Raw genomic sequence first — 57,671 nt, 5'->3', positions numbered from 1 at the left:
AAGCGGATGTGGTTGCGTGCTTTTTTCTCACCACTTCCAGCAATTGTGATCTTGGGCGCGGGATTATTCTACTTTTTTGTCTAATCTGTACATGTTTCGCCTAATTTGAACACAATCTATCCTTATGGGCCACTCGGCCCATAATTATTTTCGTTCTATTCTCTCAAGTGATTCCAAAGCTTAACGCTCTTCAGTATAGTGTGTCCGTTAACTGCATTACTGGGAAGTAGAGTGAGTAATACGTTGTTTCGATGGCCGGTACGTGTCTATTTTGAAGACACCGATGCTGGCGGCGTGGTATACCACGCACGCTACGTTGCCTTTTATGAAAGGGCGCGCACTGAAATGTTGCGCCAACGCAATTTTCACCAGCAGCAATTGCTCAGTGAGCATGTCGCTTTCGCTGTCCGCCGCATGACGGTAGAATACCTGGCACCAGCACGTCTTGATGATATGTTGGAAGTTCAGAGTGAAATTACCGCAATGCGTGGGGCTTCTCTCACGTTTGCTCAACGAATTCTCGACACACATGGCAATCTTCTGAGTAGTGCAGAAGTATTGATCGCATGTATCGATCCACACCAAATGAAGCCAAGAGCGCTTCCTAAGTCTATTGTCGCGGAGTTTAAGTAGTGGCTGACATGAACATTCTGGATTTATTCCTGCAGGCAAGCCTATTCGTTAAGCTTATCATGCTGGTATTAATGGGCTTTTCTATTGCTTCATGGGCGATCATCATTCAACGAACGCGTATTCTGAATGCTGCCACCCGCGATGCAGAAGCCTTTGAAGATAAGTTTTGGTCCGGTATTGAGCTGTCTCGCTTGTATCAGGAAAGCCAGGCTCGCCGCGAGACCCTCGGGGGCTCCGAGCAGATTTTCCATTCTGGATTTAAAGAGTTTGCCCGTTTACATCGCGCAAACAGCCATGCACCAGAGGCCGTTATTGACGGAGCCTCCCGTGCGATGCGCATCTCAATGAACCGTGAATTAGAAGCACTGGAAACACATATTCCGTTCCTGGGTACTGTTGGTTCCATCAGCCCGTATATCGGCCTGTTTGGTACGGTATGGGGGATTATGCATGCCTTTATTTCTCTGGGTGCAGTAAAGCAGGCAACATTGCAAATGGTCGCCCCAGGTATTGCCGAGGCCCTGATTGCTACCGCGATCGGCCTGTTCGCCGCAATCCCTGCTGTTATGGCCTATAACCGTCTGAATCAGCGCGTGAATAAACTTGAACAAAACTATGACAACTTCATGGAAGAGTTCATCGCTATTCTGCATCGTCAGGCTTTTGCCAGCGCCGAGAGCAAATAAGTAGGGGGTTGTATGGCGCGAGTACGTGGTCGTAAACGTCGCGAGCTTAAGTCTGAAATTAACATTGTTCCCTTACTGGACGTTTTGCTGGTGCTATTGCTGATTTTTATGGCGACCGCGCCGATTATCACGCAAAGCGTTGAGGTGGACTTGCCTGACGCGACAGATTCAAAAACCGTTTCAAGCGATGACAATCCACCGGTGATTGTTGAAGTGTCAGGAGTGGGGCAATACTCGTTGGTGATAGATCACCAGCGGATGGAGCAACTGCCTTCAGAACAAGTTGTGGCCGAAGCTCAGGCCAGATTGAAATCGAATCCGAAAACCGTGTTCCTGATCGGTGGCGCTAAAGAGGTGCCTTATGATGAAATTATCAAGGCGCTGAATATGCTACATCAGGCGGGTGTAACGTCGGTGGGCTTAATGACTCAACCGATATAAATTTGCGTTGATACTGGTTGGATTGAGAGTCACTCCAGCCAGTAGATACCTTGTTTTTAGCAGTTCCGTTTTTTAGCAATAGATCGCGGACATCGAGTGTGGAAATCGAGCGTGGGTAAGGCAACCGAGCAAAATGATAAGCTGAATCGCGCCGTTATCGTGTCGGTGGTTCTGCACATCATATTGATTGCCCTGTTGATTTGGGGCTCTCTGACGCAGAAGACTGAAATGGGCGGCGGCGGTGCTGGCGGCGAAGTTATTGACGCCGTTATGGTCGATCCGGGCGCAGTGACAGAGCAGTATAACCGTCAGCAGCAACAGCAGACGGACGCGAAACGTGCAGAACAACAGCGCCAGAAAAAAGCCGATCAGCAAGCAGAAGAATTGCAGCAAAAACAGGCCGCTGAGCAGCAGCGACTGAAAGAATTGGAAAAAGAGCGTCTGCAAGCGCAAGAAGATGCCAAGCAGGCGGCTGAAGAACAGAAGAAACAAGCCGCTGAGCAGCAAAAACAGGCTGCTGAGGAACAGAAAGTTGCCGCCGCCGCTGCTGCAAAAGCGAAAGAAGAGCAGAAACAGGCAGAGGCCGCAGCCGCACAAGCAAAAGCAGAAGCCGATAAAATCGTGAAGGCACAAGCTGACGCGCAGAAAAAAGCAGAAGCTGAAGCCAAAAAAGAGGCGGCTGTAGCAGCAGCAGCGAAGAAGGCTGCTGATGCTGAGGCAAAGAAACAAGCTGACGCTGAGGCGAAGAAAGCTGCTGATGCTGCCGAGAAAGCAGCAACTGCCGCCGCTGAGAAGAAAGCTGCGGCTGATGCCGAGAAGAAAGCGGCCGCAGAGGCCAAGAAAGCTGCTGCTGATGCCAAGAAAAAAGCAGCTGCAGAAGCAGCAGCCGCAGCAACTGATGTTGATGATTTATTCGGTGGTTTAGCTAACTCCAAAAATGCGCCGAAAAGTGGTTCCGGTGCAGGTGCAGCTGCTGCGGGTAAAGGCGGTGGCAAGAAGAGTGGAGCATCAGTGGGTGATGTCAGTGGCTATTTGGGCCAGATCACTGCCGCGATCCAGAGTAAATTTTATGATGCAGATCTTTACAAAGGCCGTACCTGTGATTTGCGAATTAAATTAGCACCAGATGGTCTATTAATTGATGTTAAGGCAGAAGGGGGTGACCCGGCACTGTGCCAGGCTGCTATCGCTGCTGCAAAACAAGCGAAGATTCCTAAGCCTCCAAGTTCGGATGTTTATGAAGTGTTTAAGAATGCTCCGCTTGTATTTAAACCTCAATAAGGTTTGATTAAGAGGGGGATGACTTTGTTAATCAACCGTGGATTATGTAGTTTTGTTTGCGTTGGTTTGTTAAAATTCTGCTAATTATCGCGGGCATCCCGCTCGGATAAGGGAGATAAGATGAAGCAGGCATTTCGAGTTGCGCTAGGCTTTTTAGTTTTGTGGGCTTCTGTGTTACATGCAGAAGTTCGAATTGAGATTACCCAAGGGGTAGACTCTGCTCGTCCAATTGGTGTTGTTCCGTTTAAATGGATGGGGCCGGGTACACCACCGGAAGAGATCGGTGCTATTGTTGGCGCAGATTTACGTAACAGTGGCAAATTTAACCCAATTGATGCGGCTCGCATGCCACAACAGCCTTCAACTGCGGCAGAAGTAACGCCAGCAGCCTGGACTGCGTTGGGTATCGATGCTGTTGTTGTTGGCCAGGTTCAACCGAGTGCTGATGGTAGCTATGTGGTTTCTTACCAGTTAGTTGATACTTCTGGTGCAGCCGGTAGCGTTTTAGCGCAAAATCAGTATAAAGTAACTAAACAATGGTTACGTTATTCAGCGCATACTGCCAGTGATGAAGTATTTGAAAAGCTGACTGGGATTAAAGGTGCTTTCCGTACCCGTATTGCCTATGTTGTGCAAACCAACGGTGGCAAGTTCCCACACGAATTGCGGGTTTCTGATTACGACGGCTACAACCAATTTGTTGTTCACCGTTCTCCTGAACCTTTGATGTCACCAGCCTGGTCTCCAGATGGTAGCAAAATTGCTTATGTCACTTTCGAGAGTGGTAAGTCAGCACTGGTTATTCAGACGTTGGCTAATGGTGCAATCAGACAAGTGGCTTCATTCCCTCGTCATAACGGTGCGCCTTCTTTCTCACCGGATGGGACTAAACTGGCCTTCGCGTTATCTAAAAGCGGTAGCCTGAATTTGTATGTTATGGACTTAGGGTCTGGTCAAATCAGCCAGGTAACCGATGGCCGTAGCAATAACACTGAACCAAGCTGGTTCCCGGATAGCCAAAATCTGGCTTATACCTCGGATCAGGGCGGTCGTCCACAAGTGTATAAAGTGAATATTAATGGCGGTGCGCCACAGCGAATCACGTGGGAAGGTTCTCAGAACCAGAACGCAGATGTGAGCCCTGATGGTAAGTTCCTGGCATTGGTTAGTTCCAATGGTGGAGCACAACACATCGCCAAACAGGATCTAGAAACGGGAGCCGTTCAAGTATTAACGGACACGTTCCTGGATGAAACGCCTAGTATCGCACCTAACGGCACCATGGTTATCTATAGCTCGACACAAGGGCTGGGAGCTGTGTTACAACTGGTCTCGACTGATGGGCGTTTCAAAGCGCGTCTTCCGGCAACTGATGGACAGGTCAAATTTCCTGCCTGGTCGCCGTATCTGTGATGCATGTGTAAATACGTATGTATGGCAAACTATAAAAGGATCAAAGAGATGCAACTGAACAAAGTGCTAAAAGGGCTAATGTTGGCTTTGCCAGTTCTGGCAATCGCTGCGTGTAGTTCTAACAAAAGCGCAAATAATGACCAATCTGGCATGGGCGCTGGCACTGGTACAGAAAATGGCAGCAACCTGTCTTCAGAAGAGCAAGCTCGTCTTCAGATGCAAGAACTGCAAAAGAACAATATCGTTTACTTCGGTTTTGATAAATACGATATCGGTTCTGACTTCGCTCAAATGCTGGATGCACACGCTGCATTCCTGCGTAGCAACCCATCTTACAAAGTTGTTGTTGAAGGCCACGCGGATGAACGCGGTACGCCAGAATACAACATCGCGTTGGGCGAGCGTCGTGCAAATGCTGTGAAAATGTATCTGCAAGGTAAAGGCGTTTCTGCTGACCAGATCTCTATCGTTTCTTACGGTAAAGAGAAACCAGCAGTACTGGGCCATGACGAAGCAGCGTTCGCTAAAAACCGTCGTGCAGTTCTGGTTTACTAAGAGAATCGCATGAACAGTAACTTCAGACGTCACTTAGTGGGTCTGTCGTTACTGGTTGGCGTAGCGGTCCCATGGGCCGCTACTGCCCAAGCGCCAATCAGTAATGTCGGCTCCGGCTCGGTAGAAGATCGAGTCACTCAACTTGAGCGTATTTCCAACGCTCACAGCCAACTATTAACTCAACTTCAGCAACAGCTATCCGATTCGCAACGCGATGTAGATAGTTTACGCGGTCAGATCCAAGAAAATCAGTACCAGCTCAATCAAATTGTTGAGCGGCAAAAACAGATCTATCAGCAGATGGAGAGTCTGAGCGGTGGTCAGGGTGCGCAGGGTTCAGCTTCTGCGGCTACTGGTGCTGCGACAGATAATTCTGCGGCTGGAAGTTCCGATACTGCTGCCGCAGGCGCAGCGGCTGCTACAGCGGCACCTGCAGCAAGTACTGGTGATGAAAACAGCGATTATAATGCAGCCGTTTCTCTGGCTCTTGAGAAAAAGCAATTCGATCAAGCGATCACTGCTTTCCAAGGCTTTGTGAAACAGTATCCAAAGTCGACTTACCAGCCTAATGCCAACTATTGGTTAGGGCAGTTGTATTACAACAAAGGTAAGAAAGACGATGCTGCATATTATTATGCTGTTGTAGTAAAAAATTATCCAAAGTCTCCAAAAAGTTCAGAAGCGATGTTTAAAGTTGGGGTGATCATGCAGGATAAAGGCCAAAGCGATAAAGCGAAGGCGGTTTATCAACAAGTGATCAAGCAATATCCTAATACTGATGCTGCTAAACAGGCACAGAAACGTTTATCTGCTCTTTAGCCATTTTCGAGTCCAGGAATTGGTCATATTGACTAATTTCTGGACTTTGGCGAGTGAAGAACAAGCAGTTAAACGCTTCAATAGAAATTTAAGTTGCACTGTGAAGAGAAATTAGTAATATATGCCGCCGTTGCCAAGACAACTTGTAAAACGTTAAAGCAGCAGGAAATTATAGTAATCAGTATACATAATGGGTCGTTAGCTCAGTTGGTAGAGCAGTTGACTTTTAATCAATTGGTCGCAGGTTCGAATCCCGCACGACCCACCATTATGCAGAGTTATCAGGGTATCAAATCGTAGGGATGAGAGCCGTAAAGGTTCGAGCCGAGCGAAGCGAGACAGCAACGCGTAGCGCTGACCCGAAGGGCGAGTCCGCAGGACGAGTAATCCCGCACGACTCACCATTATATTAGGCAGTACCGCATTACAGCGGGTCGTTAGCTCAGTTGGTAGAGCAGTTGACTTTTAATCAATTGGTCGCAGGTTCGAATCCCGCACGACCCACCATTCTCCCCGCACGCCGGTTTGAATGTAAGAAGTTGAAATCAGCGCAAAGATTTTTCTTCCTGTTTTGTCTAAACAATACCCGAAGTGTGAGTAATCCCGCACGACAGGCACTGAATTGTCATCAGCAGTACACATAATGGGTCGTTAGCTCAGTTGGTAGAGCAGTTGACTTTTAATCAATTGGTCGCAGGTTCGAATCCCGCACGACCCACCATTATGTCAAGTAATCCCGCACGACAGGCACTGAATTTTCATTAGCAGTACACATAATGGGTCGTTAGCTCAGTTGGTAGAGCAGTTGACTTTTAATCAATTGGTCGCAGGTTCGAATCCCGCACGACCCACCATTATGCCACCTCTCCAGCTATACCTTTCCCCTGCAATTTTACTTATACTCCTTATCACAATATTCCAAAGCGCCAGCCTATAATTCTCTGACATCCCATCTGTATCTCATTTTTCCATCTAATTTTTAACTCTATTAAACATTTTCACCATTATCAGACAATTTTGGGCGACTTTTAGCTGGATATTGAGTATTTTGTTTAGGATAAAAAACAAATCAAGACTTACTGGCAGCCAGCAACGTTTGCTGACCCTGGAATAACTGGCAACAGAGATGTGAGCGATGAGTGAAACTTTTGATGTGAATGCGGCTATTTATCCATTTCCTCCACGGCCTGTCCCTTTGGATGAAGAGGAAAAAGCCTTTTACCGTGAGAAAATCAAAACACTGCTGAAGCAGCGCGATGCCGTGTTAGTCGCTCACTATTATACTGACCCCGAAATTCAAGCTTTAGCCGAAGAAACCGGCGGTTGCGTGGCAGATTCCCTTGAAATGGCTCGATTTGGTAATAACCATCCGGCGTCGACATTACTGGTCGCTGGCGTGCGTTTTATGGGTGAGACAGCCAAAATCCTAAACCCCGAGAAGCAAGTGCTGATGCCAACCCTGAAGGCAGAATGTTCGCTGGATTTAGGTTGCCCGGCAGATGAATTTGCCGCGTTCTGTGACAGCCATCCAGACCGCACCGTGGTGGTGTATGCCAATACCTCAGCGGCGGTTAAAGCCAGAGCTGATTGGGTAGTGACCTCCAGTATTGCGGTTGAGCTTATTGAACATCTCGATAGTCTGGGTGAAAAAATTATCTGGGCACCGGATCGCCACTTGGGCAATTACGTGCAGAAGAAGAGTGGGGCAGATGTATTGTGCTGGCAGGGGGCCTGTATCGTCCATGACGAGTTTAAAACCCAGGCATTAGCCCGCATGAAAGCACTGCACCCTGACGCTGCGGTGTTAGTTCACCCGGAATCACCTCAGGCAGTGGTGGATATGGCTGATGCTGTCGGCTCGACTAGCCAACTGATTCAGGCGGCAAAAACGTTGCCGCAGCAAAAACTTATTGTGGCGACTGACCGTGGCATTTTTTACAAAATGCAGCAGGCGTGTCCAGATAAAGAATTATTCGAAGCCCCGACGGCGGGTGAAGGTGCAACGTGCAGAACATGCGCGCACTGCCCGTGGATGGCAATGAATGGCCTCAGGGCGATTGCTGAGGGGCTGGAGCAGGGAGGGGTGATGCATGAGATACATGTCGATGAAGAATTGCGTCAGCAGGCGCTGATACCGCTGAATCGGATGTTGGATTTTGCCAACCAGTTGAAGTTACAGATTAAAGGCAATGCCTAAGTCGCAAATGACACAATTAACCTCAACACTTATTATTTCTCTCCGATAAAAGGATTGCCAGATGGATTTTCTCAGTACAAGCAATATATTGGTGCATATTCCACTGGGGGCGGGGGGATATGACCTTTCATGGATAGAGGCAATTGGTACCCTGTTTGGGTTGCTCTGTATTTGGTTTGCCAGCAAAGAGAAGATAATTAATTATCTGTTTGGCCTGATTAACGTAACGCTCTTTGCGGTAATCTTTTTCCAGATTCAGCTCTATGCCAGCCTGTTATTGCAGTTGTTCTTCTTCGTCGCCAATATTTATGGCTGGTACGCCTGGAGCAGGCAAACACCAGACAATCAAACTGAATTGAAAATTCGCTGGTTATCATGGCCGAAAGCACTGACTTGGGGCGCAGTGTGCGTGGCTGGTATCGCCTTAATGACGCTGCACATCGATACTGTTTTTGCCTGGTTGACCCGTGTCGCCGTGACCGTGATGCAGCATTTGGGTGCTGATGTGCAAATGCCTGAGCTACAGCCTGATGCGTTCCCATTCTGGGATTCCACCATGATGGTGCTATCCATTGTGGCGATGATCCTGATGACACGCAAATATGTTGAGAACTGGCTGATTTGGGTGGTGATTGACGTCATCAGTGTGGCGATTTTTGCCTATCAGGGGGTTTATGCGATGGCTCTGGAATACGTGATACTGACACTGATTGCCCTAAATGGCTCTTGGTTGTGGATGAAGAGCGCAACCCTAAATCATTCACGTCCGTTATCGGCACAGAGTTAATAACGGCTCAGGCAGGCCACCTTTCATCGAGTTTCTTCCCGTTGAACGCGTGGCCTGATTAACCATTAATGATGATGGTGGTGCCCGCCGCTACTGGCGGTGTGATTAATACCACAATCCGGTGCTTTGCACTGCTGATATTCCATTTGAATGGTGGCATGCCCAATATTGTAGTGATGCAGTAAATGGTGCTCGATACGATGCAGTAACTCATCGTTATCCATGGGGGGGATAACCTGCACATGCAGCGTCATTAGCCGTTGCTCGCCAACTTGCCATAAGTGAATGTGATGGACATCCCTCACTTCATATATGCTGGCGCATAAATCCTTGCGCAATTTGTCGATATCAATCTCTTGCGGCGCGCCCTCCAACAGTTCGTGAAAACTCTCTTTCAGCAGCCGCCAGGCGCTGCGTAGCACCAACGCTGAGACCAATACCGATAATATCGGGTCAATCGGTGTCCAACCGGTAGTCAGAATCACCACCGCAGCCACAATCGCCCCAACGGAACCTAATAGATCTCCCAGGACATGTAAGGCTGCGGCGCGCACATTGATATTCTTTTCTTCCTCGCCACGATGCAGAATCCAGAAGCAGAAAATATTCGCAAATAAGCCGGCGATGGCGATGATTAACATCGGCACCCCCATCACTTCATGAGGAGAAAAGAAACGCCGCACCGCCTCCCAGACAATCAATACCACAATCAACAATAATGCAGCAGCGTTGACGAACGCCGCCAGTGTGGTCAGGCGCAAATAACCAAAGGTATGGCGGGCGTCTGGTTTACGCCGAGAGAAATGTACTGCCATCAATGCGATAAATAATGCGGCGGAGTCTGTCAGCATATGCCCGGCATCTGCCAATAACGCCAGCGAACCCGATAGCCAGCCGCCAATGGCCTCCACCACCATAAATAGGCTGGTAACCACAAAGGCTATCAGCAGGCGTTTGCTGTTGCTGTCTTGGGGGAAAAATGAAGATACAGCCATATTGATCCTTGAACCATAAGAAGTGTGCGCTGAACTGTCGCGTTATGTTAACTCTGACAGGGTTTGATTCAAGCCTTGAATTAACTGCTCTAATAGATTTTGCAGTTGAGTATAAGCCGCAGGGGTGATTTTCCCTTGCTGGCATTGGCTAATTAACTGCTGGCATAGTGCGGCTCCAGCGGCATTTTGCAGTATCAGAAAACTGCCCTTCACTCGGTGTAATACCGGTGTCCGGGCCGCTAGTGGCTGTTGTGCCAGTGCAAGTTGTTGGCTGTCATGCACCACGGAATCAAGTAGCGTCACTGTTAACTTGCGCACCATGATTGGGTCTTGATTACCCAACCGTAAGAGCGTTTCCCGCAGATTATCGTTAACCTGCTTTTCTTCGGTCATCACGGTTTGTATGCGTAACACCTGCTCAATGTCACTGAGTATCACTGGCTTGGTCAGCCAATGGTCGATAACAATATTCCCTGGACGGATATGGGTAAATTCTTGTACATCAGCTGAACAAAGGATGATTTTTGCCGCCATACACTGAGATTGGCGCTCCTGTCGGCGAATGATCCGCGCGAGGGTAAAACCATCCAAAGTGGGCATATTGTAATCGACAAACAGCATATCGAAAGGCTGCTGAGAATGCGCGTGTAATAGCTGGCGGCCATTATCAAACAGTTCAGATTCAATACCAAAATGCCTGAGTTGTTGTTGCATCAGCAGCAGATTACTCGGGTGGTCATCAACTATCGCGACACGGGAGGGCGGTAGATATAACATGCCAGTCGATGCTGTTGCGGGCTTCATTATGGCAGCCGATGTCGTCTCCACGGCAACCCATAATTGGACGGTGACCACCGTACCCTGATTCAGCTCTGAGGTCAGACTGATAGTGCCATCCATTCGATCAATCAGCTCCTTGCAGATCGACAAGCCTAAACCACTGCCTTGAATCATCAGATTGTTGCTGGTCTCAACCCGATAAAAGGGCTGGAACAGGTGGGGTATTTCCGCAGCGGCTATCCCACAACCACTGTCTTCCACCTGCAATATCAACTCTCCTTGCCCCTCGTGCTGCGGTTGCCACGCCATCCGAACATTAATTTCACCTTGGCGGGTAAACTTAATGGCATTGTTAATTAGATTGTTCATGACCTGAAGTAAGCGACCGCCATCAAGCAGAACTCTTTCAGGTAAGTTATCGCTGTAACTGACATTTAAGGTTATTGGCCGCATACCCAGCAACGGTTGATAAACCGCGCGAATATGATTAATCCAAGGGATCAACGCAGTAGGTTGTGGTAATAGCTGTAACGAACCGGTTTCCAGCTTGGCATAATCTTGTAAGTCATTGAGCAGGCTTAGTAATGATGATGCTGAGCTGTAAATAACGGGCAAGTTACCCTGTGTGGCAGTGGTTGTTTTTAGCTCCAGTTCCAATAGACCAAGGATGGCATTCATTGGTGTTCGTAGTTCATGGCTGATGGTCGCCAGAAACTTACTTTTCATTTTATTGGCGGTTTCGGCTTGCTGGCGTGCCTGTTCCAAGATTTCTCGTTCACGCCGCTCTTTGCGCCGCTGAATAAAACGGCGGATCATTACCACTAAGAGCAATATCAACAACCCACCAAGGGTGCTAAACAACCATGTGGCAGGGGGCATCATGCGATTCTCATTCACCGCATCAATGATATTACGAGGATCGGACACCCATTCATCACGTAACGATTGCAGAGTGGCGGGGGGAATTTGTAGCAAGTTTTTATTGAGAATCGACAACAGTAACGGCGAGTGCTGGGCGACGCCAAAGGCCAACGGATAAGCAATGTTATCTGCTGCAAATGCCAGTTTGATTACGCCGGCATAGCGAGAGAGAACCATAAAGTTGGCCGAGATAACATTATCAATCAGCCCGTCTAACTGGCCATTAGCCAATGCATCATACATCGCTTTGCGGTTAGTAAAGACTATAGCCGTGGTTTGTCTGGGGATCAGTTGCTGACCTAAATCCCCTTCCACCACACCGAGGCGCTTGCCAGACAGATCTCCCCACGTTGAGACATCACGGGTGAACGCGTTGGTATACACCCCCCACAGAGCACGGTGAATGGGTATCGAGCTGTCATATTGTGCTTTGAAACCACTCGCTAGCGGCAGCAAGGCACGCATCATGGCCTGATTTTGTTGAACTTGTTGATCGGCCAACCGTGGGTTACTGCTCCAGACTGGCGAAAATTGCAGGCCAGTATTTTGCGCAATAGTATTGAGGATATCGACAATATAACCACGCGGTTGTTTATCGCTGTCACGATAAGTAAAGGGATAATCATCATCGATGGCGGCATAATAAACCACGGGGTGGGCCTTAACCCACTCTTGCTCCATGCGGGTGAGATCAGCATTGCCGGTATCGAGATAGCTGGGGATCTTTTTACTCCAGCGGCCCTGGATAGTATTCAGAACCTCCATTGGGGCGTTGCTGATAACGTGATCAAGCGTCTCTATCAATGCCGGGTTGGTTGCCGCAAACACCAGAGAGAGGCTGCCGGGTTTTATATCACTTTCAACTTGATAAATTTGCCCCAGTTGCAGTTGATCAATAATAAAGCTGGCACTGGTTTCATCGGCAATAAAGTAGTCGTTAAGGCCGTTTAACAGGGAGTAAATGGCTTGCAGGTTATTATCAAACAGTTGGTTATGCGGTATTTTATTCTGAATTTCATCGACCAACTGCATACCGGCCATTTTACTAATAGCAATGCGCGCATCAGCCGAGTTTAGCATCACCTGACGGCTATTCTGGCGGCTACGTAATACCAGTAATTTACTGACAAAATAGGGTTTTGATATAAATAAATTAGGATTTAATGCGCTACGAGGCAAACCCAACAACAGGTCGATATCACCTTGTTTTAATGCCTGATTCAGGGTTTTGGCGTCGGAGAAACCTATCACCACTACATTGGCACCGGTTGCCTGCTTAATATAGTTAAGGTAATCGGCATTCAGCCCGTACAGGTCGTGGTCGACAATAATATTATAGGGACTCACATTGTCGTTGAGGATGCCAACCCGCAAAGTAACATTGCGCCATGGATTATTGGGCGTGATAAACGGTGTGCTGGCTGGCATGTTCAGACTGCTAACTAAATTGTAGTGCAAAGCAGAGATCGCTTGTGCGGGCAGTAGCAGCAGGCTGAATTGAGCAATTAATAACAATACCAACCAGCATCTTCTCATGGCTGTAGCTCGTTAAATACGGCAATCAATGCCAGTAAATTTGCGGCACCGGTTTTATTGAGGATATTTTTCTTATGTGTGCTGACCGTTTTATTACTGATATTCAGTAACTCAGCAATATGTAAATTAGAATGGCCTTTACTGAGTAATCCCAATATTTGCAGCTCTTTCTGGGTTAAATGGTATTTTTCATTGTTAGGTGTGGAGCCGCTTTCCAGTGTACTGGCAGGGAACACTAATTGGCCCGCAATCACGTCACCAATGGCCTGCAATAGTTGATCCATCGGCTGCCCTTTATGCATAAAACCCTGAGCCCCAGCGGAATAAGCCATTTTGGCATAAACCTCTTCTTCCTGGGCGGTATAAATCATGATGGACTGCTGCGGATAGTGGCGGCGGATTTTGCGTAAAAACTGCAAGCCGTCAAGCTGTGGCAAACTGATATCCAAAATGAGCAGATCGAAGTGATATTCCGCCAATAAGGCCAACGCCTGCTGGTCATCAGCAGCGCAATGCAGGTGGTAGCGTTGGGTCGCGCGCATCAGCGCGGCTTCAAGGGCAACATGTACCACCGGGTGATCATCAACTAACAGTAACCTAGGCATAAAACGTATTAACCTTTAGGGATAGGAGGTGGTGATAACCGATTATGGCTCTTATTAATGATTTTATAACAAATAATAATCCAGATAAAAATTGATGGTTTCATTCAATAAGTTGATGTCTTATCGAGTAAACCGCGTTATTGCTATTTATCTGTACAGAATACCAAATGTAATAAAGAAGATTTACAGCGTTCAATTCACCAGCTAGATTGGTTCAACTAGATTGGTACAGATAGACGTCGTGCGATGATCGCCACAAGGCTTAATGGAAGAACTATGAATTACCTGAATGATGACCTACGGATTAATGAAATTAAGGAACTCCTGCCCCCTGTTGCTTTGTTAGAGAAGTTTCCAGCCAGCGAGAATGCGGCAAAAACGGTAGCCAAGACCCGCACAGCGATTCATAACATCCTGCGCGCTCAAGACGATCGCTTGTTGGTCGTCATTGGCCCATGCTCTATTCATGATACCCAAGCGGCCAAAGAGTATGCGGCCCGTTTGCTGACATTGCGTGAAGAGCTGCAAGGCGAGCTTGAAGTGGTGATGCGGGTTTATTTTGAAAAACCACGTACCACGGTGGGTTGGAAAGGTCTGATTAACGATCCGCATATGGACGCTAGCTACGACATCAATGACGGTTTGCGTATCGCGCGTAAGTTATTGTTAGATATCAACGAGAGCGGGCTGCCAGCAGCGGGTGAGTTTTTGGATATGATAACCCCGCAATATTTAGCTGACCTGATGAGCTGGGGTGCCATCGGCGCTCGTACTACTGAATCGCAGGTTCACCGTGAACTGGCTTCAGGCCTGTCTTGCCCAGTTGGTTTTAAAAATGGTACCGATGGCACTATCAAAGTGGCTATTGATGCCATTAATGCAGCCAGTGCACCGCACTGCTTCCTGTCTGTGACCAAATGGGGTCATTCAGCGATTGTAAATACCGCCGGTAACGACGATTGTCATATCATTCTACGTGGTGGCAAAGAGCCAAACTACAGCAGTGCTCATGTTGCTGCGGTTAAAGAAGGGCTGAGCAAAGCGGGCCTGGAACCACAGATCATGATCGATTTCAGCCATGCTAACAGCAGCAAGCAATTCAAAAAGCAGATGGATGTCAGTAAAGATGTCTGCAACCAGATTGCTCATGGCGAAAAATCGATTATGGGTGTGATGATTGAAAGCCATTTGGTGGAAGGCAATCAGAATCTGGAAAGTGGCGAACCACTGACTTACGGTAAAAGTGTCACTGATGCGTGTATCGGCTGGGAAGACACCGAGACAGTATTACGTGAGTTAGCAGATGCCGTGAAAGCGCGCCGCCAATAATAGCGAGCGGGCAAATAAAAACCCCCGGCATTGACCATGTACGGGGGTTTTTTAATGGTGTTAATCAGGGATGATTACTTCGCTTTGCCTTGGTTGGCAACCGCAGCGGCTTTAGCCGCGATTTCATCAGCGTTACCCAGATAGTAGCGTTTGATTGGTTTGAAGTTTTCATCAAACTCATATACCAAAGGTACGGCTGTTGGGATGTTCAGCTCAAGAATTTCATCTTCGCTCAGGTCATCCAGATATTTTACCAATGCTCGCAGAGAGTTACCGTGGGCGGCGATAATGACACGCTCACCACTGACAATGCGTGGTTTGATCACTTCATTCCAGTAAGGAATGACACGCTCAATGGTCAGCGCCAGGCTTTCTGTGGTTGGCAGTTCTGCATCGGTAAGTTTTGCGTAACGTGGGTCATTGCCGGGGAAGCGCTCATCGCTTTTTTCCAGCGCAGGTGGGGTGATAGCAAAACCACGACGCCACAATTTAACTTGCTCGTCGCCATACTTGGCCGCAGTTTCTGATTTATCCAGACCTTGCAGTGCGCCGTAATGACGCTCATTCAGTTTCCAGGTTTTTTCTGTTGGCAGCCAGGCTTGATCCAGTTCATCCAGCACACTCCACAAGGTGTGGATAGCGCGTTTCAGTACCGAGGTATAAGCGAAATCAAACGCGAAGCCTTCGTCTTTTAACAGCTTGCCCGCCGCTTTTGCTTCTCCACGGCCTTTCTCTGATAAATCAACATCATACCAACCGGTGAAACGGTTTTCATTGTTCCACTGACTTTCGCCGTGTCGTACCAGAACCAGCTTAGTTACTGCCATAGCGTTAACTCCTTTAATGTGAAACTCAATCTCTACACCCGTAGGACTTGAAGACGTCGTCTGACTATGCCAATTATCGTTGGGTATAGATTAATGTTCAATGATAACTATTATCATTATATTGCGGGATTGCCGCCAACAGCAATGGTTTGTGTTTAACCATAGCCAATTTTTTAGCGGAAGTTAAGCTCATTGGGGTTCCCGCGCTTACCGCCTTCCTGCCACTCGAATTATTTAGGGTATATAACCAATTAATAGATGGGGTATTAAATACCCCATCGGTTGCGGGGATTAGGCGGCTTTCTTCAGGCAGGTGCTCATAAAGGTTTTACGCTCATCACCTTTTAACGCTTTGGTCGCCGCGTCGGCATTGCAGCTTTTCATTTTCTGCTGTTGCGGCGTCAGGGTTTTTTCATCGGGATGAATCTGTGCTTTCAGGCACTGGCTCATAAACGTCTTCCGCTCATCACCTTTCAGTGACTGGGTCGTCGCTTGCTGATTACAGTCAGTCATCTTTTTCTGTTGTGCGGCCTGAGCGGGTGACGGTGTTTTCGCCGTATCTGCTGCCATTACATTTACACTAAGTAGTAATCCAGCACAAAGTAACCATAGGGTAGTTAGGCGCATAAACGTTCCTTAAATAATGTTGAGGGTCGGGAAGGGCGGAGAACAGGTCAGTATCACCGCAGATAGATGCTGTTAAGCGTAGTCGGCAGTGTTGAATATGGGTAGTTATCCCCGTCATCTTTCAAATTGCGTTCAAATCGATTTCCGACCGATTTGTCACCCGAATCACTGACCGGTGTCAGCTCATCGGGATTTCGCCTTTCTGCATCTTGAAATCTGTTGGGTATATCGCTTTATAGCGCGATAAAGTGATAAACCGTGGTGGCGCGGTAGGTTTTGCCCGGTTTTAACCAGCAATCAGGTTGCGGCCATTCGGGGTGGTTAGGGCTATCAGGTAAGAATTCACTTTCCAGTGCTACACCGGTGTAGCTGGCATAAGTGCCCCCTTTGCGCGCCGGTGTTCCGCCAAGGAAGTTGCCGCTATACAACTGCAACGCCGGTGCGGTGGTATAAACACTCATTTGTACACGGTTATCAGATGACCACAAATGAGCCGCCGGGCTTTCCGTCGCACCGCAAGTCCGATGGAGTAGATAAGCATGATCATAGCCTTTAACCCGCTGTTGGCAGCGGTCTTGCAGGAAGTCGCGTGCCAGCGTTTTCGGTTGACGGAAATCCATGCCGGTTTTCTCAACATTAGCCAGCTCGCCGCTTGGGATCCCCTCACTGTCGACCGGTAAATAACGATCCGCAAATAACTGCAATCGATGTGTCCGCACGTCCAGCCCTTCACCATCAAGATTAAAGTAAGCATGATTAGTCAGGTTCACTGGGCAGGTTTTATCAACCTGAGCCTGATAGTGAATTTCCAATCGGTTATCTTCCGTCAACAGATATTGCACTTCGGCGGTCAGGTTTCCGGGGAAACCCTGATCACCATTAGGTGAGTGCAGTTGATAAGTGACCTGCCGTTCATCCTGCTTAATCTTTTGCCAGCGGCGAGCATGGAAACCTTCCGGGCCACCATGCAGTTGGTTAGGGCCTTGATTAGGTAACAGATTGAGGGTTTTACCCTCCACCGTGATTTGCGCATTAGCAATGCGGTTAGCATAGCGGCCAACGGTAGCACCAAGGTAAGCGGCTTGGTGCAGGTAATCTGCGGGAGTCTGGCACCCCAGCAGTAACTCGCGTTTTTCGCCATCGTTGAGCGGTAGCACCGCAGACAACCAGGTTGCGCCCCAGTCCATCAGCGTCACACTCATACCGGCTTTATTATGCAATTCGGTCAATTCAAAGGGTTGACCATCTGGTGCTAACTGGTCAACACTGCTTGGTGATGCAGCGTCGTTTTTCAGCATAAACCCGCTCCTTGTGAAGCCTGACATACGTAGAAGGTTTCGATCCTACCGCCGCTGTGAGCTGGATATTCCTGAGCTACGGCTGCACGAACTTGCTCGACCAGCGACGTTGGCATCAGTGCGACAATACAGCCACCGAACCCCCCGCCAGTCATACGAACACCACCTTGCTCCCCAATAACGGATTTCACAATATCCACCAAGCTATCGATCGGCGGAACTGTGATCTCGAAGTCATCACGCATAGAAATATGAGACTCCTGCATCAATTGCCCCATCAATTTCAAATCACCGGAGGCCAGGGCATCTGCGGCTGCTAGCGTGCGTTCGTTTTCGGTAATCACATGGCGGGCGCGTTTAGCGACGACAGGATCCAGTTCATCTTGAATAGAGAAGAACAGCGTTGGATCCACATCACGCAAGGCTTTAACACCAAAGAAACGGGCGGCAGTTTCACATTGCTGGCGGCGGGTGTTGTATTCGCTATCAACCAGGCCCCGTTTCACATTGGAATTAATAATGACGACTGCAACGTTTGCCGGCATTGCCACGGCACGGGTTTCAAGGGTACGGCAATCGATCAGTAGCGCATGATCTTGTTTACCCAGCGCTGAAATGAGCTGATCCATAATGCCGCAGTTACAGCCAACAAACTGGTTCTCTGCCTCTTGCCCATTTAGCGCCAGATCGACACCGCTAAGGGGCAATTGATAAAGAGACTGTAGTGCTTGCCCGACGGCGACCTCAAGTGAGGCTGAAGAGCTGAGGCCCGCACCTTGTGGCACATTGCCACTTATCACCAGATCTGCACCACCAAAATCGGCATGGCGCAGTTGCAAGTGTTTCACGACGCCGCGCACGTAATCCGCCCAGCGGTATTCGGCATGTGGGACGATTGGCGCATCCAGAGAGAATATATCCTGCTGATTTTCATAATCAGCAGCAATAACACGAATCTGGCGGTCATCACGTTTGCCACAACTGATAACCGTTTCATAATCAATGGCGCAGGGCAGCACGAAACCGTCGTTGTAATCGGTGTGTTCACCAATAAGATTAACGCGACCCGGTGCTTTGATAGTGATGTCAGGTTCTTGATTAAACTGTTGGCGGAAAATAGCCTGGGTATGCTGTTTTAAACTCATTATTTGACTCCGGCTTCTCGATAATGAACATCACTTACTGCCCGCAGGTGTTCAGCCGCCTGTTCTGCTGTAAGGTCGCGCTGGGTTTCAGCCAACATCTCATAACCCACCATAAATTTACGTACCGACGCCGAGCGCAGCAACGGCGGATAAAAATGAGCATGCAATTGCCAGTGTGTGTTGTCGCCTGCGTTATACGGTGCGCCATGCCACCCCATCGAATAGGGAAAAGAGCACGAGAACAAGTTGTCGTAGCGGCTGGTCAGCTTCTTCAGGGCAATGGCGAGGCAACTGCGCTGTTCCACGGAGAGGTCTTCTAATCGCAGTACATGGGCTTTTGGCAGTAATAATATTTCAAACGGCCATGCTGCCCAATAGGGCACTACCGCCAGCCAGTGCTCGGTTTCAACCACCGTCCTGCTGCCGTCACGACGCTCACGTTCAGCATAATCGACCAGCATGACGGACTGATTTTGCTGAAAATAGTGCTGTTGCAGGCTGTCTTCCCGTGCAGCTTCATTCGGCAAAAAACTATTGGCCCAGATTTGTCCATGGGGATGCGGATTAGAGCACCCCATCGCCGCGCCTTTATTTTCAAATACCTGTACCCAAGGGTAGGTTTGACCCAACTCAGCACTCTGTTGTTGCCAGGTCTGGATAACCTCTTCCAACGCGGGCAAAGAGAGTTGTGGCAGCGTCTTACTGTGGTCTGGTGAGAAGCAAATAACCCTGCTGGTGCCGCGCGCACTTTGGCTCCGCATCAAAGGATCATCACTGTGCGGCGCATCAGGTGTATCAGGCATCAGCGCGGCAAAATCATTGGTAAACACATAGGTTGACGGATAGTCAGGATTGACATCGCCGGTCACCCGGGTATTACCAGGGCACAAGAAGCAATCAGGATCGTGCGCGGGCAAATTCTCCGTCGCAGGGGCTTCTTGCTGGCCTTGCCATGGGCGTTTAGCCCGATGAGGCGAGACCAACACCCACTGATCACTTAATGGGTTGTATCTACGATGTGGATGATCCACAGGGTTAAAATCAGTCATAACAGCACCTTAATCGGGATAGCCCTGAGGATTATTGGATTGCCAATGCCAGGTATCTGCCGCCATTTCATCAAGTGAGCGGCGCACCCGCCAACCCAGTTGCTCGGCAGCTTTGGTCGGATCTGCCCAGTAAGCTGGTAAGTCACCTTCGCGGCGCGGGGCAAAATGGTAGGCCAGCGGCTTGCCACACGCCTTGCTGAATGCCTCGACAACTTGCAAAACACTGCTACCCACGCCAGCACCGAGATTAAAAATATGCACGCCGGGCTGATTGTGTAGCTTTTTCATCGCTGCCACATGACCATCCGCTAAATCGACTACGTGAATATAATCACGTACTCCGGTGCCATCCGGTGTCGGATAGTCATTACCGAATATGGCCAGCGACTCACGACGACCCACGGCAACTTGTGCAATAAATGGCATCAGGTTATTCGGGATGCCCTGTGGGTCTTCACCCATGGAGCCTGACGGATGTGCACCAACGGGATTAAAATAGCGCAGAATGGTCATATTCCATTGTGGATCAGCCAGTTGCACATCTTGCAAAATTTGCTCAACCATTAACTTGCTGCGGCCATACGGGCTGGATGGCATGCCGGTCGGGAAGCTCTCCACATACGGAATTTGTGGCTGATCGCCATAGACCGTGGCAGAAGAACTGAAGATAAAGTTTTTGACCTGTGCAGCACGCATGGCTTCCAGCAATACTAAGGTGCCGAAGACATTATTATTATAATATTCCAGTGGCTTACTGACCGACTCACCCACGGCTTTCAAACCAGCAAAGTGAATGACCGCATGGATAGAATGCTCAGCAAATATTTGATCGAGTAAGGCGCGGTCACGGATGTCACCCTGATAAAGCTTAGGTGTATAGCCGGTAAGGCCATGTATCCGGGCTAATACGCTGGATTTGCTGTTGCAAAGGTTATCGAGGATGACCGGTTTGTAGCCAGCTTCAATTAATTGCACACAGGTATGGCTACCGATGTAACCGCTACCACCTGTTACCAGAACGTACATATAAGACTCCTCGAATGACTTTGGTCTAAGAAAGATAGCATGCCATTATGTGAGAAAAGGTGATCTGCGCTCAATAATGGAATCGTTTACATTTAATTTTTCCTCAGTTTAATCCCTGTAGAAGTATAAAGACAGGGGAATGAACGAGGATAGGCAAAACAAGCGATAAATTATGGTCACTGCATAGATAACTGAAGTGGTAGCGTTCTCATCCATTAATTCAGCAGGAATGTCCTGCCTCATGTATACCGACCCACTTTCAGTGAAGAAAGGCAGCCCCAGGCCGGCAGATAACACCGTAAATAAAGATTAGTATGGTAAATAAAGTGGATAGGTGAAGAACAATAAGTGCATCAAATTGAGCGCGAAGTGAAAGCCTACCGCCACCCATAAGCGGCCACTCCACAGCCATGCCAGGCCGTAAATCACCCCCGCCAATGCCGCGAACACCATCAATAGCGGGCCACCTGCAATATGCGCTGCGCCAAATAACAGCGCGGTGAGTAGCAGAGCAGGATAGTTACCCAACCACTGGCTTAACCGCTGTTGTAAATAGCCACGAAATAGCGCTTCTTCTGCCAAACAAACAAAAAATACATTAGCGACAACAAAGGAACCCATCCATGCCGGGGTGTGCATTTCAATTTTCAGGCCACCTAAGGCAACAGCCAGCAGCAGCAATGCGGGGATACTGACAATTAGGCCGAGCCAGGCTAAGCGACTCACTGATGGGTGCTTTTTAGTGACAAATAAGGTTGGTAGACAAGCCAGTAAAATGAAGGGTATCAATGCTTTATCGAGATTATAATACATACTGAAGGGGGCGCTGAGTGGCCCTGTTTTCACGTTCTTCAATACGTTTAGGTTATTAAAACCGGGTACCAGATGCAGAAACAGTGCGATTGCTGCCATTACCAGCAGCAATTCCAGCGCGGTAGCCGGCCATTTTCGTCGCCGATATTTCTGCAACAGCAGTGTGACCATCAGGGTTAAGAGCAAGAATGCGGCTGATGGCAGAGTCAAAACACCGTGATACAGGGCAATTGACAGTGACGACAGCAAGAGAAACAGGGAAAGCACCCAGTTAATTGATAAGAAAAGTAACGAAGCAGCAAGTATGCCCCACATAAATATCCCTTTATTGTTATGCCCGTTATCTTTCAAATTACAGGTGTGTTGGCCGCTTGAATCACTCGGCTTATTATGGCTACGGCCTTTTTGCGGCGCAGCCTGCGGACTGGCATGCAGTTCAAATCGGCTTATGAGTGGTTTGTTTCTTGCGGCTAGCCTGCACCTTGAAATCTATCGGGTATAAATCCTGATGGTGATTGAATATGTTAATTTTATCACCAGCGTTGATCGGCGCTGGTGGTAAGAATGATAGCATAAGCCCCCGCCAATAAACGCCGCTTGCGTTGAGAATATCTCTCATTATCCTCAACGAAAAGTCAGAAACACCTTAGTCTGCTAGCTTTTCTTGTTTGTAGTGATAGATATCGCCATCAGGAACAAAGGTCAGACGGTGGGTAATGCATTGTGGTGCATCTTCAGCATGGTGAGAAACGAACAACAGTTGCGTGTCACCCTCACTGATCATCACATCAATAAAACGCCTAACTAACAGGCGGTTAAGTGGGTCTAACCCCTGCAATGGTTCATCAAGAATCAACAGTGCAGGGTGCTTAACCAGCGCTCGGGCGATCAATGCCAATCGTTGTTGTCCCCAGGAGAGACTGTGAAAGGGCTGGCTGGCCGTCGTGGCGGAAAAACCGAGTAAATCTAACCATTGATCGGCTAGTTGTTGTTGGCGATCAGACACCGCCTGATAAATACCGATTGAATCGAAAAAACCGGAGAGAATCACAGTGCGCAGATTGGTGCTGACGCGGTAATCCAGATGCAAACTACTGCTGACATAACCAATATGGCGTTTGATATCCCAGATGGTTTCACCACTACCACGGCGGCGGCCAAACAGCGTCAAATCATTACTGTATCCTTGCGGATGGTCGCCAGTAATCAGGCTGAGTAAGGTTGACTTCCCGGCACCGTTCTGGCCGATAATCTGCCAGTGTTCAGCGGGATTAACCTGCCAACTCAGGTTATGAAGAATAGGGCGGTCATTGTATTCAACCACGCCATTACGCAAGATAATTAGTGGCTTATCTGGTGCTAAAGTAGTCTGCTGCTGCGGGTGTTCTGTCTCTGGCAACAACATACCATCAAGGTTTTCACTGTGCGCCAGTTGGGCAATCAATGCCTCGGAAAGAATCTGTTGGCGGGGGCCAGTATGGGTTAATTGGCAATCCGCCAGTACGCCGACGTATTGCACAAAATCAGGGATATCATCAAAACGATTTAGCACCAGCACCAGCGTGACCCCCTGTGCTGAAAGGGTCGATAACATGCCAGCCAACTGCGCACGGGCAGCGACGTCCAGACCATCAAAGGGTTCATCCAGAATCAACAGATCCGGTTGTGGCATCAGCGCTTGGCACAGCAGTGTTTTGCGGGTCTCACCGGTAGAAAGATATTTAAAGCGACGTGAGAGTAACTGGCTGATACCAAATTGCTCTGCCAACTGCTGGCAACGTTGCGGATCAACGTACTCTTCTTGAATGATCTCTGCGGTAGTGCGCCCGGTATCGTCTTCATCTGCGCTGAGTAAATCAGTGTTATTGCGCTGCCACTCTTCGCTGACTAACTGCTGAAGTTGCTCGAACGACAAACGCACACTGTGGCGAAAATGGCTCTGACGGCTACCACTCAACAGAATTAATTCCCCTGCTAATGCCTTTGCCAATGCGGATTTCCCACTGCCATTGGCACCGACAAAGGCCCAGCTATCACCCGATTGAACATGCAATTCAGGCAGAATGAGTGTCCGGGTGTCACTCAGGCGAAAACAACCTTGCGATATTTGCAACTCAGACATCATTCTTTCCATATTTCGCAACACAATAAGAGTGTTAGGGATAAGCGGAAAGGGGCAAAATGTCAACAGCAAATACCCTGATAGCCCTTAATAACTAAGCGGAATTATTTAGCAAAGTGTCGCGATAATGACCCGATCTGCATTGAATTGGGCAATGACATGGCTGCCAACATGTAAATTCAATTTATGTAATTCGCTGTTGTTTTGTGTCGAACACAAGCTGGCTCCTCCGGTCAAGGTCACGATAACTTCACTATGATCGTTGCCGGGTTCAATACTGGCTACAGTGCCGGGCAGAGAGTTATCAGCAGCCCCCGCCAGTGCCTGATCAGTAACCAGTTTTACCCAAGGGGCTTTGATCAGCGCCAGTACTTCTTTGCCAGCCGAAAGTTGTAAGCGATCAGCACTCTGTTGGGTCAATGCCGCAGATAGACGTGTTTTACCATCTGACAACAGAATATTGACATGCTGCTGAACCTGTTGATGGTCCCGCTCAATCAGCGTGCCGAAAAATTGATTACGGGCGCTGGTTTGCAAAGAAAAACGCGAGATGGCAGCCAGCAAACTATCGAGCGGCAGCGAGTCATCCTTCAGCGTGTCAAATGCCTTTTGCTGAATCTTGGCGAGCAAATCATAAAGTTGAATTAAACGCTCGCCGTAACGGGTCAAGTGTGCGCCACCGCCACCTTTACCGCCAGTTGCTCGCTCAACCAAGACTTCTTCGGCTAAGGTATTCATTTCGTTGATCGCATCCCAGGCACTTTTATAGCTAATTCCGGCCAGTTTTGCGCCCTGACTGATGGAACCGGTATGCCGTATTTGTTTCAGTAATGCAATGCGCCGGGGATCGGCAAACAGCCGCTGCTGAAGTTTTAGGGTCAGAAGAATTTCAGCCTGCATGATTTTTTTACTCCGGCGGGAAAGGATTATTGCTATCTAAGTGCTTGTATACACCTGAATCGCACGTTTGGCAGGTTACATTCTTTTGCTGTTAGTTAAAATAACAGGGTTCATTCATTGCTGATATAATTTACAGTAAATGATAGATGCTAGTTATTGTGGTAACGTAAGTTATCGCTCAATAAGCAGTAATGAGAGGCTGATATGTTGGATTTATTGAAAAGTCTGGCCTTTGCCGTGGTCATGGTACCGGTGGTGATGGCAGTGATTTTGGGTCTGATCTATGGACTGGGAGAGGTGTTCAACGTCATCTCTAAGACCGGCCACACTAAAGAACGTTCTTAATCTGATTTCAGAATGCCCGGCGTACTAACGCTGGGCATTTTCGTTTTTATCCCTCTATTCCCCGCCACTTATTGCCTTAGCTCAAGATACCTCGCATCTTGCCGATAAACTGCATGACCTGCTTATAATGTTACGTTATATTCCTTCGTATATAACGATTTCATTAATGCGGAGAACAACATGAAGAATCAATACGGTAAAGCCAAGATTTGGATAGCGAGTGCGGCACTGCTGGCAGCATTTTCCGGCACCACGTTAGCGGCGGGCAACATTACAGTGTTTGCTGCGGCTTCACTGACCAATGCATTACAAGATATTGCCGCACAGTATAAAAAAGAGAAGCAGGTTGATGTCGTGGCGTCGTATGCTTCATCTTCAACGTTGGCCCGCCAGATTGATCAGGGTGCACCGGCTGATATGTTTATTTCTGCCGATCAGCAATGGATGGATTATGCTATTGATAAACAGCAAATTGTTGTCAATACTCGCTACACCTTATTAGGTAATGAACTGGTATTAATTGCTCCACAAGACAGTAAAATAGATAAAGTCGAAATCGATAAAAAAACCGACTGGAAGACGTTATTGGATGGTGGCCGTTTGGCCGTGGGCGATCCTGATCATGTTCCTGCTGGGATTTATGCCAAAGAGTCACTGGAGAATTTAGGTGCCTGGTCAACTTTAGCTCCTGAAATGGCGCGGGCCAATAACGTGCGCAGTGCAATGGCACTGGTCGAACGGGCAGAAGCGCCGCTGGGTATTGTCTATGGTTCAGATGCGATAGCCAGTAACAAAGTTAAGGTTGTGGGGATATTCCCGGAAGCAAGTCATAAGCCGGTTGAATACCCGATGGCAATTGTTAAAGGCCATGAAAACCCGACCGTGAGTGCTTTTTATGATTACCTGAAAAGCCCAGCTGCGGCGGTTATTTTCAAAAAATATGGATTTACCCCACGCTAATGATATTGAGTGAGTATGAGTGGCAGGCAATTATTCTTAGTCTGAAGGTTTCAGCGGTTGCGGTGGCATGCAGTTTGCCGTTAGGCATTTTAATGGCGTGGATTTTAGTGCGCTGCCGTTTTCCCGGTAAATCGTTGTTAGACAGTATTATTCACTTACCACTGGTGCTGCCGCCAGTGGTGATTGGTTATTTATTGTTGATAAGCATGGGGCGGCGCGGTTTTATTGGCGAGTGGCTCTATAGCTGGTTTGGCATTAATTTCAGTTTTAGTTGGCGTGGTGCGGCGTTGGCCTCGGCGGTGGTGGCTTTTCCGCTGATGGTGAGGGCTATCCGGCTGGCGTTGGAAGCGGTTGATACGCGTCTGGAACTGGCGGCCCGCACGCTAGGAGCCAATCCGTGGCGGGTGTTTTTCACCATTACATTACCCCTTTCTTTACCGGGGGTGATTGCGGGCACCGTGCTCTCTTTTGCCCGTTCGCTGGGGGAGTTTGGGGCGACCATCACTTTCGTCTCCAATATTCCCGGTGAAACCCGCACTATTCCACTGGCAATGTACACATTAATTGAAACCCCTGGGGCAGAAGCGGCTGCTGCGCGTTTGTGTGTCATCGCCATTATTCTGTCGTTGGTGGCGTTGTTGTTATCCGAATGGCTGGCCCGTTGGGGTAAAAAACGCATGGGGGCACCATGTTAGAGCTGGATTTCAGTCAACAACTGGGTGATTTGGATTTACGTGTTTCCACCAATCTACCCGCCCAAGGTATCACGGCTATTTTCGGGTTGTCAGGGGCCGGTAAAACCTCATTAATTAACGTCATCGGTGGCCTGACCCGCCCGCAGCAAGGCAAAGTAGTGCTAAATGGCCGGGTGCTGGTGGATGTGGAGCAGCAAATCTATCTGCCACCGGAAAAACGTAAAGTTGGTTACGTATTTCAGGATGCGCGCTTATTTCCCCATTATCGGGTGCGGGGCAACTTACAATACGGCATGGCCCCGTCAATGCGTGGGCAATTTGATGCGATTGTTGGTTTGCTGGGTATCGAGCCACTACTAAGTCGTTTCCCACTGACCCTCTCTGGTGGCGAGAAACAGCGTGTTGCTATTGGTCGCGCATTATTGACTGCCCCCGAACTGTTGTTGATGGATGAACCACTGGCCTCTCTGGATTTGCCCCGTAAACGTGAACTGCTGCCTTATCTGGAGCGGTTGGCGCAAGATGTTAACACCCCTATTTTGTATGTTAGTCACAGCATGGATGAGATCCTACGGCTGGCAGATCAAGTGGTGGTTATGGATGGCGGCAAAGTGCGCGCGGTTGGCGGGCTGGAGGAAGTGTGGGCCAGTAGCGCATTGCGCCCGTGGCTGCAACGGGAAGAACCGAGCAGCATACTGCGGGTCAGTGTCATTGGTCACCATGACCGCTATGCCATGACCGCGCTGGCGTTAGGCGATCAGCGCTTGTGGGTGGGTAAGCTCGATGCGCAAGAGGGTAGCTCAATGCGTATTCGGATTAATGCCGCCGATGTTTCGTTGGTATTACAGCCGCCGCAAAGCAGCAGTATCCGTAATATCTTGCCGGTAAAAATTGCCGAATGCCTTGAGGTAGATGGGCAGGTCGATGTCAAACTCGCGGTTGGTGATCAATGGCTGTGGGCGCGGATCACGCCATGGGCGCGTGATGAGTTGGCGCTTAGACCCGGTCAGTGGGTGTATGCGCAGATAAAAAGTGTCTCATTTAACCGCAAGAATTGAGGGTGATAACCGCTGGGTTCACCCGGCGGTAAAACGCCCGTCAGTCGGGCGTTTTTTCACTATCAAGCCAGTACATGCTGGCGGATGACGGCAGCGATCCCAGGCTGTTCGTTATCGGCAATCACCAAGTCAGCCCGTTGTTTGATAGCGTCGGCGCTGTTCCCCATTGCTACCCCTAAACCGGCGGTTTCCAGCATGCTGAGGTCATTAAAGTTATCACCAAAAGCAACCACATCTTTCATGCTCAAGCCCTGAGATTCTACCCATTGCTGTAGCCGCTTACCTTTGCTGTTACCTGCCTGAGCGATATCAACTTGATCATGCCATGACCATTCGCAAGCCAACCCCATGTCATTCTCAATCTGGGTTGCGAGCGCTCTCAGTTGCTCAATATCCGAGTGTGACGTAGCGAATTTCCAGATAGAACTGGCAGTGTGAGCAGCATCAAGCAAGCTATCAACGTGGAGTAGCGTTGGGCGCTGAGCGGGTGGTAATGACTCAGCCCAACTGAGTGATCGGATCACGTGCCCGCTGGTTTGCTGATAGAGCATGGCATCGTCCACATACATTAGCCCGTGGATACCGGTTTGCTCCAGTAATTGCAATACCTGAACCGCTTGTTGAGGTTGTAAGGGGTTTGAATCTAATACCTTTTTGGCATGGTAATCATAAATATAGGTACCGTTACAGCAAATTGCAGGTGTATCAAGTTCTAGTGCCTGATAAAACGGGTGAATAGCAACATGATGGCGGCCGGTCACCACTACCACTTTGATGCCTTCAGCACGGGCTTGCGCCAGTGCGGACAAGGATTCTGGCAGAATACGTTTTTTGTGATCCAGTAGCGTTCCGTCTAGATCCAGTGCAATTATGCGATAGGTCATGGCAGCAATAGTCTCGTTAATAAGGGCATTAATAGTATGTTTGCATAGTATTACCCGATGGTACACCGGATGGCGGGTTGATTAAACCAAGCCTGGGAGTGGGTAGCATAATCAGCTAAAAATAAGCAGGATAAGTTTTAAACAGCGCGACAGCAGACTGTTGTTATGTCCGCCGAGTCAGGTAAGCTAGGCTAAAATAGTGTGTTAATAATCGATATTTGGTTTATACCCGTCATACTTCAAGCTGCATGTGTGTTGGCTGCCTTCATGCAACTCGAATTATTTAGTGTATAGGTCGAATTTGGTGAGTCAGATAAATTCAGCTAAACAGCGTTGCCTAATAGGTTCGACTAAGGAGTAGAGATGAAGCAAGTGGTTTACGTGGCAAGCCCAGACAGTCAGCAGATCCATGTTTGGCAATTAGATTCCGCCGGTGCATTAACCTTATTGCAAACGGTGGAGGCGCCGGGGCAAGTGCAGCCGATGACAATCAACCCGAACCAGCGTCAGTTGTATGTAGGGGTGCGCCCAGATTTTGCCATTGTCAGCTACAACATCAGCGACGATGGCACATTGACCGCCGCTGGCATGGCACCACTGCCAGGCAGCCCAACGCACATTGGCACTGATTTACAAGGCCGCTTCCTGTTCTCTGCTTCTTATAGTTTTAACTGTGTCAGCATCAGCCCTATTGATGAGCAGGGTGTGGTACAGGCACCTATTCAGCAATTGGATGATTTACCCGCTCCACATTCGGCGAATATTGATCCGACCAATCAAATCTTACTGGTACCTTGCCTGAAAGAAGATAAGGTGCGGTTATTTGATTTGAGTCTTGAGGGCAAACTGACCCCACATGCTCAGGCGGCGATAACGGTTGCTGCCGGTGCGGGCCCACGTCATATGGCCTTCCATCCTAATAAGCACGTCGCCTATTGTGTTAACGAGCTAAATAGCTCGGTAGATGTGTATCAAATCAGCAAAAACGGCCAGGAATACCAGCTAATACAGACGCTGGATGCGATGCCAACAGATTTTACCGGTACTCGTTGGGCGGCTGATATCCATATTACGCCAAATGGCCGTCATCTCTATATCAGTGACCGTACTGCCAGTCTGTTGGGGATTTTCAGTGTTTCTGAGGATGGGCGTGAGATTGCGTTGGTCGGGCATCATCAGACTGAAGCACAGCCACGCGGTTTTAATATCGATAATAGCGGTAACTTCCTGATCTCTTCCGGCCAGAAATCGGATCACATTGCCGTGTATCGTATTGATCAAAACAGCGGTGAGCTAACCACCCTGAAGCGCTATCCGGTAGGGAAAGGGCCAATGTGGGTCACCATTTTGGCACCAAGAGCTTAACTATTATTACCAGGCGGGGAAATGTACCGAAGGGGCCGTAATGGCGTAAGCCGTCACAACGCCCATCGGTGCCATCGCCCCGCCAGTCTGCGGACAATATTGCCCAGCACTGCTTTAGCGGATATTCACTATCACAGCCTTCACCGCATCCGTTAACCGCGCCAGTGATTGCGGCGAGATAATATAAGGCGGCATCAGGTAAATCAGTTTACCAAACGGGCGGATCCACACGCCGTGCTCGACAAATTGCCGTTGCAGGCGCGCGACGTTAACCGGCTCGCTCATCTCCACTACCCCAATCGCCCCTAATACCCGCACATCGGCCACTGCTTTATGTTCTGCAAGTGGCATTAACGCGTGTTTCAATTGGTTTTCTATGGCGGCAACCTGCTGTTGCCAGTGATCCTCAGCCAACAGATTCAAGTTTGCTGAGGCGACAGCGCAAGCCAATGGATTTGCCATAAAGGTCGGGCCGTGCATAAAGCAACCCGCATCACCATTACTGATGGTTTCTGCCACCTTACGGGTAGTTAAGGTAGCCGATAAGGTCAGGTAGCCGCCGGTTAACGCCTTACCCAAACACAGAATGTCCGGCACGATTTGCGCATGTTCGCAGGCGAAAAGTTTACCGGTACGGCCAAAACCGGTAGCAATTTCATCAGCAATCAACAAAATCTGGTGCTGATCGCACAATGCTCTGACCGCCCGCAAATAGGCGGGGTGATAGATACGCATTCCACCGGCACCTTGCACTATCGGTTCCAGAATAACTGCGGCTATCTCGCTGGAATGTGCGGCAATCATTGCAGCAAAATCAGTGATATCTTCTGGGTCCCACGCCTGGTCGAAGCGGCATTGTGGCGCGCGGGCAAACAGATTTTCAGCTAAATACCCCTGATACAAACTGTGCATTGAATTCTGGGGATCGCAGACTGACATCGCACCAAAAGTATCACCATGGTAGCCGTGGCGCAGGGTTAAAATCCGTTGCCGCCGTTCACCTTTGGCCTGCCAGTATTGCAATGCCATTTTCAACGCCACTTCAACGGCCACTGAACCTGAATCAGCGAGGAACACACACTCTAATGCCGGAGGGGTTAGCGCAACCAACTGTTGGCAGAGTTCCACGGCAGGCGGGTGGGTGATCCCCCCAAACATCACATGGGACATTTTATCCAACTGCTGATGTGCCGCTTGGTTCAGCACGGGATGATTATAGCCGTGAATGGCCGCCCACCATGATGACATGCCATCGATCAGACGCCGCCCATCAGCCAGTTGTAACTCAACGCCTTCAGCCGCGACCACCGGATAGCAGGGAAGCGGATCAGTCATTGAGGTGTAGGGGTGCCAGATATGACGTTGATCAAAAGCCAGGTCAGAAGGTGTCATGAGGATTGTTGTAAACCAATTCATTGCAAGAATGGTTGACAGTATATCGAGTTTATTTACACTGGCGAAACTTTTTTCTCTTCCTTGGAGAAGCCGTAATGGCAAATTATATTCGCTGGACAGTCGGGCAAGCCCAGGCCTTGTTTGAAAAACCACTGCTGGATTTATTGTTTGAAGCGCAGCAGATTCATCGCCAGCATTTTGACCCGCGCCAGGTGCAAGTCAGTACTTTGCTGTCGATTAAGACCGGTGCTTGCCCGGAAGATTGCAAATATTGCCCGCAAAGTTCGCGCTACAAAACTGGCTTGGAAAGTGAGCGCTTAATGCAGGTTGAACAAGTGCTGGCATCAGCGAAAAAGGCCAAAGCCGCTGGCTCAACCCGTTTCTGTATGGGCGCGGCATGGAAAAATCCCCATGAGCGTGACATGCCCTATCTGGAGAAAATGGTTGAAGGTGTCAAGGCCATGGGGATGGAAACCTGCATGACGCTTGGCTCGCTGGATAAGCAGCAAGCCCACCGGTTAGCAGAGGCTGGGCTGGATTATTACAACCACAATCTCGATACCTCGCCGGAATTCTATGGCAGCATCATTACCACCCGCAGTTATCAGGAACGGCTCGATACCCTCAGTGAAGTTCGTGACGCCGGCATCAAAGTCTGTTCGGGTGGCATTGTCGGATTGGGCGAAACTGTCCGCGACCGCGCAGGGCTACTGGTACAACTGGCTAATTTGCCCAAACCGCCTGAAAGTGTGCCGATCAATATGCTGGTAAAAGTGAAAGGCACACCGCTGGAAAATAACGACGACGTGGATGCTTTCGAGTTTATCCGCACCATTGCTATCGCACGTATCATGATGCCAACCTCCTATGTGCGCTTATCTGCCGGTCGCGAACAAATGAACGAGCAAACCCAGGCGATGTGCTTTATGGCGGGGGCAAACTCTATTTTCTACGGCTGTAAATTGCTTACCACGGCGAATCCTGAAGAAGATAAAGATCTGCAACTGTTCCGTAAATTGGGGCTGAATCCACAGCAAACCGCCACTGAGCAAGGGGATCGTGAGCAGCAGCAAGTATTAACTGAGCAACTCTTGCAGGGTGACTCATTGCCCGGCGAGAGCACACAATTTTATAACGCGGCAATCTGATGAACTGGCAAAGCAAGATAGAGCAGGGGCTGCAACAGCGGCGCGATACAGCAGCCTACCGCAGCCGTCAGGTTAATGAAGGTGCGAATGGGCGCTGGTTGCAATCAGGAGAGCGGCGTTATCTTAACTTCGCCAGTAATGATTATCTGGGGTTAAGTCAGGATCCTGATGTGATTGCGGCGTGGCAGCAGGGGGCGCAACGCTATGGTGTTGGCAGTGGTGGCTCTGGTCATGTTACCGGCTATAGCCGGCCTCATGCTCAACTGGAACACCAATTGGCGCACTGGCTGGGCTATCCGCGCGCATTGCTGTTTATCTCAGGCTACGCAGCAAATCAGGCGGTGTTGGCAGCGTTAACTGCCGCCGACGACAGGATACTGGCTGATAAACTCAGCCACGCCTCTTTGCTGGAGGCGGCGGCACACTCTCCGGCCCAATTACGGCGTTTTGTGCATAATCAGCCCGATGCGCTACAAAACCTACTCGATAAACCCTGTGCAGGCCAAACATTGGTGGTCACCGAAGGCGTTTTTAGTATGGACGGTGATAGCGCTCCACTGGCTGCTTTGCAGCAAAAAACAGTGGCGGCAGGTGGCTGGTTACTGGTGGATGATGCGCACGGAATTGGGGTGTGTGGCGAAGGTGGCCGTGGTAGTTGCTGGCAGCAAGGGGTGAAACCCGAACTGTTAGTGGTCACTTTTGGCAAGGCATTCGGCTTGAGTGGGGCGGCAGTGTTGTGTCAGGAGCCGGTTGCCGAGTATCTGCTGCAATATGCCCGCCATCTGATTTATAGCACTGCAATGCCACCAGCACAGGCTTGTGCGCTGCAAGCAGCATTGTTACGTATTCAGCAAGGTGATGACTTGCGACAGCAGCTTCAGCAACGTATTGCGCAATTTCGGCGTGGCGCGGCAGATTTACCGTTGCAATTAGGGGTATCTGAAACCGCTATCCAGCCACTGCTGGTGGGTGACAATCAGCAAACGCTGGCACTGGCGGAGCAGCTCCGTACCGAGGGGTTATGGGTAACGGCGATTCGCCCCCCAACAGTTCCGCCGGGGAGCGCCAGATTGCGTATTACCCTGAGTGCTGCGCATCAATGTGATGATATCGACAGATTGCTGGAGGTGCTGTATGGCGTTTGTCACTGATAATCCACGATTACCTTTGGTTGATAAACCGGCGATTGCGGCTGCATTTAGCCGGGCTGCTGGCAGTTACGACTCAGCGGCATGTTTACAGCGAGAAACGGGGAATACCTTATTGGCGCTGGGTAATCAGCATCCGGGTGCGTCAGTGCTGGATGCCGGGTGCGGTACTGGCTATTTCAGCCGCTGTTGGCGTGAACGAGACAGATTTGTTACTGCGCTAGATTTGGCCGCTGGAATGTTGGATCACGCCCGCCGGCAACAGGCTGCTGATAGCTATTTATTGGCTGATATTGAAAATATACCGCTGCCAGATCAAACAGTTGATATTTGTTTTAGTAATCTGGCGCTACAGTGGTGTGCTGATTTACCGCAGGCGTTAGCTGAGCTATATCGTGTCACGCGGGCTGGCGGCATCATCCTGTTTTCTACCTTGGCAAAAGGATCTCTTGATGAGTTGGGGCAGGCGTGGCAACAGGTAGATGGTAAACGCCATGTGAATGATTTTCTCCCCTTTCAACATATCTGTGACGCTTGTCAGGGGTATCGCCATCACCTGACTACCGAGTTATATCAGCAACAGTTTCCTGATGTGATAGCGCTTATGCGCTCTCTGCAAGGCATAGGCGCTACGCATTTACATCAGGGGCGTGATGCCGGGTTAAGTGGTCGTCAGCGGCTGGTGGCCCTGCAACGCGCTTATAGCACTCAATCTGGCACCTACCCGCTGAGTTACCACTTAGTTTATGGGGTTATCTATCGTGACTAAACGTTGGTTTATCACTGGCACGGATACTGATGTCGGTAAGACAGTTGCCAGTTGTGCCTTACTGCAAGCCGCAGCCCAACAGGGCTATCGCACCGCCGGTTATAAACCGGTGGCATCCGGCAGCCAGATGACGCCTGACGGATTGCGTAACAGCGATGCTTTGGCACTACAGGCAAACAGCAGTGAGGCACTCAGTTATTCACAGGTGAATCCATTCACGTTTCTGGAAGCGACCTCACCCCATATTGCCAGTGCCAGTGAAGGGCGTGAGATTGATTTGTCAGTTTTATCGCAAGGGCTACAACAGCTTGAGCACGCGGCAGAATGGGTATTGATCGAAGGGGCTGGCGGCTGGTTTACGCCACTGTCGCCACAGGCAACTTTTGCCGATTGGGTACAGCGAGAGCAATTCCCGGTGATTATGGTTGTTGGTATAAAACTGGGATGTATCAATCATGCTTTGTTGACCGCTTTGGCTATCCGGCAAGCTGGGCTGACACTGGCGGGCTGGGTTGCCAACGAGGTGATACCTGCGGGGGAGCGACAAGTTGAGTATATGGCAACATTGACACAGATGATCAGCGCCCCGCGATTAGGTGTTGTCCCCTATCTGACGGATCTTGACGAGAATCCTATCACCCGGCGGCGTGATCTTGGCGGCTATCTGGATTTGGGGCTTTTGGCTGACACAGAAATGAACTAAACCACCACGTGAATTTTTCACTACGATATGGCACTAAAGGGCTAATAGACATTATTAGCCCTGGTTTTTTTGCTGAGTATGGCTGGTGTTATCGGCTTTAGCTCGCGTGAGAGGGGAACAGTTCTGCGCCATATCAACTGGCCAAATGCTCAATAATCATGTCTTCATCCAATTGAGCCAATGTCCCTTGTGCCACATTTCTACCGCCTGCCATCAAACAAAATCGATCTGCAACATGTTGAATAAAAGCTAAACGATGTTCAACTAACAGCACTGTCAGACCCAGGCTACGGCTGAGTTGATGCAGGATATTGCCAATATCCTCACTCAACGGCGGTAAAATTCCACTCCCAGGTTCATCAAGGATCAGTAATTCTGGCTCTGCCACCAGTGCTCTGGCAATGGCTAACTGCTGTTGTTGATTGCGGGTTAGCTCCCCGCCGCGCTGGGTGCGTTTATCATACAGTTGCGGGAACAAATCAAAAATCCATCCCGGAATTTGGCGCGACTTATAGCGGCCTGCCAGCACGGCTATCAGCATATTCTCCTCCACACTCAGTTGAGAGAAAATCTGTTGCCCTTGTGGTACATAGCCGATACCCAGAGCAGTGCGCCCCTCAACGGGTTGTTGTAGCAAATTCTGTGGCGGTTCATGGTTCGGTTGCCAGGTCATGGTGCCACTCTTAATCGGCAGATGTCCCATGATGCAATTAATTAATGTTGTTTTCCCTACCCCATTGCGGCCAATCAGGCAGGTACATTGCCCACGAGGGATCTCCAGATTAATATCCCAAAGGATATGATTCTGACCATAGTATTGATTTACAGCGGTTAAACTCAGCATCAGTGCTTCTCCTCAGTCGATCTCAGTAGCTCACAGGTGACCCAGTGTTCTGTAACGGCTAGCGAAGGATTAACCAGCAAATCTGCATACTTGATAGCGGCAGTACAACATAAAACACCACACTTCTAACGGGTGGTTGTTGGCGTAAATTGAGGTGAAATGGGTTAATTGTGGTGTTAAATGGTATCAACAGGTTATTTTTGCCCCTAATCACCCTGAGATAGGATGGTTTTTGGTTCATGAATATGTTGCACCACTTTAGACCATTTCCTCTTTCACTCCTCTGTTCTATAGATATAAAGCAACTCTTGGGCCAAGTTGCCATGCAGAGGACAACATTTGTATGTTAACAGTCTGTAAATGGTTTTAACGTACAGATCAGGGCTGAAATGACCCAGACCACAGCGATAAAGGCGTAGAGTGACGGATAGCATGCACTTAAGCGGTGCTCTGCTGGAGATAATGGTGCAGAAAAAAACAGTAAGGCCAGAAGTGATTAGATGTGAGGGTGAGCTAGTGAAAGTTATAGAATTAGCAAGCTACATAGTTAGCACTAATTGAAATATACGGTGAAATAAAAATGTAAAAAAAACACTAAAAAAGCCAGTTAGTCCCTATTTCTTTCCCAAGCTTTGCTTTTCGCCAACTCCCAGCCGCTGTGGGGTTGAATGAGTTATCCACCATTCCTGTGGATAACCTTGTGCATTAGCCATAGAAAACTGATGGCAAGCGAGAGCGGACGCGGCTTGCGCTCCTGTTGTCCGCATTCTCTACTTTTTAATAATTTATTTTATTTTCAATGGGTTAATTAAAATCAAGCGCTGATAATTCATAGGCAGAATTGATGGATGATCTTTAATCAATTAGTTATCACTAATGCGTTTATGTTAACAGTTGGGGATAAAAATGCTTTTACAGTGCAACTGTTGTTTGTATGTCACTGTAACGAGGCAAACAATCTCTTGGTTAAAGAAATTCCTACATTTTGGTGCTTGAAGCTGGTTTTATATCCAGTATCATAGGGGTGGCAAAATTCTATGGGGCTTTCATAATTAGCCTCCTGATAGTGTGTATTTCTCCGGCGGGTAGCAAATTCATGAGTAAATTATTCAAACTACATTCTGAGTTTAAGCCAGCAGGCGACCAGCCTGAGGCTATCCGTAAACTGGAAGAAGGGCTAGAGAATGGTCTGGCTCATCAGACACTGTTGGGGGTAACGGGATCGGGTAAAACCTTTACGATAGCCAATGTTATTGCTGATTTGAACCGCCCGACCATGGTGCTGGCACCCAATAAAACATTGGCAGCACAGCTTTATGGTGAGATGAAAGAGTTTTTCCCCGATAACGCGGTAGAGTATTTTGTCTCCTACTATGACTACTATCAGCCTGAAGCCTATGTCCCAAGCTCTGATACGTTTATCGAAAAAGACGCCTCGGTAAACGAGCATATTGAGCAAATGCGGCTATCGGCGACCAAAGCATTGTTGGAAAGGCGTGATGTCATCGTAGTGGCATCGGTCTCTGCGATTTATGGCCTGGGTGATCCTGACTTATACCTGAAAATGATGCTGCATCTGACTAAGGGTATGATCATCGATCAGCGCTCTATTTTGCGTCGCTTATCCGAATTGCAATACAGCCGTAATGATCAGGTATTCCAGCGCGGTACTTTCCGGGTGCGTGGTGAAGTCATCGACATCTTCCCTGCGGAATCTGATGAGTGGGCGCTGCGGGTAGAACTGTTTGATGAAGAGGTCGAGCGGTTGTCAATTTTTGATCCATTGACTGGCCAGTTACAGCATGAAGTACCGCGTTTTACGGTCTATCCTAAAACGCACTACGTTACCCCGCGTGAGCGTATTTTGCAGGCCATGGAAGAGATCAAAGTCGAACTGGCCGACCGGCGTCAGGTGCTATTAGCCAACAATAAGTTGTTGGAAGAGCAACGTATTAGCCAGCGGACCCAGTTTGACCTTGAAATGATGAATGAGCTGGGCTACTGCTCCGGTATTGAAAACTATTCACGTTACCTTTCCGGCCGTGGTCCCGGCGAAGCACCACCTACGTTATTTGACTATCTACCGGCTGACGGTTTGTTGGTAGTTGATGAATCCCACGTGACTATTCCGCAAATCGGCGGGATGTACAAAGGTGACCGCTCGCGCAAAGAAACACTGGTGGAATATGGTTTCCGGCTGCCATCGGCACTGGATAACCGGCCAATGCGTTTTGAAGAGTTTGAAGCACTGGCACCACAAACTATTTATGTTTCAGCAACTCCGGGTAAATATGAGCTGGAGAAATCCGGTGGCGATATCATCGATCAGGTCGTGCGGCCGACGGGCCTGCTCGATCCGTTAATTGAAGTACGGCCAGTAGCAACACAGGTCGATGACTTGCTATCAGAGATCCGTATTCGTGCAGCGATTAACGAGCGGGTACTGGTAACAACGCTGACTAAACGTATGGCCGAAGACCTGACTGAGTATCTGGGGGAGCATGGTGCCCGTGTTCGTTACCTGCATTCTGATATTGATACCGTTGAGCGGGTAGAGATTATTCGTGATCTGCGCTTGGGTGAGTTTGATGTACTGGTGGGGATCAACTTACTGCGCGAAGGTTTGGATATGCCAGAGGTTTCTCTGGTCGCAATTCTTGATGCTGATAAAGAAGGTTTCCTGCGTTCTGAACGCTCTTTAATCCAGACTATTGGTCGTGCCGCGCGTAACCTTAATGGTAAAGCGATACTGTATGGCGACAGAATTACCGCCTCAATGGAAAAGGCTATTGGTGAAACGGAACGGCGGCGTGTCAAACAGCAAACTTACAACGAAGAACGTGGCATCATTCCACAAGGGTTGAACAAGAAAATTGGCGATATTCTGCAACTGGGCCAACCCTCTTCCCGTGGTAAAGGGAAAGGGCGGGGCGGCAAAGTGGCTGATCCCAATAATTATCACGCCTTGCCACCGAAAGCGCTTGACCAGAAAATCCGTGAGCTGGAATCTAAAATGTACACCCATGCACAGAATCTGGAATTTGAGCAGGCGGCAGAACTGCGCGATCAAGTTCATCAGTTGCGCCAACAGTTTATCGCAATATCGTGATGCTCATTAGCCTCACATTGTGTGGTGGCCGTGTGGCAAATCAGGAATTTCTGCTTGCCGCATCAACCCATCCTGATTAAGGTGTGCGGCTAATAAAATCATCACCTAAATAGACTCAAATAACCTGGGGTGGCAGCTCGGTGGCAAGCCAACAATTCAGCAGCGCCAGGTCGGAAGAGTATAAAACGCGAGATAAATAATGAGCGATCACTTGTCGAAAGATCCGTTACACGGTATTACCCTTGAACAACTGTTGACTAAACTGGTTGAGCATTATGGTTGGGAGGAATTGGCATACCGTATCAATATCAACTGTTTCATCAGCGATCCCAGCATTAAATCCAGCCTGAAATTCTTACGCCGTACACCATGGGCTAGAACTAAAGTGGAGGCGCTGTATATCCATATGAATGACAGCGCAACATTGCAAGCTCAAACTCGAGCAAAACCTCTTAGCTAGTTTGCGCCACCGAGCTGTTGCAACGTGGTTTCCAGCGCTTGGCGGAGCAGCTCACGGTCATGGCGATAAGGGATATCTTTGGCTTCCAGTGGTTGCTGGATAATAATTCTGTCCGTTACGCCACTGATATCAATTCGTGGACTGACAATAGCAGCATCAATAATTTTGCGGCCAATCTTGCTTTCCATTATTGCCAGTTTTTCTTGCAACGACAGCGCGGCTGCCGCCACACTGAGTTCACGCCCCAGATTACCGATATAAATCATACTGGCAGAGCTGCGACGTAGGGCCTGAGTTAAGTCATCTAGCAGTAACAAGGGCATCAGGCTGGTTAAGAAACTACCCGGCCCAATCAAAATAACGTCTGCCTGGCTAATTGCTTCCACGGCTTCCCGCGTGGCGTGAACGTGCGGTGACAACAACATCTCTTGTGGCATTTTCGCCAGTTGGTCGATATTCACCTCACCATAAACGGGGTGTCCTTCATGATCGATGGCCAGCAAATCGACCGGTTGCTCAGACATCGGGATGAGCCATGCCTCTACTTTCAGCAAGCTACGCACCAGGTTGATTGCCTCGATAGGTCTGATGCTGAGATGGTCTAACGCTTTGAGCATTAAATTACCCAGATTATGGCCTGAGAGTTCGCCATTACCGCTAAAACGGTATTCAAACATTGCCGAAGCCACACTCGGCTCAGTGATCAACTGATTAAGGCAATTGCGGGTATCACCCCAGGCAATTCCTCCTTCTGAACGGCGGATGCGACCCGTCGAGCCGCCATTATCGGTGGTGGTAACAATACCTGTCAGGCGTGAACCCAGTGGAGAAAGGGCTGACATCACGCGCCCCAAGCCATGGCCTCCTCCTAAAGCAACCACCCGATCGAGATCCGCTAATGTGCGATTTCGCATATTTTTCCTGTCTAAATATTGTTGCCTGGCTCTAATAGCGTAGCTAATGGTGAAATTGCTGCATAAGTTAACGGATTTGCCGTGAAAACGCGATAAAAGCCATTGTTTTCGTGATTTTAAACAAAGTATTAGCAATGGATTACAATAGACTGAATAACAGTAAGTTTTGTTATATAAGTCGTTGTATATAAAAATATATAACGGAAAACAGCCATTGGCTATCCTGCCGTTTTAGCGTTAGAATCTCTAGGAAAAGTAGGGTTTTTAGCGACTCATCTGCCGCTAACTGCTTTACTTTTTAAACCATGGTTCGGTGGGCAGTGGGTAAACTGTCACTGAACATAAACTCCTAGCCTTGGCGTCTACGTTGTCTCGTTCGCGAACAATATGATGCTCTGGCCGTGGCTTTAAGCCACCAGGGTGCGAGGTAGAAATGCCTGCATCTCCCGTATTTGGAAAGGTGTTATGGTACAACTCACTGACGCATTTGCGCGCAAGTTCTATTATTTGCGCCTATCAATTACCGATGTGTGCAATTTTCGTTGCACCTATTGCTTGCCGGATGGCTATCGCCCCGACGGATTAAAAAGCTTTCTGAGCCTGGACGAAATAAGCCGCGTCAGCCGCGCCTTTGCTCTATTGGGAACAGAAAAAATTCGTCTGACGGGCGGCGAACCCTCTATGCGGCGCGACTTCAGCGATATCATTGCCACCATCAGACAAAATCCAGCGATCCGCACTCTGGCAGTCACCACCAATGGCTATCGTTTAGCCCGTGATGCCGCCCAATGGCGGGAGGCTGGGTTGACAGCCATTAATGTCAGTGTCGATAGCCTTGATCCACGGCAATTTCATGCCATAACTGGGCAGGATAAATTTCATCAGGTCATGCAAGGCATTGATGCTGCTTTTGATGCCGGTTTTGAGAAAGTTAAAATCAACGCCGTATTGATGCGTGATGTCAATGATCGCAATCTGAATGCCTTCCTCACCTGGATAAAGTCACGGCCGATTCAACTGCGGTTTATCGAATTAATGGAAACCGGCGAGGGGGGCAATCTGTTTCGTCAACACCATGTCTCCGGTGGTGTCATCCGCCAGCAATTACTCCAACAAGGCTGGCAACAGCAAGCGCGGGCACGCAGTGATGGCCCGGCGCAGGTGTTCCATCACCCGGATTATCTGGGGGAGGTCGGGCTGATTATGCCGTATGAGAAAGACTTCTGCGCCAGTTGTAACCGCTTGCGTGTTTCAGCGCTGGGGAATCTGCATTTATGCTTATTTGGTGAGCAAGGCATTACACTACGTGACTTGCTGGGCAGCGATGACCAGCAAGATGAGTTAATGGCTCGCATCCAGAGTGCATTGCAAACCAAGAAACAGACCCATTTTCTGCATCAGGGCAACAGCGGTATTACCCAGAATTTATCGTTTATTGGCGGTTGATAGCGGGCAATGTTAAGAACAGAAGAGAATATATGACCCAACTAACTCACATTAACGCCGCAGGCGAAGCCCATATGGTGGATGTTTCCACTAAAGCAGAAACCGTGCGTGAAGCGCGGGCGGAGGCTTTTGTCGAAATGCAGGCCGCGACGTTGGCGATGATTATCGAGGGCAGCCACCACAAAGGTGATGTCTTTGCTACTGCGCGTATTGCCGGGATTCAGGCAGCTAAAAAAACCTGGGAATTAATCCCGCTGTGCCACCCACTGTTGCTGACCAAAGTTGAAGTTCAACTGGAAGCACAACCAGAACACAACCGTGTGCATATCGAAACTTGCTGCCGCCTGACCGGTAAAACAGGCGTGGAAATGGAAGCGCTGACGGCAGCTTCCGTTGCCGCCCTGACAATTTACGATATGTGCAAAGCGGTACAAAAAGACATGATAATTGGCCCGGTGCGCCTGTTAGCAAAAAGTGGCGGGAAATCCGGTGATTTTAAGGTGAACTCATGATTCAAATTCTCTTTTTTGCTCAGGTGCGTGAACTGGTCGGAACCGACAGTTTGCAATTGGCGGCGGAATTTCCCACTGTTGAGGCACTGCGTCAATCCCTGTGCCAACGGGGTGAGCGCTGGCAATTAGCTCTTGAAGAAGGCAAATTACTGACTGCGGTGAATCAATCATTGGTCAATGTTCATCATCCGCTGGTGGCGGGTGATGAAGTGGCGTTCTTCCCGCCGGTGACCGGAGGTTGATAATGGACCATACCCGTATTCGCGTGGGTACTGAGACTTTCAGTGTGGGTGATGAGTATCACTGGTTGTCACAGTGTGATGAAGATGGCGCGGTGGTGACGTTTACCGGCAAAGTTCGTAATCACAATCTGGGTGATAGCGTTAGCGCACTGACGCTGGAACATTACCCAGGCATGACAGAAAAGGCGCTAACTGAGATTATTGATGAAGCCCGTAGCCGTTGGCCTTTACAGCGTGTTAGCGTTATTCATCGGGTGGGGCCACTGTTCCCCGGCGATGAAATTGTCTTTGTTGGGGTAACCAGCGCCCATCGCAGTATGGCGTTTGATGCGGCTGAATTTATAATGGATTACCTGAAAACAAAGGCCCCATTTTGGAAGCGGGAAGCCACAACGGACGGCGAACGTTGGGTTGAATCACGCGACAGTGATCATCAGGCGGCCAAGCGCTGGTAAATTGAGCGTAAACCAGTGTAAAGATCACCGCTAAATGTCTATTTTTACTCCCTTGTTGACTGTACTTCTGTGGTACCCTTAAAAAGTCGGTGGGCTGTCAATTTAGATGGCCTGTATCATTATTTATATGCATAAGGTAACTACCATGGATCGCTATCCACGCTCTAATGGTTCGATTGTCGAACGTGCCAACACAGGCATTCAGGCATATATGGCGCAGGTATACGGCTGGATGACCTGTGGTCTGTTATTAACGGCGGTTGTCGCTTGGTACGCAGCGAATACCCCTGCGGTACTCAACTTTATATTTTCCAGTCAGATCACCTTTTTCGGGCTGATTATTGTTCAGTTAGGTCTGGTATTTGTTATTTCTGGCATGGTTAACCGCCTGAGTGGCTCGATGGCTACCTCGCTGTTTATGCTCTATTCCGCATTAACCGGCTTGACGATATCCAGCATTTTCATCATGTACACCAGCTCTTCTATCGCCAGCACATTCTTGATTGCTGCCGGTATGTTTGGTGCCATGAGTTTCTACGGCTATACCACTAAACGTGACTTGAGTGGTATGGGCAGCATGCTGTTTATGGGCCTGATCGGTATCGTGTTAGCATCCATTGTTAACATCTGGCTGAAAAGCACGGCGCTAATGTGGGCAGTGACCTACATCGGGGTGTTAGTGTTTGTTGGTTTGACTGCTTATGATACCCAGAAGTTGAAAAACATGGGTTCGCAGTTGGATGCCAATGATAAAGATAACTTCCGCAAATACTCCATAGTGGGTGCTTTGACGCTGTATCTTGATTTCATTAACTTGTTCTTGATGTTGCTGCGGATTTTCGGCAACCGCCGTTAAGCTGGCTGATTCAGGGCTGCGACGCGGCAAACTTGCTCGCCGTACGCTGCTCGAAATGCTCATTGACCGATGTCAACTGCGCTTTCTGCGCTGCGGGCGTCGGTCAATTTTTTGGTCTCGCCACTGAATCAAACTCAGCTTAAGCTGGCTGATTCAGGGCTGCGGTGTGGCAAACTTGCTCGCCGTATTATAGGTTGATCAAAATTTTAAAGGACACCCCTGTGGTGTCCTTTTTGTTTTTTGGTGAATGCCGGTAAGCCTTACTACCACTTAATGTCGCTACGCGATTTTCCGCCTAAACATCCCATAGGCGGCACTCCCCGTTGTGGCGGTTATTACGAGTAACGGCCACAAACTGTGCCAGATAATATCGAAACTGGCATCCTTGAGGTAAATCTGTTTGGTGATATCGGTAAAGTGGCGGATAGGATTGATCCACGTAATATTTTGCAGCCAGATAGGCATATTCTCCACCGGCGAGACATACCCAGACAACAAGATAGCGGGCATCATGAAAACAAACACGCCAATAAAAGCCTGCTGCTGAGTGGAACATAACGAGGAAATCAGCAAACCGAAGCCAACGAGCGACAAGCCGTAGAGCAGCATGGTGCCGTAAAACAGCGCCAACGAACCAGCAAACGGAATTTGGTAAAAAAAGATACCGATAAACAAGACGATACTCGCCTGGAAAGTCGCGACAATCAGTGCCGGGACAGCTTTACCAATAAAAATCTGCCAGGTGGTAAGCGGCGAAACTAACAACTGTTCGAGTGTCCCTTGCTCCCGCTCACGAGCCACCGACAGTGATGTCACAATAAGCACCCCAATAGTCGTAATCATCGCAATCAATGATGGCACCACGAACCATTTGTAGTTCAGATTCGGGTTATACCAATTGCGGATGACCAACTCGCTGTTGTTGGGCTTTATCTGGCCTTGGGTTAACTCTAATTGATAATTTTGTACGATTTGCTGAATGTAATTGGCGGCAATTTGCGCGCTGTTGGAGTTACGCCCATCCAGTAATAACTGTAACTGAGTGGTTTTGCCATTAGCCAGGTCAGCACTGAATTGTTCAGGGAAACGTATCAAAAGCAGTGCTTGCTGGTTATCAATCACCGGCTGAATCTCTTGTGGGCTGTGGAGCAGTAAGACATGAGAAAAAGCCTCTGCTTTGGCAAAGCGTTGGGTCAGTTCTACAGACGCTTTCCCGCTGTCTTCGCTATAAATAGCGATGGTGGCATTAGTCACTTCCAATGTGGCGGCGAATGGGAACAAAATGACTTGTAATATAACCGGCATAATTAATATCGCCCGCGTCTGTGGCTCGCGCAGCAGTGACTGTAACTCTTTGATAATCAATGTATAGAGGCGATGAAACATATCTTGCTTCCTTCCTTTAATCTAATCGGCGTCTAATCTAACCGACGATTAGTTTTCCATGCCGTCAGGCCGATAAATACGGTTGCTGAGGCAACCAGGAACAACAGGTTAATCACCAGTACGGTACCGATGTTCCCCGCCAGAAACAGGGTTTGCAGGCTGCTGACAAAATAGCGGGCGGGAATGATATAGGTTACGGCGCGCACGATAGCGGGCATGCTGTCAATTTCGAAAATGAAGCCAGACAGCATCACTGCCGGCAGGAATGCGGCATTCAAGGCCACCATTGCGGCGTTAAATTGATTGCGGGTAATAGTCGAAATTAGCAATCCCATACCCAGAGTGCTGGCCAAAAATAGGCTGGTCATAACAAACAATATCCACAGTGAGCCACGGAAAGGCACATCGAGGATAAATACCGACACCGCCATGCAGAGTGTCATGGCTATCATGCCCAGGGCGTAATAGGGGATCAGTTTCGACAACAGCAACTCGCTGCGCGTGACCTGGGTCGACAGTAGTGCTTCCATGGTACCGCGCTCCCATTCACGGGCGATCACCAGCGAGGTTAGAATCGCGCCGATAACCGTCATAATAATGGTAATGGCACCGGGAATAATAAAGTGTCGGCTGATGGCGGCAGGGTTAAACCAATAACGGACCTGAATCTCAATCAGAGGATCGTTTTTTTGCCCTAGGTTTTGCGCCTGTTGTTGTTGCCAGATTTGCCACACCCCTTGTGCGTAGCCTTGCACAAAGTTGGCGGTATTGGGTTCACTGCCATCAGTAATGACCTGAATGGGCGCTTTACTTTCGGGGCGCGCAAGTTGCTGTGCAAAATCATTGGGGATCACAATTAGCCCACGAATTTTGCCGGCTTGCATCGCCTGAATTAGCGCCTGGCGATTGTCACTGATTTGCGGTGAAATATAAGGTGAACTGGCGAAGGCGTTAGCCAGATCCTGAGCCGGTTTGCTCTGTTGCTCCATTAAAATGCCGACGTGCAGTTTGCTGGAGTCCAGATTGATGCCATAACCAAAGATAAACAGCAGCAACAACGGGATGACGAATGCGATCAATCCACTGCTCGGGTCACGCAGTATTTGCCGGGTCTCTTTACGGCATAAGGCCCGCAAGCGACGCCAGGAAAAACCTGTGTCCTGATAGGTTTCGCTCTCATTTACCGGCGATTTATCCACTGGCAATAGACGTGGCTCGGTCATGACTGCTGCTCCTTATCATTTTGCTGATCATAGTGTTGCACCAGCCCAATAAAGGCCTCTTCCATGGAGGGATTAAGATTATCATCACTGGCAACCTGTTGTTTTAACTCATCAGGTGTACCGGCTGCGATAATCTTGCCACGGTAAACCAGCCCGATACGATCACAGTATTCTGCTTCATCCATAAAGTGGGTGGTAACCATGACGGTGACGCCTTTATCTACCATCCCATTGATATGCAACCAAAACTCACGCCGAGTTAGAGGGTCGACGCCGGATGTCGGTTCATCCAGGAACAGAATGTCTGGTTCATGCATTAACGCGCAGGCCAGCGCCAAACGCTGTTTAAACCCCAAAGGCAGTGAGTCCGGGGTTTGCCTAAGGATCGGGGTAAAGTTAAAGGCTGATGTCATGTCAGCTATTTTGTCGCGTTGTATTTTGCCTTGTAGACCATAAACGCCGGAGAAAAATTTCAGGTTTTGTTCAACGGTCAGATTGCCATACAGCGAGAATTTCTGCGCCATATAACCCAAATGCTGCCGGGCTTTACCCGAACTGGTTTTCAGATCCATTCCCAGTACCAATGCTTTACCTGAACTGGGGACTAACAGACCGCACATCATTTTAAACGTGGTGGATTTCCCCGCGCCATTCGGGCCGAGCAGACCAAATATCTCACCGCGTTTAACTTGAAAATTCACATGATCAGTTGCGGCGAAATCGCCAAATTTTTTGGTTAACTCTTGGGCTTCAATCACGGTTTCCTGATGGCTACCGGCGACTTTGGGCATAATTTTCGCCAAAGCGGACTCACTGGCGGGGCCGCCCCCCAATAGGTCGATAAAGGCATCCTCAAAGCGCGGTTCTGCTTCAGTTATCTCGGCATTGGGCTGATTGAGGAGTGGCAATAGTTGGCTGTGATCCACGTCAGGTTTGAGGATTAGCCGTACATACTTCCCCTGAATGACTCCATCGCTCACTTGAGGCAATGCCAGCGCATGTTGTAACAGCTTACGGTTAGTTCCGGTTTGCGCTGCCAGCAAAATTGTGCGGCCACTCATCCGTTGCGTCAGGTGTTGCGGCGCACCGCTGTACAGCAATTTCCCTTCATTTAGTAATAACACTTCACGGCATTGCTCTGCCTCATCCAGATATGATGTGCTCCACAGGATAAGCATGCCATCGCTTGCCAGTTCATGCACCATGCGCCATAACTCGCGGCGCGAAATCGGGTCAACGCCGACACCCGGTTCATCGAGCAACAGTACTTTGGGCTGGCCGACCAGAGTACAGGCCAACCCCAGTTTTTGCTTCATCCCGCCGGAGAGTTTTCCCGCCAGCCGGTCAGTAAAGCGGGTTAAATCGGTAAACGTCAGCAGGCGCTCAAATGTTTGGCGGCGAAGCTCACCGGTAACTCCGCGTAGATCGGCATACAGCGTCAGGTTCTCCATCACCGTCAGGTCTTCATACAAACCAAACTTTTGTGGCATATACCCGAGAATGGAATGTAACTGGCGATCGTTTTCTAACGGGTCTAGCCCGACCACCGTCATCTTGCCTTGACTGGGTTTGAGCAATCCGGCAAGCATACGGAGCAGGGTGGTTTTACCGGCACCGTCCGGCCCAACCAAACCGGTGACCGCGCCACTGCGGATCTCTGTTGTCAGGCTGGCGACGGCAGGGTTATCCAGTCCGGGGAAGCGTTTTTCAACGCCCTCCAAAGTAATAAGATGCTGGATTCCATTCATAGCTCATACCACCTTAAGGTTGTGCGAAACGGATGGTGACGGGCATACCTTGTCGCAACGATTCATCGGCATCAGTGATAATGATACGTAAGCGATAAACCAGATCGGTACGCAGCTCCGGTGTTTCAACACTTTTAGGGGTAAATTCTGCCGTGGGTGATACGAAACCTATTTTGCCGTGATATGGCTTGCCTGGGCGACCATCGGTAAATACGTCGACTTCGGTACCGGGAATGGCCTGATTCAAGTGGGGTTCACTGACGTAGGCCCGTACCCATACCGGATCGGTCAATGACAGGGTAAATACGGTGTTACTGGCGGATAAAATGGTCCCCGGTTCAACCGCACGAGTGAGTACGGTACCCGCTGATGGCGCAAGCAGGGTGGTATCTTGCAGATTGAGTTGAGCTTGAGCCAGTTCCGCTTCACTTTGGGCCAGATTCGCTTCGGCTTGCGCAATTTCCTGTGGCCGGTTGCCACTCAAATATTGTGCAAGCTTATCTTTGGAGGCTTGCAGATTAGCTTGTGCTTGATTACGGGCAGTCCGCGCATTTTCTAGCTCGTTGGCAGAGGTGGCTTTACTTGACCACAACCCTTGCTGGCGTTTTAGGAAGCTATCAGCATAGCTAAATGCGGCTTCTCGCTGAGCAACTTCAGATTTTACCTGTGCTATCTCCTCGTCACGGTATCCTGCCTTCAATAAAGCCAATTGTGCTTGCGCGCTTTGAACATTGGCTTGCGCTTGTTTGAGTGCATTGAGATAAGGGCCGTTATCCAGTTTCCCCAGTATTTCCCCTGGCTGGATTTTATCCCCTTCATCGACAGTCAGAGAAGCCAGCCGACCACCAACCCGAAAGCCCAAGTTCACTGTGCGAATATCCACATTGCCATACAACGTCAATGATGCGTCGTGTTGTTGACGGTAGTAGCTCCAGCCATAACCTATTGCCGCCAGTAGGGCAACTATAACGACGGCCACTATAATCTTCTTGCGATTCATAATGCTCCCTATCTACCATTTCTATAGCTACAATTTTATAATGCCCCATTTAATAAGCTCACCGTACTGATTTGCCTCGCAGTCCGTAAAGCAGCAGGTCAATGTGCTCGATAAGTACTTGATTGATCATTTCACTTTCTGCCTCACCAATATCCAGCCAACCGGCCTGGCGGCGGATAGTCTCGCGGCCCATGCGAAAGGCCAGCACTTCACCAATCAAGGCATGGGTATGAAGAATCGTTTTGGTCGCACTGGCATCGGCACCAATAAATGCGGCCAGTAGTAGATTGAGTTTTTGGTGTAATGGCGCAATAGCCTGCATATGAATCAGTGGGTAAGCGTCGCTCGGAGAGAGTTGCTCACGCGCCATGATTTTACTTATATTCAACGTTTCTGGCTGCGTCATTAGATGGCTGAATTCCAGCAACCCACGGCGAATAAAATGCAACTGTTGCTCGGCCGTTTGTGCGTGAATCGGTTGTTGGAGAAATTGGTCAATCTCTTGCGCCAACGGTGAAAAGGTCTGCTGAATGAAATCTGCTATTTGTTGCACGACCGCCAGATACAACCCTTCTTTAGAGTTGAAATAGTAGGTGATGGCTGCAATATTCTGCCCTGACCGCTGCGCGATATCCCGAGTAGTGGCCCCTTTCAGGCCTAACTCACCGAATAATTCGGTAGCCGCGTGAATCAATTGTTGGCGGGCTTGCTCACCACGGCTGGTCACGGGAGCAGATGATATTAAAGAATGAGGTGTGGAATGAGACATAGTCACCATACTCAATAAATTGAAATTAGTTGAATGCCAATGGATAGCTGAACAATAAATCAATCATATGATTAACTTTAGGCCTCCCCAAAGAAGATGTAAAGTCAGCGTGAATAAAAGCCCTGTTTTTGCGATCGGGGATGGATAAATGACAAGTAATAAATCAATTCTCTTGATGTTTGCGCTAATAAAAATCTTAAGAAATGTGTAAATATCCCTTTTCTTGCTAAAGATCTGCTACAATCAGCCGCAATGGTGCACTGCAGTTTGTGCCAATCCTCGTGGTAATGCCTCAATTCATGCCTCGTCTGATAATCTTCCCTTGAAACTGCACCTGACGATATCGTTGGGATTGGGAAGATCTGGAGCTTCTTGTAATATGTCATTTGATTCTCTCGGCCTAAACGCCGACATCCTGCGTGCTGTTGAAGAGCAGGGCTACCTTGTGCCGACACCGATTCAACGTCAGGCAATTCCTGTGGTATTGGAAGGCCGTGATTTAATGGCCAGCGCGCAAACCGGTACCGGTAAAACTGCGGGTTTCACCTTGCCGTTGTTGCAACTGCTTAGTCTGGATCAACAGCCAATTAAAGGCCGTCGCCCGGTACGTGCGTTGATCTTAACGCCGACCCGTGAACTGGCTGCGCAGATTGACGAAAACGTACAGAGTTACAGTAAATATCTGAAGCTACGTTCGCTGGTGGTATTTGGTGGCGTTAGCATTAACCCACAGATGATGAAATTGCGTGGTGGTGTTGATATTTTGGTGGCGACGCCTGGCCGTTTACTGGATCTGGAACATCAGAACGCAGTAGATTTGTCCAAGATTGAGATTTTGGTATTGGACGAAGCTGACCGCATGCTGGATATGGGCTTTATTCACGACATCCGCCGCGTATTGGCAAAACTGCCCGCTAAGCGCCAGAACTTGCTGTTCTCCGCCACCTTCTCAGACGAGATTAAAGGTTTGGCGAGCAAATTGTTGAACAACCCAGCTTCTGTTGAAGTGGCGCGTCGCAATACTGCTTCTGAGCAAATCGCGCAAAGTGTTCATTTTGTGGATAAAAACCGCAAACGTGAATTATTGTCTCAGATGATTGGTGAAGGCAACTGGCAGCAAGTGTTGGTGTTTAACCGCACTAAGCATGGTGCTAACCATTTGGCTGAACAACTGAATAAAGACGGCATTACCGCAGCGGCAATTCACGGTAATAAGAGCCAGGGTGCACGTACTCGTGCATTGGCTGATTTTAAAGACGGTAAAATCCGTGTACTGGTAGCCACTGATATTGCTGCCCGTGGTCTGGATATTGATCAGTTACCCCATGTGGTTAACTATGAATTACCTAACGTACCAGAAGATTACGTGCACCGTATCGGCCGTACTGGCCGCGCGGAACGCACAGGTGAAGCGATTTCACTGGTTTGCGTTGATGAGCATAAACTGTTGCGTGATATTGAGCGTTTGCTGAAGCGTGAAATTCCGCGCATCGCGCTGGATGGCTATGAGCCGGATCCAAGCATCAAAGCTGATCCGATTCAAAATGGCCGTCAGGGTCGTGGTGCACAACGTCCAGGAATGGGCCGTGGTAGCAGCGCGGGTCGCCCACAGAATGGCGGTGGTGCAGCCGGTCGCGGCGATAGCCGTAACAGTCGCCCACGTAGCCAGGCTGATGGTCAACGTCGCCCGGCTGGCCCTTCTTCACGTGGTCGTAGCAGTAAACCCGGCGAATAAGCAGTAATCCCTTTCGCTGATCAAACCGCTTCTTTGAGGCGGTTTTTTTTCATCTGAATCGGCGTGCTTACTGGGTTATTCCTTGTTTTGCACCCCAACTTCCCCGTATCATTGCCGGTCTTTTTTACGGTTATACTGGGCGAGTGCGGATAATGGATCAGGGTAATTAGCATGCGAGTATTATTGGCGCCGATGGAAGGGGTATTAGACTCACTGGTGCGTGAACTCCTCAGCGAAGTGAACGATTATGACCTTTGTATCACCGAGTTTTTACGGGTGGTCGATCAACTTTTGCCGGCAAAATCCTTCTATCGTCTCTGTCCTGAATTACATCATCAAAGCCGTACTCCATCAGGCACCTTAGTTCGCATCCAATTATTGGGTCAATATCCAGAGTGGCTGGCGGAAAACGCGGCTCGCGCAGTAGAACTTGGCTCGTACGGCGTTGACCTCAATTGCGGATGTCCTTCAAAGCTCGTTAATGGTAGTGGCGGTGGTGCCACATTGCTGAAAGATCCTGAACTGATTTATCAGGGGGCCAAAGCGATGCGTGAAGCAGTGCCAGCGCACTTGCCGGTCACTGTCAAAATTCGTTTGGGTTGGGATTCTGGTGATCGTCAGTTTGAAATCGCTGACGCAGTGCAACAAGCTGGCGCGACTGAACTGGCGGTGCATGGCCGCACCAAAGAAGATGGTTACCAAGCCGAGCGCATTAACTGGCAGGCAATTAGCGAGATCCGCCAGCGGCTGACTATCCCCGTGATCGCCAATGGTGAAATCTGGGATTACCAGAGCGCGCAGGAATGCATGAAGGTCACGGGCTGCGATGCCGTGATGCTAGGGCGCGGTGCATTGAATGTACCGAATCTGAGCCGGGTAGTTAAGTATAACGAACCGCGTATGAGCTGGCCTGAAGTGGTCAAGCTATTGCAAAAATATGTGCTGTTGGAGAAACAGGGCGATACCGGCTTGTATCATGTTGCCCGTATCAAACAGTGGTTGGGTTATTTACGTAAAGAATATGCTGAAGCCAGCGATTTATTTAGCGAAATCCGTGCGTTAAAAACCTCAAAAGACATTGCGATTACAATTTTACGGGCGTAGGTTTTCACTGTTTTTATATTCATTAGGCGAATATCTATCTTAAATATAGCCTAAACAAGAATGATTGTTCTTTTGATTTATTTTAAGTATCGCGTTTATAGTGTGCCTGCATTTTAAATGCAGTATCTCGTTAGGCGAGGCTCCTATACAAACACAGGTTACTGATCTGACGACGTCCAGAGACGCCCAAGGTTAGGACAGGTTATATCGGATTAAGGTATAACCCAAAGTAACTTCTGAGAAATCAGATACGTTGTATAGTGCTAAAACTTAGACACGGAGATAGCCATAGAGCACTCTCTAATCTGGTTGCGCCCCTATGTGAGGACTGTTTAGCTAATTTATAACAGTAATAGGGTCATTTATGAGTTCACATCTCGATTTAGCAATACCAAACCAATCCAATCAAGGCGAGGATAAAGAGTCCACCTTAGGTGCCTATATCAGCGATGCTTATATTACGGTATCGGCTGATATGTCAGTCGCTGAGGCTAAAGCCTATTTCTTGCAGAATATTTCAGACAATGAAATACCAACGCAATTGTTGGTAACCAATGGCAAGCAGCATTTGGTCGGCTTACTCTCGGTTAAGAATTTACTGACTGAAGATCAGCCGGATATAAAAGTATTCCAAATTATCAATCAGAGCTATTTCTCACTATCTCCAGATCAGGATCGCCATGAAGCGGCAAGTTTATTGGTAAAAAGCGGTCTGGACATTGTTCCGGTATTAAGCCACGGAAAATTAGTGGGGGTATTACGGGCGAAAGATATTGCCGAATTGATTGAAGATGAAAATACTGAGGATGCCCAACGGCAAGGTGCCAGCCTGCCTCTCGATGAGCCTTATTTGCAAACGAGTCCGATAACATTATGGCGCAAACGCGTTATATGGTTATTACTGCTGTTTGTGGCAGAAGCTTATACCGGAACAGTATTGAAAGCGTTTGAAGAGCAGTTGGAAGCGGCTATCGCTCTGGCTTTCTTTATTCCATTACTGATTGGAACCGGCGGTAACAGTGGTACGCAAATCACCTCGACTCTGGTGCGGGCCATGGCCTTGGGGGAGGTGAGTCTGCGCAATGTAGGGGCGGTATTGCGTAAAGAGATTTCTACTTCTCTTATGGTGGCAACGACTATTGGCCTGGCTGCCTGGATCCGCGCTTGGTTTTTGGGCGTAGGAATGGAAGTCACCATCGTGGTGAGCTTGACTGTTGTTGCCATCACCGTGTGGAGTGCCATTGTCTCTTCTATTATTCCAATGGTATTAAAGCGGATGTCAATTGATCCTGCTGTGGTTTCTGCGCCTTTTATTGCTACCTTTATTGATGGTACGGGCCTGATTATTTACTTTGAAATAGCACAGTTAGTGATGAGTGATTTGGCATAATTGGCTGACAATGAAAAGGCCGCGTGCGGCCTTTCTGATAAACGGCGCGGCTATTTCTTTTTACGCCCGATAAATTTTGCAATACCTAATAGGAATACTGCACCAACAAGAATCAGCAATGCATCAACCCAGAACGTGAGTGATGCTAGATTTTCATCATGGATATCCGCTAAACCTGCCGCTATTAGAAATACACCGAAGAGAATACCAAAGATTGTTGTTCCCATATAAATACCTATGAATCAGTTTTATATCCGTCATACTTCAAGCTGCATCTGCGTTGGCTACGTTCAATCAACTGAATCACTTACACATGTAAGCTCATCGGGTTAATGAGCCTCATCCCTGAGGCTCACCCTGCGGGCAGCATAAATGCTGTTCAAATAGCTTCCCGACCGATTTGTCTCTTGCTTGCCACCGTCCTGCAACTCGAATTATTTAGGGTATATCTAAAAATTATGTTGGTAATTATAGGCTAACAATGAGTCTTATAAGTTTTTTTTCATTATTATTGAGAGTCTGTTTAGATTTATAGCATTAATCTCTCCACCAATTAACGTCACATCCCGCGTAATTTAGCAGCATTGAATTAGCCTAACCCAAATTCGTTCACTATGGCTGCTTGATTGTTTTATAAACAATTACTATCTTTCAAAATAATGCTCACAATCAGTAACTGTTCCTTTCTTTGAAAAATGTTTACCGATGAGTAGCGATTAGGCAGTTTTAATCTTTGTAACAATCATTTGAAGAATGTGTGGTGCGCAGGTCATTGCTGTAATTTATAATGCGCCGGACCAACCACAATCACTCCCGACAACCTGTCTAAGCTGACGAACATGCATGTGAAAATCCGTTTTGCACTATTAAGTTTTTTGCTTTTATCTACCGGTATCAGCGTCGTTCCTTTAGCCACAGCCAGTGGTGGGATGGCTGAAATTAAAGGGAAAGCTCCCTTGGAACTGGCATCCGGCAGTGCGATGGTGGTTGATTTACAAACAAATAAAGTTATTTACGCTAACAATGCAGATGAAGTGGTTCCTATTGCATCAATCACCAAATTAATGACAGCAATGGTGGTGTTGGATGCCAAATTGCCATTGGATGAGATTATCTCAGTAGATATTCATCAAACTAAAGAAATGAAAGGGGTGTTTTCTCGGGTTCGGGTAAACAGTGAGATTAGCCGCAAAGATATGCTGCTACTGGCATTGATGTCATCAGAAAACCGCGCTGCGGCGAGTCTGGCGCATCACTATCCAGGTGGCTATAACGCATTTATTAAAGCAATGAATGTGAAAGCGAAATCTTTGGGAATGACCAAAACACGTTATGTTGAGCCAACTGGCCTGTCGATTGATAATGTCTCGACTGCGCGTGACTTGACCAAGTTACTGATGGCAACCAAACAATACCCACTGATTGGGCAATTAAGCACCACGACTGAGAAAATGGCAACTTTCCGTGATCCTAATTATACACTGCCATTCCGTAATACTAACCATTTGGTTTATAACGATAAATGGAGTATTCAGCTCACTAAAACTGGTTTTACAAACCAAGCTGGGCACTGTCTGGCAATGCGTACCGTCATTGGCAATCGCCCTGTAGCACTTGTGGTGTTAGATGCTTTTGGCAAATATACGCATTTTGCTGATGCAAACCGCCTGCGTAGTTGGATGGAAACCGGTAAAGCAGCCCCGATCCCAGGCGCGGCCAAAAGCTATCGTCAGCAAAAAGATACCCAAGGTCGCTTAGCTCAGGTATCAGAATAGGTATAGAAAACAGTATTCGAATGGCAGAATTTGCAGTCAGACCTGCAAATTCTGCTTAACGTACTGGTGTGATATTTACACCACTCAGATAAACATTAAAAAATTAATTTAAACACGCCAGTAATCGTCAGCAAACCGACAATAAAAATAATGGCGATAATCCACAGTATTATTTTCATTCTGTCTCCCAGATTTAGCTTAATACCGACTAACATGTGTTAGCCGCACCAACCTCGTTGGCTCTAGACTATGACTATAGTTTGTTTGGCAGAATTCAGGAGATAGAGGGCTTGAATTCAGATAATGCCTAATATCGGCTTGATATGGAGCACAGTATCTGTGTGATATTACTTTTTCTGCCAGTTTTTAAGTTTTGAGGTTTTGCCAATCCCTGGATTAAAACTGTTAGTTGGGTCTATCTGTTGGTAAAAATTCTTCAAGGCAGGTTTGGCTATATAGAGGTGCCCCACATTGTGTTCAGCCGGATATTCCGCACCTTTGTCATTGAGCAATGCCAGCATTTTTTGTTTTAATGCCTGAGTATCGACACCTTTCTTCACGATATAGTCTTGATGGAAAACATGACACAAGAAATGACCATAATAGAGCTTGGCGACCAGGCATTGATCTATTTCTGCCGGAAGAGTCTCAAACCACTGTTCTTCATTGCGCGGTAGAGCAATATCGAGAGCCAGAATATCCTCCACTTTGTCGGCGTGAATGGCGTGATAGCGCACGGCGGCACCTGCTGCGGCAAAACGATGTAAAAATGCTTTCTTACCTTCATCAGCGGTACATGTAATGAAATTTCCTTCCACTGTCGCAAAAAAGTCCTTCAAAAATTGCTGTGCTTCAGGAATACCTGCACCTGACATTTTAAGCATCAGATGGTGCTCATATTTACTCCGATATGTCTTAATCCGCTTAGGTAAATGATTGGGCAATACCTGGCTGAAGCCTTGCATTATCCGATCAGTTAAATGGTCGATTAGAAAAGGAACTTTGCTAAGCCGAGCGTCAATTTTACCTTTTAGAGTAAAAAAACGGGGCATATTATTGGTGCCCATGCGGTTTATCATAACAAAGGTATCTTTACCGTATACTTCAGCGATATCAAAAATATCGCGATGCATGTACTCACCGGCTATCGGCAGGTGTTTAAAATCACGTAAAATTGCACGACGTAATTCAGTTAATACCTGAGTTTGATTGGTACCGATATAAAAGACTTGCTGCTGTGTTTCACTGGGGAAAGTATCGAGCCGCACCGCAAATACAGCCAATTTACCGGCACATCCTGAGGCTTCAAATAACCGTCTTGGGTCGGCATTGAAGCGTGAAGGGGTTGGCGCATCAATATCTCTTACTCGCGTGGCATACTCATGATCTGAGGCTTGCTGTGTGCCCTGTGTAATATCGCTGGCACGATATTTCCCCCGTTCCAGCCG

At 48.6% G+C, this 57,671-nt stretch carries 54 protein-coding genes, 4 tRNA genes, 1 other RNA gene and 2 riboswitches (2 of these 61 cut by a window edge); of the genes, 36 read left to right on the top strand and 23 right to left on the bottom strand.

All coding sequences use genetic code 11. The features are described from left to right. From ybgE to pnuC, 15 genes are all read left to right on the top strand, one after another. Window positions 1-84 carry the final stretch of a cyd operon protein YbgE gene (gene ybgE, locus A6J67_RS18760; RefSeq protein ID WP_170930806.1) on the top strand. Its footprint begins 204 nt before the window's first position, so the window shows 84 of its 288 coding nt (coding positions 205-288); the start codon falls outside the window, past its left edge; the stop codon is at window positions 82-84. Between the two features lie 147 nt (window positions 85-231). Continuing rightward, window positions 232-633, top strand: a complete 402-nt coding sequence (ybgC, locus tag A6J67_RS18755; RefSeq protein WP_032907060.1) for a tol-pal system-associated acyl-CoA thioesterase — start codon at window positions 232-234, stop codon at window positions 631-633. Beyond that, window positions 633-1,319 carry a Tol-Pal system protein TolQ gene (tolQ, locus tag A6J67_RS18750; RefSeq protein ID WP_005188971.1) on the top strand — a complete coding sequence of 229 codons (687 nt, stop codon included), beginning with the start codon at window positions 633-635 and terminating at the stop codon, window positions 1,317-1,319. The genes ybgC and tolQ overlap by 1 nt, the downstream gene beginning before the upstream one ends. Window positions 1,320-1,331: 12 nt before the next feature. After that, window positions 1,332-1,760: a colicin uptake protein TolR gene (gene tolR, locus A6J67_RS18745; protein WP_004393306.1), complete on the top strand. Its 429-nt coding sequence runs from the start codon at window positions 1,332-1,334 to the stop codon at window positions 1,758-1,760. Window positions 1,761-1,871: 111 nt separating this feature from the next. Continuing rightward, window positions 1,872-3,041, top strand: a complete 1,170-nt coding sequence (gene tolA / locus A6J67_RS18740; protein WP_105165849.1) for a cell envelope integrity protein TolA — start codon at window positions 1,872-1,874, stop codon at window positions 3,039-3,041. Between the two features lie 120 nt (window positions 3,042-3,161). Further along, window positions 3,162-4,454, top strand: coding sequence for a Tol-Pal system beta propeller repeat protein TolB (gene tolB, locus A6J67_RS18735; protein ID WP_042569406.1), 1,293 nt, complete (start codon window positions 3,162-3,164; stop codon window positions 4,452-4,454). 48 nt (window positions 4,455-4,502) lie between these two features. Continuing rightward, the gene (gene pal / locus A6J67_RS18730) at window positions 4,503-5,009 is read left to right on the top strand and encodes a peptidoglycan-associated lipoprotein Pal (RefSeq protein WP_004393299.1); all 507 of its coding nucleotides are present in this window, start codon (window positions 4,503-4,505) and stop codon (window positions 5,007-5,009) included. Between the two features lie 9 nt (window positions 5,010-5,018). Continuing rightward, complete coding sequence (gene cpoB / locus A6J67_RS18725) at window positions 5,019-5,828, top strand: cell division protein CpoB (protein WP_032907063.1); 810 nt, start codon at window positions 5,019-5,021, stop codon at window positions 5,826-5,828. Window positions 5,829-6,020: 192 nt separating this feature from the next. Beyond that, window positions 6,021-6,096, top strand: a tRNA-Lys gene (locus tag A6J67_RS18720). 14 nt (window positions 6,097-6,110) lie between these two features. Continuing rightward, window positions 6,111-6,232: non-coding RNA, RtT sRNA (locus A6J67_RS18715), on the top strand. A 27-nt stretch (window positions 6,233-6,259) separates the two neighbouring features. After that, a tRNA-Lys gene (locus A6J67_RS18710) sits at window positions 6,260-6,335 on the top strand. Window positions 6,336-6,473: 138 nt separating this feature from the next. Then, window positions 6,474-6,549 (top strand) — tRNA-Lys (locus A6J67_RS18705). Between the two features lie 57 nt (window positions 6,550-6,606). Further along, a tRNA-Lys gene (locus tag A6J67_RS18700) sits at window positions 6,607-6,682 on the top strand. 281 nt (window positions 6,683-6,963) lie between these two features. Beyond that, on the top strand, window positions 6,964-8,025 hold the full coding sequence (gene nadA, locus A6J67_RS18695) for a quinolinate synthase NadA (RefSeq protein ID WP_005188982.1): 1,062 nt from the start codon (window positions 6,964-6,966) through the stop codon (window positions 8,023-8,025). 61 nt (window positions 8,026-8,086) lie between these two features. Then, window positions 8,087-8,812 (top strand): nicotinamide riboside transporter PnuC, encoded by a 726-nt coding sequence (gene pnuC, locus A6J67_RS18690; RefSeq protein WP_005188991.1) that lies wholly within the window; start codon window positions 8,087-8,089, stop codon window positions 8,810-8,812. Window positions 8,813-8,877: 65 nt separating this feature from the next. Here pnuC and zitB read toward each other — a convergent pair whose 3' ends face one another. The 3 genes from zitB to A6J67_RS18675 are packed head-to-tail and all read right to left on the bottom strand — an operon-like array spanning window position 8,878 to window position 13,649. Continuing rightward, window positions 8,878-9,807, bottom strand: a complete 930-nt coding sequence (zitB, locus tag A6J67_RS18685) for a CDF family zinc transporter ZitB (RefSeq protein ID WP_005188993.1) — start codon at window positions 9,805-9,807, stop codon at window positions 8,878-8,880. A gap of 42 nt (window positions 9,808-9,849) precedes the next feature. After that, complete coding sequence (locus A6J67_RS18680) at window positions 9,850-13,044, bottom strand: ATP-binding protein (protein ID WP_050288812.1); 3,195 nt, start codon at window positions 13,042-13,044, stop codon at window positions 9,850-9,852. Beyond that, window positions 13,041-13,649, bottom strand: coding sequence for a response regulator (locus A6J67_RS18675; protein ID WP_005188997.1), 609 nt, complete (start codon window positions 13,647-13,649; stop codon window positions 13,041-13,043). Before A6J67_RS18675 ends, A6J67_RS18680 begins: the two co-directional genes overlap by 4 nt. 276 nt (window positions 13,650-13,925) lie before the next feature. On the opposite strand from A6J67_RS18675, the gene aroG reads away from it, so the two are divergent. Next, window positions 13,926-14,978: a 3-deoxy-7-phosphoheptulonate synthase AroG gene (gene aroG, locus A6J67_RS18670; protein ID WP_005189002.1), complete on the top strand. Its 1,053-nt coding sequence runs from the start codon at window positions 13,926-13,928 to the stop codon at window positions 14,976-14,978. Window positions 14,979-15,052: 74 nt separating this feature from the next. On the opposite strand, the gene gpmA is transcribed toward aroG, so the two are convergent. From gpmA to modE, 9 genes are all read right to left on the bottom strand, one after another. Then, window positions 15,053-15,805, bottom strand: coding sequence for a 2,3-diphosphoglycerate-dependent phosphoglycerate mutase (gene gpmA, locus A6J67_RS18665; RefSeq protein ID WP_005189004.1), 753 nt, complete (start codon window positions 15,803-15,805; stop codon window positions 15,053-15,055). Between the two features lie 291 nt (window positions 15,806-16,096). Beyond that, window positions 16,097-16,432: a PsiF family protein gene (locus A6J67_RS18660; protein WP_050074655.1), complete on the bottom strand. Its 336-nt coding sequence runs from the start codon at window positions 16,430-16,432 to the stop codon at window positions 16,097-16,099. A 233-nt stretch (window positions 16,433-16,665) separates the two neighbouring features. Beyond that, window positions 16,666-17,730, bottom strand: coding sequence for a galactose-1-epimerase (gene galM / locus A6J67_RS18655; RefSeq protein ID WP_050288811.1), 1,065 nt, complete (start codon window positions 17,728-17,730; stop codon window positions 16,666-16,668). After that, the gene (galK, locus tag A6J67_RS18650) at window positions 17,724-18,875 is read right to left on the bottom strand and encodes a galactokinase (RefSeq protein WP_005189023.1); all 1,152 of its coding nucleotides are present in this window, start codon (window positions 18,873-18,875) and stop codon (window positions 17,724-17,726) included. The genes galM and galK overlap by 7 nt, the downstream gene beginning before the upstream one ends. Further along, window positions 18,875-19,924: a galactose-1-phosphate uridylyltransferase gene (gene galT, locus A6J67_RS18645; RefSeq protein ID WP_032907067.1), complete on the bottom strand. Its 1,050-nt coding sequence runs from the start codon at window positions 19,922-19,924 to the stop codon at window positions 18,875-18,877. The genes galK and galT overlap by 1 nt, the downstream gene beginning before the upstream one ends. Window positions 19,925-19,933: 9 nt before the next feature. Continuing rightward, window positions 19,934-20,950 carry a UDP-glucose 4-epimerase GalE gene (galE, locus tag A6J67_RS18640; protein WP_042569411.1) on the bottom strand — a complete coding sequence of 339 codons (1,017 nt, stop codon included), beginning with the start codon at window positions 20,948-20,950 and terminating at the stop codon, window positions 19,934-19,936. A gap of 309 nt (window positions 20,951-21,259) precedes the next feature. Beyond that, complete coding sequence (locus A6J67_RS18635) at window positions 21,260-22,078, bottom strand: CPBP family intramembrane glutamic endopeptidase (protein WP_032907068.1); 819 nt, start codon at window positions 22,076-22,078, stop codon at window positions 21,260-21,262. 331 nt (window positions 22,079-22,409) lie between these two features. Further along, window positions 22,410-23,885, bottom strand: a complete 1,476-nt coding sequence (gene modF, locus A6J67_RS18625; RefSeq protein WP_032907070.1) for a molybdate ABC transporter ATP-binding protein ModF — start codon at window positions 23,883-23,885, stop codon at window positions 22,410-22,412. 108 nt (window positions 23,886-23,993) lie between these two features. Beyond that, the gene (modE, locus tag A6J67_RS18620) at window positions 23,994-24,785 is read right to left on the bottom strand and encodes a molybdenum-dependent transcriptional regulator (RefSeq protein ID WP_005189038.1); all 792 of its coding nucleotides are present in this window, start codon (window positions 24,783-24,785) and stop codon (window positions 23,994-23,996) included. Between the two features lie 204 nt (window positions 24,786-24,989). On the opposite strand from modE, the gene A6J67_RS18615 reads away from it, so the two are divergent. The 4 genes from A6J67_RS18615 (at window position 24,990) to modC (ending at window position 27,843) form a co-directional block, all read left to right on the top strand. Continuing rightward, a complete protein-coding gene (locus A6J67_RS18615) occupies window positions 24,990-25,130 on the top strand; it encodes an AcrZ family multidrug efflux pump-associated protein (RefSeq protein ID WP_005189041.1) in 141 nt (46 codons plus the stop codon). 180 nt (window positions 25,131-25,310) lie between these two features. Continuing rightward, a complete protein-coding gene (gene modA / locus A6J67_RS18610) occupies window positions 25,311-26,090 on the top strand; it encodes a molybdate ABC transporter substrate-binding protein (RefSeq protein WP_050088212.1) in 780 nt (259 codons plus the stop codon). Further along, complete coding sequence (modB, locus tag A6J67_RS18605) at window positions 26,090-26,785, top strand: molybdate ABC transporter permease subunit (RefSeq protein WP_032907071.1); 696 nt, start codon at window positions 26,090-26,092, stop codon at window positions 26,783-26,785. The genes modA and modB overlap by 1 nt, the downstream gene beginning before the upstream one ends. Continuing rightward, complete coding sequence (gene modC, locus A6J67_RS18600) at window positions 26,779-27,843, top strand: molybdenum ABC transporter ATP-binding protein ModC (RefSeq protein ID WP_032907072.1); 1,065 nt, start codon at window positions 26,779-26,781, stop codon at window positions 27,841-27,843. Before modB ends, modC begins: the two co-directional genes overlap by 7 nt. 62 nt (window positions 27,844-27,905) lie before the next feature. Here modC and A6J67_RS18595 read toward each other — a convergent pair whose 3' ends face one another. Beyond that, complete coding sequence (locus A6J67_RS18595) at window positions 27,906-28,727, bottom strand: pyridoxal phosphatase (protein ID WP_005189049.1); 822 nt, start codon at window positions 28,725-28,727, stop codon at window positions 27,906-27,908. A 363-nt stretch (window positions 28,728-29,090) separates the two neighbouring features. Between A6J67_RS18595 and pgl the strand changes: the two genes are divergently transcribed. Continuing rightward, window positions 29,091-30,092, top strand: a complete 1,002-nt coding sequence (pgl, locus tag A6J67_RS18590; protein WP_050072848.1) for a 6-phosphogluconolactonase — start codon at window positions 29,091-29,093, stop codon at window positions 30,090-30,092. Window positions 30,093-30,206: 114 nt separating this feature from the next. Here the strand turns inward: pgl and bioA are convergent, their stop codons facing one another. After that, a complete protein-coding gene (bioA, locus tag A6J67_RS18585; RefSeq protein ID WP_050297705.1) occupies window positions 30,207-31,484 on the bottom strand; it encodes an adenosylmethionine--8-amino-7-oxononanoate transaminase in 1,278 nt (425 codons plus the stop codon). Between the two features lie 98 nt (window positions 31,485-31,582). Here bioA and bioB point away from each other — a divergent pair, with 98 nt between their 5' ends. Genes bioB through bioD form a run of 4 tightly spaced genes read left to right on the top strand, consistent with a single transcriptional unit; the run spans window position 31,583 to window position 35,255 of the window. Next, window positions 31,583-32,635 carry a biotin synthase BioB gene (gene bioB / locus A6J67_RS18580; protein ID WP_032907182.1) on the top strand — a complete coding sequence of 351 codons (1,053 nt, stop codon included), beginning with the start codon at window positions 31,583-31,585 and terminating at the stop codon, window positions 32,633-32,635. Next, entirely contained in the window at window positions 32,635-33,786 is a 1,152-nt protein-coding gene (bioF, locus tag A6J67_RS18575; RefSeq protein ID WP_050072851.1) for an 8-amino-7-oxononanoate synthase, read from the top strand. The genes bioB and bioF overlap by 1 nt, the downstream gene beginning before the upstream one ends. After that, window positions 33,770-34,552, top strand: coding sequence for a malonyl-ACP O-methyltransferase BioC (gene bioC / locus A6J67_RS18570; RefSeq protein ID WP_050297706.1), 783 nt, complete (start codon window positions 33,770-33,772; stop codon window positions 34,550-34,552). The genes bioF and bioC overlap by 17 nt, the downstream gene beginning before the upstream one ends. Next, window positions 34,545-35,255 (top strand): dethiobiotin synthase, encoded by a 711-nt coding sequence (bioD, locus tag A6J67_RS18565; protein ID WP_050297707.1) that lies wholly within the window; start codon window positions 34,545-34,547, stop codon window positions 35,253-35,255. Before bioC ends, bioD begins: the two co-directional genes overlap by 8 nt. A 133-nt stretch (window positions 35,256-35,388) precedes the next feature. Here bioD and A6J67_RS18560 read toward each other — a convergent pair whose 3' ends face one another. Continuing rightward, window positions 35,389-36,099: an ABC transporter ATP-binding protein gene (locus A6J67_RS18560; protein ID WP_042569419.1), complete on the bottom strand. Its 711-nt coding sequence runs from the start codon at window positions 36,097-36,099 to the stop codon at window positions 35,389-35,391. Between the two features lie 1,096 nt (window positions 36,100-37,195). On the opposite strand from A6J67_RS18560, the gene uvrB reads away from it, so the two are divergent. Continuing rightward, window positions 37,196-39,208 carry an excinuclease ABC subunit UvrB gene (uvrB, locus tag A6J67_RS18555; RefSeq protein WP_032907185.1) on the top strand — a complete coding sequence of 671 codons (2,013 nt, stop codon included), beginning with the start codon at window positions 37,196-37,198 and terminating at the stop codon, window positions 39,206-39,208. Window positions 39,209-39,407: 199 nt separating this feature from the next. After that, complete coding sequence (locus tag A6J67_RS18550) at window positions 39,408-39,668, top strand: VF530 family DNA-binding protein (RefSeq protein ID WP_032907187.1); 261 nt, start codon at window positions 39,408-39,410, stop codon at window positions 39,666-39,668. On the opposite strand, the gene A6J67_RS18545 is transcribed toward A6J67_RS18550, so the two are convergent. Further along, entirely contained in the window at window positions 39,665-40,582 is a 918-nt protein-coding gene (locus A6J67_RS18545; RefSeq protein WP_005189527.1) for a gluconeogenesis factor YvcK family protein, read from the bottom strand. The genes A6J67_RS18550 and A6J67_RS18545 overlap by 4 nt on opposite strands. Window positions 40,583-40,916: 334 nt before the next feature. Beyond that, window positions 40,917-41,061: riboswitch (molybdenum cofactor riboswitch) on the top strand. Between A6J67_RS18545 and moaA the strand changes: the two genes are divergently transcribed. From moaA to A6J67_RS18520, 5 genes are all read left to right on the top strand, one after another. Continuing rightward, window positions 41,048-42,028 (top strand): GTP 3',8-cyclase MoaA, encoded by a 981-nt coding sequence (moaA, locus tag A6J67_RS18540; protein ID WP_042569421.1) that lies wholly within the window; start codon window positions 41,048-41,050, stop codon window positions 42,026-42,028. Its footprint overlaps the riboswitch before it by 14 nt. Before the next feature lie 32 nt (window positions 42,029-42,060). Next, window positions 42,061-42,540, top strand: a complete 480-nt coding sequence (gene moaC, locus A6J67_RS18535; protein WP_080608317.1) for a cyclic pyranopterin monophosphate synthase MoaC — start codon at window positions 42,061-42,063, stop codon at window positions 42,538-42,540. Next, on the top strand, window positions 42,537-42,782 hold the full coding sequence (gene moaD / locus A6J67_RS18530; RefSeq protein ID WP_032907188.1) for a molybdopterin synthase sulfur carrier subunit: 246 nt from the start codon (window positions 42,537-42,539) through the stop codon (window positions 42,780-42,782). The genes moaC and moaD overlap by 4 nt, the downstream gene beginning before the upstream one ends. Window positions 42,783-42,784: 2 nt before the next feature. After that, window positions 42,785-43,237, top strand: a complete 453-nt coding sequence (moaE, locus tag A6J67_RS18525) for a molybdopterin synthase catalytic subunit MoaE (RefSeq protein ID WP_042569422.1) — start codon at window positions 42,785-42,787, stop codon at window positions 43,235-43,237. 145 nt (window positions 43,238-43,382) lie between these two features. After that, window positions 43,383-44,093, top strand: coding sequence for a Bax inhibitor-1 family protein (locus tag A6J67_RS18520; protein ID WP_032907190.1), 711 nt, complete (start codon window positions 43,383-43,385; stop codon window positions 44,091-44,093). 279 nt (window positions 44,094-44,372) lie between these two features. Here the strand turns inward: A6J67_RS18520 and A6J67_RS18515 are convergent, their stop codons facing one another. Genes A6J67_RS18515 through cecR form a run of 5 tightly spaced genes read right to left on the bottom strand, consistent with a single transcriptional unit; the run spans window position 44,373 to window position 50,219 of the window. After that, window positions 44,373-45,479, bottom strand: coding sequence for an ABC transporter permease (locus A6J67_RS18515; protein WP_005189548.1), 1,107 nt, complete (start codon window positions 45,477-45,479; stop codon window positions 44,373-44,375). Window positions 45,480-45,511: 32 nt separating this feature from the next. Further along, complete coding sequence (locus A6J67_RS18510) at window positions 45,512-46,702, bottom strand: ABC transporter permease (protein WP_032907191.1); 1,191 nt, start codon at window positions 46,700-46,702, stop codon at window positions 45,512-45,514. After that, a complete protein-coding gene (locus tag A6J67_RS18505; RefSeq protein WP_032907193.1) occupies window positions 46,699-48,450 on the bottom strand; it encodes an ATP-binding cassette domain-containing protein in 1,752 nt (583 codons plus the stop codon). The genes A6J67_RS18510 and A6J67_RS18505 overlap by 4 nt, the downstream gene beginning before the upstream one ends. Before the next feature lie 13 nt (window positions 48,451-48,463). Beyond that, entirely contained in the window at window positions 48,464-49,450 is a 987-nt protein-coding gene (hlyD, locus tag A6J67_RS18500) for a secretion protein HlyD (RefSeq protein ID WP_050072855.1), read from the bottom strand. A gap of 58 nt (window positions 49,451-49,508) precedes the next feature. Further along, window positions 49,509-50,219, bottom strand: a complete 711-nt coding sequence (cecR, locus tag A6J67_RS18495) for a transcriptional regulator CecR (RefSeq protein ID WP_080608316.1) — start codon at window positions 50,217-50,219, stop codon at window positions 49,509-49,511. Between the two features lie 379 nt (window positions 50,220-50,598). Here cecR and rhlE point away from each other — a divergent pair, with 379 nt between their 5' ends. The 3 genes from rhlE to A6J67_RS18480 all read left to right on the top strand — a co-directional run bounded on the left by rhlE (window position 50,599) and on the right by A6J67_RS18480 (window position 54,448). Beyond that, window positions 50,599-51,954, top strand: a complete 1,356-nt coding sequence (gene rhlE / locus A6J67_RS18490) for an ATP-dependent RNA helicase RhlE (protein WP_005189563.1) — start codon at window positions 50,599-50,601, stop codon at window positions 51,952-51,954. A gap of 171 nt (window positions 51,955-52,125) precedes the next feature. Next, the gene (dusC, locus tag A6J67_RS18485; protein ID WP_005189567.1) at window positions 52,126-53,058 is read left to right on the top strand and encodes a tRNA dihydrouridine(16) synthase DusC; all 933 of its coding nucleotides are present in this window, start codon (window positions 52,126-52,128) and stop codon (window positions 53,056-53,058) included. A gap of 119 nt (window positions 53,059-53,177) precedes the next feature. After that, window positions 53,178-53,347, top strand: a riboswitch (M-box (ykoK) riboswitch). Between the two features lie 75 nt (window positions 53,348-53,422). Beyond that, window positions 53,423-54,448: a magnesium transporter gene (locus A6J67_RS18480; protein ID WP_050297708.1), complete on the top strand. Its 1,026-nt coding sequence runs from the start codon at window positions 53,423-53,425 to the stop codon at window positions 54,446-54,448. 50 nt (window positions 54,449-54,498) lie between these two features. On the opposite strand, the gene A6J67_RS18475 is transcribed toward A6J67_RS18480, so the two are convergent. Then, window positions 54,499-54,675 carry a hypothetical protein gene (locus A6J67_RS18475; protein ID WP_005189574.1) on the bottom strand — a complete coding sequence of 59 codons (177 nt, stop codon included), beginning with the start codon at window positions 54,673-54,675 and terminating at the stop codon, window positions 54,499-54,501. Window positions 54,676-55,287: 612 nt separating this feature from the next. Here A6J67_RS18475 and pbpG point away from each other — a divergent pair. Beyond that, window positions 55,288-56,223 carry a D-alanyl-D-alanine endopeptidase gene (pbpG, locus tag A6J67_RS18470; protein WP_050288803.1) on the top strand — a complete coding sequence of 312 codons (936 nt, stop codon included), beginning with the start codon at window positions 55,288-55,290 and terminating at the stop codon, window positions 56,221-56,223. Window positions 56,224-56,570: 347 nt separating this feature from the next. On the opposite strand, the gene dld is transcribed toward pbpG, so the two are convergent. Further along, window positions 56,571-57,671: the 3' portion of a D-lactate dehydrogenase gene (dld, locus tag A6J67_RS18465; RefSeq protein ID WP_050288802.1), read on the bottom strand. 612 nt of this gene lie beyond the right edge of the window; the window shows 1,101 of its 1,713 coding nt (coding positions 613-1,713); its start codon lies off the right edge, out of view; it ends in the stop codon at window positions 56,571-56,573.

This window comes from Yersinia sp. FDAARGOS_228, assembly GCF_002073315.2.
GTDB classification, from domain to species: domain Bacteria; phylum Pseudomonadota; class Gammaproteobacteria; order Enterobacterales; family Enterobacteriaceae; genus Yersinia; species Yersinia intermedia.
This window is presented reverse-complemented; position numbering and strand designations above follow the sequence as displayed.

Coding starts and splice junctions, on each gene's coding strand:
- tolR (WP_004393306.1), top strand. CDS start 1,332: ATGGCGCGAGTACGTGGTCGTAAACGTCGCGAGCTTAAGTCTGAAATT.
- tolB (WP_042569406.1), top strand. CDS start 3,162: ATGAAGCAGGCATTTCGAGTTGCGCTAGGCTTTTTAGTTTTGTGGGCT.
- pal (WP_004393299.1), top strand. CDS start 4,503: ATGCAACTGAACAAAGTGCTAAAAGGGCTAATGTTGGCTTTGCCAGTT.
- cpoB (WP_032907063.1), top strand. CDS start 5,019: ATGAACAGTAACTTCAGACGTCACTTAGTGGGTCTGTCGTTACTGGTT.
- nadA (WP_005188982.1), top strand. CDS start 6,964: ATGAGTGAAACTTTTGATGTGAATGCGGCTATTTATCCATTTCCTCCA.
- pnuC (WP_005188991.1), top strand. CDS start 8,087: ATGGATTTTCTCAGTACAAGCAATATATTGGTGCATATTCCACTGGGG.
- zitB (WP_005188993.1), bottom strand. CDS start 9,807: ATGGCTGTATCTTCATTTTTCCCCCAAGACAGCAACAGCAAACGCCTG.
- A6J67_RS18680 (WP_050288812.1), bottom strand. CDS start 13,044: ATGAGAAGATGCTGGTTGGTATTGTTATTAATTGCTCAATTCAGCCTG.
- A6J67_RS18675 (WP_005188997.1), bottom strand. CDS start 13,649: ATGCCTAGGTTACTGTTAGTTGATGATCACCCGGTGGTACATGTTGCC.
- aroG (WP_005189002.1), top strand. CDS start 13,926: ATGAATTACCTGAATGATGACCTACGGATTAATGAAATTAAGGAACTC.
- gpmA (WP_005189004.1), bottom strand. CDS start 15,805: ATGGCAGTAACTAAGCTGGTTCTGGTACGACACGGCGAAAGTCAGTGG.
- A6J67_RS18660 (WP_050074655.1), bottom strand. CDS start 16,432: ATGCGCCTAACTACCCTATGGTTACTTTGTGCTGGATTACTACTTAGT.
- galM (WP_050288811.1), bottom strand. CDS start 17,730: ATGCTGAAAAACGACGCTGCATCACCAAGCAGTGTTGACCAGTTAGCA.
- galK (WP_005189023.1), bottom strand. CDS start 18,875: ATGAGTTTAAAACAGCATACCCAGGCTATTTTCCGCCAACAGTTTAAT.
- galT (WP_032907067.1), bottom strand. CDS start 19,924: ATGACTGATTTTAACCCTGTGGATCATCCACATCGTAGATACAACCCA.
- galE (WP_042569411.1), bottom strand. CDS start 20,950: ATGTACGTTCTGGTAACAGGTGGTAGCGGTTACATCGGTAGCCATACC.
- A6J67_RS18635 (WP_032907068.1), bottom strand. CDS start 22,078: ATGTGGGGCATACTTGCTGCTTCGTTACTTTTCTTATCAATTAACTGG.
- modF (WP_032907070.1), bottom strand. CDS start 23,885: ATGTCTGAGTTGCAAATATCGCAAGGTTGTTTTCGCCTGAGTGACACC.
- modE (WP_005189038.1), bottom strand. CDS start 24,785: ATGCAGGCTGAAATTCTTCTGACCCTAAAACTTCAGCAGCGGCTGTTT.
- A6J67_RS18615 (WP_005189041.1), top strand. CDS start 24,990: ATGTTGGATTTATTGAAAAGTCTGGCCTTTGCCGTGGTCATGGTACCG.
- modA (WP_050088212.1), top strand. CDS start 25,311: ATGAAGAATCAATACGGTAAAGCCAAGATTTGGATAGCGAGTGCGGCA.
- modB (WP_032907071.1), top strand. CDS start 26,090: ATGATATTGAGTGAGTATGAGTGGCAGGCAATTATTCTTAGTCTGAAG.
- modC (WP_032907072.1), top strand. CDS start 26,779: ATGTTAGAGCTGGATTTCAGTCAACAACTGGGTGATTTGGATTTACGT.
- A6J67_RS18595 (WP_005189049.1), bottom strand. CDS start 28,727: ATGACCTATCGCATAATTGCACTGGATCTAGACGGAACGCTACTGGAT.
- pgl (WP_050072848.1), top strand. CDS start 29,091: ATGAAGCAAGTGGTTTACGTGGCAAGCCCAGACAGTCAGCAGATCCAT.
- bioA (WP_050297705.1), bottom strand. CDS start 31,484: ATGACACCTTCTGACCTGGCTTTTGATCAACGTCATATCTGGCACCCC.
- bioB (WP_032907182.1), top strand. CDS start 31,583: ATGGCAAATTATATTCGCTGGACAGTCGGGCAAGCCCAGGCCTTGTTT.
- bioF (WP_050072851.1), top strand. CDS start 32,635: ATGAACTGGCAAAGCAAGATAGAGCAGGGGCTGCAACAGCGGCGCGAT.
- bioC (WP_050297706.1), top strand. CDS start 33,770: ATGGCGTTTGTCACTGATAATCCACGATTACCTTTGGTTGATAAACCG.
- A6J67_RS18560 (WP_042569419.1), bottom strand. CDS start 36,099: ATGCTGAGTTTAACCGCTGTAAATCAATACTATGGTCAGAATCATATC.
- uvrB (WP_032907185.1), top strand. CDS start 37,196: ATGAGTAAATTATTCAAACTACATTCTGAGTTTAAGCCAGCAGGCGAC.
- A6J67_RS18550 (WP_032907187.1), top strand. CDS start 39,408: ATGAGCGATCACTTGTCGAAAGATCCGTTACACGGTATTACCCTTGAA.
- A6J67_RS18545 (WP_005189527.1), bottom strand. CDS start 40,582: ATGCGAAATCGCACATTAGCGGATCTCGATCGGGTGGTTGCTTTAGGA.
- moaA (WP_042569421.1), top strand. CDS start 41,048: ATGGTACAACTCACTGACGCATTTGCGCGCAAGTTCTATTATTTGCGC.
- moaC (WP_080608317.1), top strand. CDS start 42,061: ATGACCCAACTAACTCACATTAACGCCGCAGGCGAAGCCCATATGGTG.
- moaD (WP_032907188.1), top strand. CDS start 42,537: ATGATTCAAATTCTCTTTTTTGCTCAGGTGCGTGAACTGGTCGGAACC.
- moaE (WP_042569422.1), top strand. CDS start 42,785: ATGGACCATACCCGTATTCGCGTGGGTACTGAGACTTTCAGTGTGGGT.
- A6J67_RS18520 (WP_032907190.1), top strand. CDS start 43,383: ATGGATCGCTATCCACGCTCTAATGGTTCGATTGTCGAACGTGCCAAC.
- A6J67_RS18515 (WP_005189548.1), bottom strand. CDS start 45,479: ATGTTTCATCGCCTCTATACATTGATTATCAAAGAGTTACAGTCACTG.
- A6J67_RS18510 (WP_032907191.1), bottom strand. CDS start 46,702: ATGACCGAGCCACGTCTATTGCCAGTGGATAAATCGCCGGTAAATGAG.
- A6J67_RS18505 (WP_032907193.1), bottom strand. CDS start 48,450: ATGAATGGAATCCAGCATCTTATTACTTTGGAGGGCGTTGAAAAACGC.
- hlyD (WP_050072855.1), bottom strand. CDS start 49,450: ATGAATCGCAAGAAGATTATAGTGGCCGTCGTTATAGTTGCCCTACTG.
- cecR (WP_080608316.1), bottom strand. CDS start 50,219: ATGTCTCATTCCACACCTCATTCTTTAATATCATCTGCTCCCGTGACC.
- rhlE (WP_005189563.1), top strand. CDS start 50,599: ATGTCATTTGATTCTCTCGGCCTAAACGCCGACATCCTGCGTGCTGTT.
- dusC (WP_005189567.1), top strand. CDS start 52,126: ATGCGAGTATTATTGGCGCCGATGGAAGGGGTATTAGACTCACTGGTG.
- A6J67_RS18480 (WP_050297708.1), top strand. CDS start 53,423: ATGAGTTCACATCTCGATTTAGCAATACCAAACCAATCCAATCAAGGC.
- A6J67_RS18475 (WP_005189574.1), bottom strand. CDS start 54,675: ATGGGAACAACAATCTTTGGTATTCTCTTCGGTGTATTTCTAATAGCG.
- pbpG (WP_050288803.1), top strand. CDS start 55,288: ATGCATGTGAAAATCCGTTTTGCACTATTAAGTTTTTTGCTTTTATCT.